The sequence below is a fragment of the Mastigocladopsis repens PCC 10914 genome (genome assembly GCF_000315565.1).
Classification (GTDB): domain Bacteria; phylum Cyanobacteriota; class Cyanobacteriia; order Cyanobacteriales; family Nostocaceae; genus Mastigocladopsis; species Mastigocladopsis repens.
In genome coordinates this window covers 1-57,671 of record NZ_JH992901.1, presented here as the reverse complement: position 1 = coordinate 57,671, position 57,671 = coordinate 1, and the positions used below count along the sequence as shown (strand labels likewise).

Annotated in this window: 46 protein-coding genes (1 of these 46 running past the window's edge); 29 read left to right on the top strand and 17 right to left on the bottom strand. The window is 44.4% G+C overall.

Features of this window, described 5'->3' with window-relative positions; translation table 11 throughout:
* Together MAS10914_RS0102290 and patD are read right to left on the bottom strand one after the other, a co-directional pair.
* On the bottom strand, positions 1-776 hold the 5' end (the start) of the coding sequence (locus MAS10914_RS0102290; protein ID WP_017314279.1) for an ABC transporter ATP-binding protein. The gene continues 895 nt to the left of window position 1, outside the view; 776 of the gene's 1,671 nt are visible here — the first part of the coding sequence; it begins with the start codon at positions 774-776; the stop codon falls past the left edge of the window.
* 464 nt (positions 777-1,240) lie between these two features.
* Positions 1,241-1,591, bottom strand: a complete 351-nt coding sequence (gene patD, locus MAS10914_RS0102285; protein WP_017314278.1) for a heterocyst frequency control protein PatD — start codon at positions 1,589-1,591, stop codon at positions 1,241-1,243.
* A 314-nt stretch (positions 1,592-1,905) separates the two neighbouring features.
* On the opposite strand from patD, the gene MAS10914_RS0102280 reads away from it, so the two are divergent.
* The 5 genes from MAS10914_RS0102280 to MAS10914_RS0102260 all read left to right on the top strand — a co-directional run bounded on the left by MAS10914_RS0102280 (position 1,906) and on the right by MAS10914_RS0102260 (position 8,362).
* Entirely contained in the window at positions 1,906-4,182 is a 2,277-nt protein-coding gene (locus tag MAS10914_RS0102280; protein WP_017314277.1) for a RelA/SpoT family protein, read from the top strand.
* Between the two features lie 368 nt (positions 4,183-4,550).
* The gene (locus tag MAS10914_RS0102275) at positions 4,551-5,507 is read left to right on the top strand and encodes an N-acetylmuramoyl-L-alanine amidase (protein WP_017314276.1); all 957 of its coding nucleotides are present in this window, start codon (positions 4,551-4,553) and stop codon (positions 5,505-5,507) included.
* Between the two features lie 431 nt (positions 5,508-5,938).
* Positions 5,939-6,664, top strand: coding sequence for a class I SAM-dependent methyltransferase (locus MAS10914_RS0102270; RefSeq protein ID WP_017314275.1), 726 nt, complete (start codon positions 5,939-5,941; stop codon positions 6,662-6,664).
* A gap of 169 nt (positions 6,665-6,833) precedes the next feature.
* Positions 6,834-7,913, top strand: coding sequence for a M4 family metallopeptidase (locus MAS10914_RS0102265; protein ID WP_026082286.1), 1,080 nt, complete (start codon positions 6,834-6,836; stop codon positions 7,911-7,913).
* A gap of 152 nt (positions 7,914-8,065) precedes the next feature.
* Complete coding sequence (locus tag MAS10914_RS0102260) at positions 8,066-8,362, top strand: protealysin inhibitor emfourin (protein ID WP_017314273.1); 297 nt, start codon at positions 8,066-8,068, stop codon at positions 8,360-8,362.
* A gap of 73 nt (positions 8,363-8,435) precedes the next feature.
* On the opposite strand, the gene MAS10914_RS0102255 is transcribed toward MAS10914_RS0102260, so the two are convergent.
* The gene (locus tag MAS10914_RS0102255) at positions 8,436-9,365 is read right to left on the bottom strand and encodes a cobalamin-binding protein (RefSeq protein WP_017314272.1); all 930 of its coding nucleotides are present in this window, start codon (positions 9,363-9,365) and stop codon (positions 8,436-8,438) included.
* A gap of 285 nt (positions 9,366-9,650) precedes the next feature.
* Here MAS10914_RS0102255 and MAS10914_RS0102250 point away from each other — a divergent pair, with 285 nt between their 5' ends.
* Positions 9,651-11,282 carry a hybrid sensor histidine kinase/response regulator gene (locus tag MAS10914_RS0102250; protein WP_026082285.1) on the top strand — a complete coding sequence of 544 codons (1,632 nt, stop codon included), beginning with the start codon at positions 9,651-9,653 and terminating at the stop codon, positions 11,280-11,282.
* 128 nt (positions 11,283-11,410) lie between these two features.
* Here MAS10914_RS0102250 and MAS10914_RS0102245 read toward each other — a convergent pair whose 3' ends face one another.
* From MAS10914_RS0102245 to pruA, 3 genes are all read right to left on the bottom strand, one after another.
* Complete coding sequence (locus MAS10914_RS0102245) at positions 11,411-14,119, bottom strand: glycosyltransferase family 39 protein (protein ID WP_017314270.1); 2,709 nt, start codon at positions 14,117-14,119, stop codon at positions 11,411-11,413.
* A 202-nt stretch (positions 14,120-14,321) separates the two neighbouring features.
* A complete protein-coding gene (locus tag MAS10914_RS0102240; protein ID WP_017314269.1) occupies positions 14,322-14,759 on the bottom strand; it encodes a GNAT family N-acetyltransferase in 438 nt (145 codons plus the stop codon).
* 169 nt (positions 14,760-14,928) lie between these two features.
* Positions 14,929-17,925 (bottom strand): L-glutamate gamma-semialdehyde dehydrogenase, encoded by a 2,997-nt coding sequence (gene pruA, locus MAS10914_RS0102235; RefSeq protein WP_017314268.1) that lies wholly within the window; start codon positions 17,923-17,925, stop codon positions 14,929-14,931.
* A gap of 466 nt (positions 17,926-18,391) precedes the next feature.
* On the opposite strand from pruA, the gene MAS10914_RS0102230 reads away from it, so the two are divergent.
* Both MAS10914_RS0102230 and MAS10914_RS0102225 read left to right on the top strand, forming a co-directional pair.
* Positions 18,392-19,099: a response regulator gene (locus MAS10914_RS0102230; RefSeq protein ID WP_017314267.1), complete on the top strand. Its 708-nt coding sequence runs from the start codon at positions 18,392-18,394 to the stop codon at positions 19,097-19,099.
* A 61-nt stretch (positions 19,100-19,160) separates the two neighbouring features.
* Entirely contained in the window at positions 19,161-20,201 is a 1,041-nt protein-coding gene (locus MAS10914_RS0102225) for a sensor histidine kinase (protein WP_026082284.1), read from the top strand.
* Between the two features lie 90 nt (positions 20,202-20,291).
* Here the strand turns inward: MAS10914_RS0102225 and MAS10914_RS0102220 are convergent, their stop codons facing one another.
* The gene (locus MAS10914_RS0102220; protein ID WP_017314265.1) at positions 20,292-21,242 is read right to left on the bottom strand and encodes a glycosyltransferase family 2 protein; all 951 of its coding nucleotides are present in this window, start codon (positions 21,240-21,242) and stop codon (positions 20,292-20,294) included.
* Positions 21,243-21,726: 484 nt separating this feature from the next.
* On the opposite strand from MAS10914_RS0102220, the gene MAS10914_RS0102215 reads away from it, so the two are divergent.
* From MAS10914_RS0102215 to MAS10914_RS0102200, 3 genes are all read left to right on the top strand, one after another.
* Positions 21,727-22,701 carry a helix-turn-helix domain-containing protein gene (locus MAS10914_RS0102215; RefSeq protein ID WP_017314264.1) on the top strand — a complete coding sequence of 325 codons (975 nt, stop codon included), beginning with the start codon at positions 21,727-21,729 and terminating at the stop codon, positions 22,699-22,701.
* Between the two features lie 169 nt (positions 22,702-22,870).
* Positions 22,871-23,815, top strand: coding sequence for an alpha/beta fold hydrolase (locus tag MAS10914_RS0102210; protein WP_017314263.1), 945 nt, complete (start codon positions 22,871-22,873; stop codon positions 23,813-23,815).
* Positions 23,816-24,425: 610 nt separating this feature from the next.
* Entirely contained in the window at positions 24,426-26,258 is a 1,833-nt protein-coding gene (locus MAS10914_RS0102200) for a serine/threonine-protein kinase (protein ID WP_017314261.1), read from the top strand.
* A gap of 60 nt (positions 26,259-26,318) precedes the next feature.
* Here MAS10914_RS0102200 and MAS10914_RS0102195 read toward each other — a convergent pair whose 3' ends face one another.
* Both MAS10914_RS0102195 and MAS10914_RS0102190 read right to left on the bottom strand, forming a co-directional pair.
* Positions 26,319-26,669, bottom strand: coding sequence for a type II toxin-antitoxin system PemK/MazF family toxin (locus MAS10914_RS0102195; protein WP_017314260.1), 351 nt, complete (start codon positions 26,667-26,669; stop codon positions 26,319-26,321).
* A gap of 4 nt (positions 26,670-26,673) precedes the next feature.
* The gene (locus MAS10914_RS0102190; protein ID WP_017314259.1) at positions 26,674-26,928 is read right to left on the bottom strand and encodes a ribbon-helix-helix domain-containing protein; all 255 of its coding nucleotides are present in this window, start codon (positions 26,926-26,928) and stop codon (positions 26,674-26,676) included.
* Between the two features lie 316 nt (positions 26,929-27,244).
* On the opposite strand from MAS10914_RS0102190, the gene smc reads away from it, so the two are divergent.
* Entirely contained in the window at positions 27,245-30,916 is a 3,672-nt protein-coding gene (gene smc, locus MAS10914_RS0102185; RefSeq protein ID WP_017314258.1) for a chromosome segregation protein SMC, read from the top strand.
* A 58-nt stretch (positions 30,917-30,974) separates the two neighbouring features.
* Complete coding sequence (locus MAS10914_RS0102180) at positions 30,975-31,970, top strand: PRC-barrel domain-containing protein (protein ID WP_017314257.1); 996 nt, start codon at positions 30,975-30,977, stop codon at positions 31,968-31,970.
* 92 nt (positions 31,971-32,062) lie between these two features.
* Here the strand turns inward: MAS10914_RS0102180 and MAS10914_RS0102175 are convergent, their stop codons facing one another.
* Positions 32,063-33,718, bottom strand: a complete 1,656-nt coding sequence (locus MAS10914_RS0102175) for a tetratricopeptide repeat protein (RefSeq protein WP_017314256.1) — start codon at positions 33,716-33,718, stop codon at positions 32,063-32,065.
* Between the two features lie 238 nt (positions 33,719-33,956).
* Between MAS10914_RS0102175 and MAS10914_RS0102170 the strand changes: the two genes are divergently transcribed.
* The 9 genes from MAS10914_RS0102170 (at position 33,957) to MAS10914_RS0102130 (ending at position 43,529) form a co-directional block, all read left to right on the top strand.
* Positions 33,957-34,553, top strand: coding sequence for a TetR/AcrR family transcriptional regulator (locus MAS10914_RS0102170; protein ID WP_017314255.1), 597 nt, complete (start codon positions 33,957-33,959; stop codon positions 34,551-34,553).
* 80 nt (positions 34,554-34,633) lie between these two features.
* Complete coding sequence (locus MAS10914_RS31950) at positions 34,634-35,137, top strand: Spy/CpxP family protein refolding chaperone (RefSeq protein ID WP_017314254.1); 504 nt, start codon at positions 34,634-34,636, stop codon at positions 35,135-35,137.
* Between the two features lie 260 nt (positions 35,138-35,397).
* On the top strand, positions 35,398-35,811 hold the full coding sequence (locus MAS10914_RS29400) for a Spy/CpxP family protein refolding chaperone (RefSeq protein WP_232224090.1): 414 nt from the start codon (positions 35,398-35,400) through the stop codon (positions 35,809-35,811).
* An 88-nt stretch (positions 35,812-35,899) separates the two neighbouring features.
* Positions 35,900-36,355: a hypothetical protein gene (locus MAS10914_RS31945; RefSeq protein WP_017314252.1), complete on the top strand. Its 456-nt coding sequence runs from the start codon at positions 35,900-35,902 to the stop codon at positions 36,353-36,355.
* A gap of 135 nt (positions 36,356-36,490) precedes the next feature.
* The gene (locus tag MAS10914_RS0102150) at positions 36,491-38,110 is read left to right on the top strand and encodes an efflux RND transporter periplasmic adaptor subunit (protein ID WP_033365505.1); all 1,620 of its coding nucleotides are present in this window, start codon (positions 36,491-36,493) and stop codon (positions 38,108-38,110) included.
* A 16-nt stretch (positions 38,111-38,126) separates the two neighbouring features.
* A complete protein-coding gene (locus MAS10914_RS0102145) occupies positions 38,127-39,398 on the top strand; it encodes an ABC transporter permease (protein ID WP_026082281.1) in 1,272 nt (423 codons plus the stop codon).
* Between the two features lie 511 nt (positions 39,399-39,909).
* Entirely contained in the window at positions 39,910-41,382 is a 1,473-nt protein-coding gene (locus MAS10914_RS0102140; protein WP_017314249.1) for an efflux RND transporter periplasmic adaptor subunit, read from the top strand.
* Positions 41,379-42,599 carry an ABC transporter permease gene (locus MAS10914_RS0102135; protein WP_017314248.1) on the top strand — a complete coding sequence of 407 codons (1,221 nt, stop codon included), beginning with the start codon at positions 41,379-41,381 and terminating at the stop codon, positions 42,597-42,599. The genes MAS10914_RS0102140 and MAS10914_RS0102135 overlap by 4 nt, the downstream gene beginning before the upstream one ends.
* A 165-nt stretch (positions 42,600-42,764) precedes the next feature.
* The gene (locus MAS10914_RS0102130; RefSeq protein WP_017314247.1) at positions 42,765-43,529 is read left to right on the top strand and encodes an ABC transporter ATP-binding protein; all 765 of its coding nucleotides are present in this window, start codon (positions 42,765-42,767) and stop codon (positions 43,527-43,529) included.
* 114 nt (positions 43,530-43,643) lie between these two features.
* On the opposite strand, the gene MAS10914_RS0102125 is transcribed toward MAS10914_RS0102130, so the two are convergent.
* Positions 43,644-44,345 (bottom strand): class I SAM-dependent methyltransferase, encoded by a 702-nt coding sequence (locus tag MAS10914_RS0102125; protein WP_017314246.1) that lies wholly within the window; start codon positions 44,343-44,345, stop codon positions 43,644-43,646.
* A gap of 134 nt (positions 44,346-44,479) precedes the next feature.
* Complete coding sequence (locus tag MAS10914_RS29390) at positions 44,480-45,133, bottom strand: sulfurtransferase (protein ID WP_084786435.1); 654 nt, start codon at positions 45,131-45,133, stop codon at positions 44,480-44,482.
* Between MAS10914_RS29390 and MAS10914_RS32485 the strand changes: the two genes are divergently transcribed.
* A complete protein-coding gene (locus tag MAS10914_RS32485) occupies positions 45,051-45,227 on the top strand; it encodes a helix-turn-helix domain-containing protein (protein ID WP_232224088.1) in 177 nt (58 codons plus the stop codon). The genes MAS10914_RS29390 and MAS10914_RS32485 overlap by 83 nt on opposite strands.
* Positions 45,228-45,403: 176 nt before the next feature.
* On the opposite strand, the gene MAS10914_RS0102115 is transcribed toward MAS10914_RS32485, so the two are convergent.
* Positions 45,404-45,934, bottom strand: coding sequence for an orange carotenoid protein N-terminal domain-containing protein (locus MAS10914_RS0102115; RefSeq protein WP_017314244.1), 531 nt, complete (start codon positions 45,932-45,934; stop codon positions 45,404-45,406).
* Between the two features lie 215 nt (positions 45,935-46,149).
* Between MAS10914_RS0102115 and MAS10914_RS0102110 the strand changes: the two genes are divergently transcribed.
* A complete protein-coding gene (locus MAS10914_RS0102110; protein ID WP_017314243.1) occupies positions 46,150-46,524 on the top strand; it encodes a hypothetical protein in 375 nt (124 codons plus the stop codon).
* Between the two features lie 101 nt (positions 46,525-46,625).
* On the opposite strand, the gene MAS10914_RS0102105 is transcribed toward MAS10914_RS0102110, so the two are convergent.
* From MAS10914_RS0102105 to psbD, 3 genes are all read right to left on the bottom strand, one after another.
* A complete protein-coding gene (locus MAS10914_RS0102105; RefSeq protein ID WP_017314242.1) occupies positions 46,626-46,943 on the bottom strand; it encodes a hypothetical protein in 318 nt (105 codons plus the stop codon).
* A gap of 272 nt (positions 46,944-47,215) precedes the next feature.
* Complete coding sequence (gene psbC / locus MAS10914_RS0102100; protein WP_017314241.1) at positions 47,216-48,601, bottom strand: photosystem II reaction center protein CP43; 1,386 nt, start codon at positions 48,599-48,601, stop codon at positions 47,216-47,218.
* Positions 48,585-49,643 carry a photosystem II D2 protein (photosystem q(a) protein) gene (psbD, locus tag MAS10914_RS0102095; protein ID WP_017314240.1) on the bottom strand — a complete coding sequence of 353 codons (1,059 nt, stop codon included), beginning with the start codon at positions 49,641-49,643 and terminating at the stop codon, positions 48,585-48,587. The genes psbC and psbD overlap by 17 nt, the downstream gene beginning before the upstream one ends.
* A 506-nt stretch (positions 49,644-50,149) precedes the next feature.
* On the opposite strand from psbD, the gene MAS10914_RS0102090 reads away from it, so the two are divergent.
* The 5 genes from MAS10914_RS0102090 (at position 50,150) to MAS10914_RS0102070 (ending at position 56,216) form a co-directional block, all read left to right on the top strand.
* The gene (locus MAS10914_RS0102090) at positions 50,150-50,743 is read left to right on the top strand and encodes a photosystem I assembly protein Ycf4 (RefSeq protein WP_017314239.1); all 594 of its coding nucleotides are present in this window, start codon (positions 50,150-50,152) and stop codon (positions 50,741-50,743) included.
* Between the two features lie 108 nt (positions 50,744-50,851).
* A complete protein-coding gene (locus MAS10914_RS0102085) occupies positions 50,852-51,670 on the top strand; it encodes a peptidylprolyl isomerase (protein WP_017314238.1) in 819 nt (272 codons plus the stop codon).
* Positions 51,671-51,762: 92 nt separating this feature from the next.
* On the top strand, positions 51,763-52,947 hold the full coding sequence (locus MAS10914_RS0102080; protein ID WP_017314237.1) for a beta-ketoacyl-ACP synthase: 1,185 nt from the start codon (positions 51,763-51,765) through the stop codon (positions 52,945-52,947).
* A gap of 89 nt (positions 52,948-53,036) precedes the next feature.
* The gene (locus tag MAS10914_RS0102075) at positions 53,037-54,473 is read left to right on the top strand and encodes a folate/biopterin family MFS transporter (protein ID WP_017314236.1); all 1,437 of its coding nucleotides are present in this window, start codon (positions 53,037-53,039) and stop codon (positions 54,471-54,473) included.
* Positions 54,474-54,713: 240 nt separating this feature from the next.
* On the top strand, positions 54,714-56,216 hold the full coding sequence (locus MAS10914_RS0102070; RefSeq protein ID WP_017314235.1) for a carotenoid oxygenase family protein: 1,503 nt from the start codon (positions 54,714-54,716) through the stop codon (positions 56,214-56,216).
* Positions 56,217-56,762: 546 nt separating this feature from the next.
* Here the strand turns inward: MAS10914_RS0102070 and MAS10914_RS36570 are convergent.
* The coding region (locus MAS10914_RS36570; protein WP_033364888.1) for a WD40 repeat domain-containing protein at positions 56,763-57,671 on the bottom strand (909 nt) is incomplete at its 5' end.

Here is a 57,671-nt window from a genome sequence, read left to right as displayed (position 1 = left end):
GCTGCTTGTAGCAGAGACTGTGTATATTCGTGCTGGGGTTGTTGGAACACAGCTTTTGAAGAACCCATTTCGACCATTTTGCCGTTGTACATGACGCCAATGCGATCGCAATACTCGGCAACAAGCGCTAAATCATGGGAAATTAACAGCAGTGCCATGTTTTCTTCACCGCACAGCCGTGTGAGTTCTTGCAAAATTTGGGCGGAGACGGTGACATCTAAACTCGTGGTGGGTTCATCGGCAACAATTAACTTAGGTTTGAGGAGCAAGGCTAGGGCGATCGCTACCCTTTGCCGCATTCCTCCGCTAAACTCATGAGGATACTGATTCCAACGACTAGCTGGAATCTTGACCTTTTCCAAAGTGGCGATCGCTCTTTCCTTGGCTTCTTTACTCGATAATTGAGGTGAGTGAGCCTTCAAAGTTTCCAGACAGTGGTTACCAATACTCATCAACGGGTCGAGGCGCGTCATCGGGTCTTGAAACACAAGCGCTACTGCTTCTCCCCGGAATTTTCGCAACTGTTCAGGCGTCATCTCAAACACTGAACGCCCTTGAAACATGACCCGTCCCTCAATCTGGCTAGATAGCGGTAGCAACCGCATTGCAGCCCGTCCTAAAGTTGACTTACCACAGCCTGACTCTCCCACCAATCCCATTCTTTCACCTGGTTGCAGGGTGAAAGATACTTCATCTACCGCCCAGCGAGTTTCTTCATCGCTACGATGAGGATAGGCTACTCGTAAATTTTCAATACAAAATAAGGCTTCACTCATAATTTAGCTATCAGCTACCAGCGACGAGCTACCAGCTTCTAAGTTTTAAAATTAGGATAGTGTATCACATGGCATCCGTCAGGGTTGTTGCCCAAGTCTTTTTTTGAGAAGAACACATAACCTGAGAATAACCCTACAGATCCCGCGCTTATTCAAGCTTAGAAGAGTTTCTATTTCTCCACGGATCAATCTGCTTGCTGTATGACCTTACTCTTCACCCAGTCGTAAAGAATTCATACTGATTTCTGATTTTTGAGTTTTAAGTTTTTTATTGGTCAAAAGTTCAAATCTTAACCATCCTTGACTTTTGACTGCATTAGTCACAAATTGTGCCAATTAAATATGTAAAAATGACTACAAAAACTGGAGAAATCTCAATCAAAAATGCAAAAATAATAATTTTTTATTTTTTATTTTTAATTTGTCTTTTTTTCATGTGCTACCGCTTGCCCTGTTGGTACTTTTTATTGCAATATGGCATTACAGTATTCAATAAGAGTTGTCAGGCGATCGCCTATGGCGTCAAGTCTAGTTTTGGCAGTGGAAGCTTGCCGCGCTCCTTGGAAAAACATCACATCTATTTCCAACAGTCGCAGCTGCTTACTCATCTCCGTCTGATTAGACTGTAACCAACCCTGATTGTTGCTGTCTGTGTCTTGATTCATCAAAGGCACAATCTGTTGCTGAAAAAATTGCTGCAAGGATGTGACATGTTGCCGCAGTTTGGGTGTATCTACTTCTGTGGTAGTAACATCCGAATGCAATTGCTTCAGTGATATCATCAATGCGTGGTATTTCTCGCGAATTAAAGACATTAAAGTGTTTCTTGAGATACTATTAAAGTCAAGGTAATGTCAAGAAAATTTTCCGATAAGTTCAACTTTCTTAAAGTTTATTTGCGAATCACGCGCCTCATATGAAATTTTGGGATGGATTTGGCATATATCGATTTTCCCAACTATGATGCTAGACACTCGCACAGCAAGATTTGTACCCTTTGTTTGGGGGAATCTACTTTCGTATCCAAGAGTGAGAGTGCATATGTCACTAACAGTCTCTTCCGACGGCGATGCCGTCAACGTTGTCCACTTTCGTACTTTACTACCAATCACTTAGCCGCGCCTGTTCTATGAGTAGCACTGTATTAACTTCCAGTATTGATATTACCCTTCCGGAATGGCTACATAATATTTGTCTAAATGGGTCACCTAAAGAAAACGCCGAAGCAGAAGATGACCGAAGACAAAGCGATGCAGCTTTAATTCGTTGGGCATTTGAATTTGCTTATCAGTTGCATCAGGGTCAGTACCGCAAGTCAGGAGAACCATACATTTGTCATCCTGTGGCTGTTGCTGGAATGCTACGTGACTTAGGGGGTAGTGCTGATATGATAGCAGCTGGATTTCTCCATGACGTAGTGGAAGATACAGATGTCACTATTGAAGAGATAGAGCAGCATTTTGGTAAAGAAGTGCGGCTGTTAGTGGAAGGTGTTACGAAACTTTCTAAAATTAATTTTAAAAGCAAGACTGAAAGCCAAGCAGAGAACTTTCGTCGAATGTTCCTAGCAATGGCGCAAGATATTCGGGTGATTGTGGTGAAGTTAGCAGATCGTCTGCACAATATGCGGACTCTCGAACACCTGAGTGACGAAAAACGCCGACGCATTGCTTTGGAAACACGAGAAATTTTTGCCCCCTTAGCTAATCGCTTGGGGATCTGGCGCATGAAATGGGAACTGGAAGATTTAGCTTTTAAGTACCTAGAACCAGAAGCTTACCGTCAAATTCAGGAGTATGTAGCTGAAAAACGGGCGTCGCGGGAAGAAAGATTAATCAAAATTGCCGAAACTTTGCAGACTCGGCTTGCGGAAGCGGGAATACAGTGTCTTGATCTCAGTGGGCGTCCAAAGCACCTCTACAGCATTTACCAAAAAATGCAGAGGCAAAACAAAGAGTTTCACGAAATTTACGATTTGGCAGCGTTGCGGGTTATTGTCAACAGCAATGAGGAATGTTACCGTGCTTTAGCAATTGTTCACGATGCTTGTCGCCCAATCCCTGGTAGATTTAAGGATTACATAGGATTGCCCAAACCAAACCGTTACCAATCGTTGCATACTGGGGTCATTGGTCCGTGGGGTCGTCCTTTGGAGGTGCAAATCCGGACAATGGAAATGCATCACGTTGCCGAGTATGGAATTGCAGCTCACTGGAAGTATAAAGAAACAGGAGGCTCGAACACAATCCATTGGACAGCATCAGATGACAAGTTTACCTGGTTACGGCAGCTGCTGGAATGGCAGAATGACCTCAAAGATGCTCAGGAATACCTGGAAAGCATCAAGGATAACTTGTTTGAAGATGATGTTTATATTTTCACTCCTAAAGGAGATTTGGTTGCTTTAAATCCCGGTTCTACAGCTATAGATTTCGCCTATCGCATTCATACAGAGGTGGGAAACCATTGTGCAGGGGTGCGGGTGAATGGGAGGATGGTACCGCTTTCAACGCGACTGCAAAATGGCGATATCGTAGAGATTGTAACGCAGAAAAACAGCCATCCCAGTTTGGATTGGTTAAACTTTGTTAGGACTTCAGCGGCGAAGAATCGGATTAAGCAGTGGTACAAGCGATCGCGCCGGGAAGAAAATGTTGCTCGTGGTCGAGAACTGTTAGAAAAAGAATTGGGTAAACCTGGTGTTGAAAACCTGATTAAGTCACAACCAATGCAGATTGTCTCAGAGCGATGTAATTATCACTCTGTGGAAGATTTACTCGCGGCTTTGGGTTACGGTGAAGTGACGCTGAATTTAGTGCTAAACCGTTGGCGAGAAGTTGTGAAAGCGCAACAACCTATCGCAACTGCAATCCCAATTCTTACGAAAGAGCCGACCTCAACAACCAAAGCTTTACCAGATGTCACTTCAACGAGCTCACGCACCACTGACTCGCCAATCATTGGGGTAGAAGGGTTAGTGTATCATCTGGCTAAGTGTTGTACTCCCATTCCTGGGGAACTGATTATTGGTGTCGTGACACGAGGCAGGGGTATTTCGATTCATCGCCAAGGATGCCATAATCTGGAGACCGTGGAGTGCGATCGCCTAGTACCAGTCCATTGGAACCCATCTGGCGAACCTCAAGGTCGTCCTCAGAGTTACCCCGTGAATATCCAGATTGAAGCGATGGATCGCGTGGGGGTGCTCAAGGATATTCTATCACGGTTAAGTGATCAGGGGATCAACGTGCGGTATGCTCAGGTAAAAACTGCTAATGGTCAACCAGCCTTAATTGACTTGGGGATCGACATACGCGATCGACCACAACTAGAACAACTGTTCACCCAAGTCAAAAAACTCAGCGATATCCTCAACATTCGTCGCGTTGGTCAAATCGAGGAGTAGTCAATCTAATTCGTCATTGATCAGCAAATTCCTAGTCTCTACCTTCGCTCTTCAAGTAACTACATTTTTGGGAGATGAAGCGTTAGAAACCCCAGCTTCAAGCCAAAGCCTAAGCTGGGGTAGTTTATATGGCAATACGGTTCAGACAAGATTGTTTCTAAACGCGATTACTTATGTAGAGACGTTGCACTGCAACGTCTCTACACGTATGGGAATGATCACAAATAACCCTTAACAGAACGGTATTGGTTGAGATAGACCCGTAGACAGATAAATCTTTTGTGTGCCATTTTATATTTATGGAATATATTAAGACTTATTTCTTTTTCATTTGAAATATGAAAATACTTTATTAAATTTTTAGAAAAATGAGATTTAGAGTAAAGACAACTGGATGGCTTGTAGTTTTTCTGGTGTTTGTTGGTCTTATTTTGGGGCTGCTTCTTGGAAAAGCAGAGTTTTTGCAAGACAGAACAACATTAAATCCAGAAACAGCTATTTCTAGTCAATATCCAGACTTCCAACCTGATATCAAAACAGTAACATCAAATCCACAGACGGCTCTCTCGAGTCAAAATTCAAAGCCACAGCCTGAGGTTAAGACAGCAACTCCAAATCCACAGACAGCTCTATCGAGTCCAAATTCAAAGCCGCAACCTCAACAGAAGAAAAACCCAAAGAGCAAAGCCCAAAAGACTCCCAATAACCCAGTCAAGACCACTGCGGCTTTTAGGGCTTACAGACCAAGATACGAGATTTCTTGGGCGAATCCAACTAACTTTGGAGAGCGTTTTACCACAGACGTTTATGGTACACCTATCAACAATCAACCAATCATTGTGCTTCATGAAACCGCTGCACCTGCGTCCAGTGTCCTTAATTTTTTTCAAACTCCTCACGACGATGAGAATGTTCAAGCAAGTTACCACACCATGATTACACTCGATGGGACAGTTGTTTACATAATCCCGCCAGAAAAGCGAGCCTTTGGTGCAGCTAATTCAGTATTTGATGGACCCCTTGGTTCAGAAACTGTGAAGACTCATCCTCAGCTTCCCCCGTCTGTGAATAACTTTGCTTATCACGTCGGTTTAGAAACCCCGCCTTCCGGTTTAGAGAATCACGAACAAACTCATAGCGGCTATACAGAAGCTCAATACCGATCTCTTGCTTGGCTCATTGCTCAAAGTAATGTTCCAGATGAAAGGATTACAACCCATAGAACAGTAGACCGTTCTGGTCAAAGAATTGACCCTAGAAGTTTTGATTTCAATAAGTTTTTGAACGTACTTCATTCCTTCCGTGGGGCGAGTCAAATTAATTAAGAGACTTTTTCTCAAGAAAACCTTAAATAGATTTACTGCAACGAGTTTGCACTATGAGTGTGGCTTAAAGATATGGAAAGATAATTACAAATCTTTGAGAAAAACAATAGTATTTTCACGTAAATATTTCATAATACAAATCAAGCCTTGCCTACTTTCAGCTTTGAATTGATTTTATTAAAAAAACAAAATGGTCATGAGGGGTCTAACCTCCTGACCATTGAGCAACCAAGTTTTACAACACACAACCACACACAATTTAGTGGGGTCTTCTACCATGTTAAACAATCCTACGATTTTGGTCTATATTTTTACTACTGCTATCTGCTATCTACATTTTTCTTATTGAGAGGATTTGCATAATAGAAAATTGAGAAGACTATGCCTGAAATGAGGCATTATTATTAGGTGAGCCATCGATACAAATTCTCATGCAACAGCTATTTCCTGGAGAAGTGTTTGCCGACACTGCTGATTTTGACACTGGTATTCGCCAGCTGTTGCCACGATACGATGAGATGCTTTTAGTCATCACGCGTTGTCTCGTTTCTACAAGTCGTCGCATCTTAGAACTAGGTTGCGGTACAGGAGAACTCAGTCTGAAGATACTCAACCGTTGCCCAGATACTCAAATCGTTGCCATAGACTACTCACCCCGAATGCTGCAATTTGCTCAAAGTAAAATCACCGCAGCTGGATATCAGCAAAGGTGGACTGGTATAGAAGCGGATTTTGGCGACTGGGCAAATAATCCAGAGAAAATAGGCATTACCGGGGAATTTGACGCTTGTGTGTCATCCTTGGCAATTCACCATCTCAAGGATGAGATGAAATTAAAGTTATTTCAGCGAATTCGTGAAAGCCTTAGTGAGGGCGGTTGTTTTTGGAATGCAGACCCTATTCTACCCGAGTCACCTGCCTTAGCAGAAGTTTACAAGGCAGTACGAGAGGAATGGGCGACACAACAGGGAACAACTCTCACAGAGATTCGTGCTAAAACTGGGACTACAAGTACTTACGGACACTCTAATCAAGACCAGCTTGCTACCTTAGATGCTCATTTGCAAATGCTAACAAAAGCTGGTTTTGAGACGGTGGCAGTTCCTTGGAAGAATTACGGTTTAGCAGTTTTTGGTGGTTGGACTCGCTGTCATTAACCATTGAGTGGTTCTTTTTACTCGTAATGAATCGCGGCTTTATTTCTTATTTTTTAAATTTATCAAGATAGATTATCAAATTTGTAGTAACAAAACAGTAATAAATGACACAATCGCTCTTGACAGGAACTATGATGTAAAGCCGTTGGAAAGGAGAACATCTTTGAAGATGGCTCGAAAAAAGAAAAAATCTGTTGGGTTTGAATGTGAGCATCAACTTTACTCCAGATGTCCTATCTGTTGTATAATCCCCCCTCATATGCTGGAACGCGTTGCAGTGAATGGTAACTCCCAGCAGCGTGAGTGGGCATTTCGGACATTAAATGTTTCAGCACAGTTTCGCGGACGACGCAACGTAGTAGGTGCTGTCAATTTTGCGGTTTCCCCAGGTCAGAAGCGCCGTACCATCTTCGATGCCAAAAATAGTGAAGAACTCCCTGGTGTGCTCCTGCGTGGAGAGGGCGACCCTCCCAGCACAGATGAAGCGGTGAACGAAGCCTACGATGGAGCTGGCGCAACCTATGACTTGTTCAAAGAGATTTTTGAGCGCAATTCTATTGATGACAAGGGACTGCGTTTAGACTCTACCGTACATTACGGTGTAAAGTATGACAACGCCTTTTGGAATGGCGACCAGATGGTTTATGGTGATGGCGACGGAGAACTGTTTCAACGCTTTACCAAGTCCATAGATATCATTGCACATGAGCTAACACATGGCATCACTCAGTATGAAGCCGCTCTCATATATTCTGGAGAAGCTGGGGCACTTAATGAGTCATTTTCTGACGTTTTCGGCTCTCTAGTCAAACAACGAGTCAAAAATCAGACTGCGGAGCAAGCAGATTGGATCATTGGGGAAGGTCTATTAGCATCTGAGGTTAAAGGCATGGGTGTTCGCTCAATGAAAGCACCAGGGACAGCATACGATGACCCTATATTGGGTAAAGACCCCCAACCAGCGCATAGGAAAGACATCTACACTGGTACGGACGATAATGGCGGAGTTCATATCAACTCAGGTATTCCTAACCACGCCTTTTACCTAGCCGCAATGGAGATTGGCGGTTATGCTTGGGAAAAAGCCGGGAAAATCTGGTATATAACTTTACGCGATCGCCTGCGTTCCAAAGCCAATTTTAAACGGGCTGCTGATACAACCCTCAAAGTGGCTGGAGAACTCTACGGTCAAGGGAGTAAAGAACACAAAGCCGTGCAGAACGCTTGGCAAAAGGTAGGAGTTCTTTAAAATTATGAATTATGAATTATAGATTATGGAACTTTTAATGACTCATAATTCATAATTCACTATTATCTTTTCTTGCTAAACTGGGACTTATTATATTATCCTCCCAGTTTTTACTATTTCTTGAAAAAGATAGCAAGACGGAAACTCAGAAAATGCGGATATCATTTGAACGCACAGGTGGTTTTGCTGGGATAAGCAGGACAAAAACTGTAGATACGGCAAATATTTCAGCAAACGAAGCCGACCTACTCCCCCAATTGGTAGAAGCCGCAAATTTCTTCAATTTACCCGAAAATATAACAGCCTCTACAAGTCAGCCTGACCGCTTTCAGTATAGGCTAACGGTAGAAGACGAAGGGAGAAAACACACCGTTACTGTGAGTGAGACCGCACTGCCAGGAACATTAAGACCTCTCATTGAATGGCTTCAAAAAAGAGAGAAGAAATAAAGAATGAAAAAAGCCTTTTTTGTTTCATTTAGAAAAAGGCAAAATCTTTTTTATCTTCATTTCTTCTCTTTTTTTACAACAGTTCCCAAGCCTTTTGTTTATATCCGTATTGAAAGATTTCTGGATGCAGGATTTCTGCCAAAATTTCTAGGGAATCTACGAGTCGTGGACCTGGACGATTGAAATAGGCATTGCCATCAGTAATGTAAACTCTGCCGCTTTTCACAGCATGCAATTCTTGCCATTCTGGACGTTGACTTAACAACTGAGCTTCTTGACGAGTACGATTTAAATCAAAGCCGCAGGGCATAAAAACTATGATATCTGGATCGCTAGAAAAGAGAGTTTCCCACTTCAAAGGAGTAGAAGGCTGACCTTTTACGCTAAGGAGTGACTGTCCTCCTGCTAAGGTTACTAGTTCAGGAATCCAATTAGCAGCAACCATCAAAGGGTCAGTCCACTCGATACAAGCAACGGTCGGAAGATGTTCTGTTTGGGAAAGACCTTGTGTTTTTTGGTCTACTATTTTCACCCGAGCTTCTAAGTTTTCTATCACCTGTCGTGAGTCCACCCCAAAGACATTAGCCACTCGCTGAATATCCTCCCAAACATCTTGAAGAATATTTGGCTGTAAGGAAATAATCTGAGATGATTTATTGGTGAGGGTGGCAACTGCTTCTTCAACTTCTTTTAAGCTAACAGCACAAACATCACATTGGTCTTGGGTAACGATGTGAGTAGGCTGTAATTTTTCTAAAACATCTGTTTTGATTTGATAAATACTGAGGGCAGATTGCAACAGATTGTTAACTTTATCGTGAATTTCGCCACTTGGGGAATTGCTGTTTATGCGTGCTTGAGTACAAACAGGACGGTCTTGAATTTCTGGGGGATAATCACATTCATGCGATCGCCCGACAATTGCATTGGTCAACCCTAATGCTGCTACAATTTCCGTTCCACCTGGAATTAGGGAGACAATTCTTAAACTGCCATTTGTCATTCTCCACCTCCATAACAGCCGCAAATAGTTTAATTTTCGCAAAATTCGCCAACTTAGGAATCTTTCTCTAGGTCAGTGAATGGAGTGGAGGGAGATGGAGAGATCGGGTTGTGGGGCAAGAAGACTAATGACTAATGCAGTTCACAAGCAGCAGCGTCAACGTTGGGAAAAGGAACGAATTCACCAGTAAGCAGTGTATTATATAGCAATTTTTTATTGGGTGTAATACATTTAAGAGTTAAGGAACCGCAGATGTAGGCGTAAGCCGTGCCGTAGGCTACGCAGATGAATACAGATAAACGTGTACTTCATTCGGGTGAGAACTGCTATAAAAGCCAAGAAATGGGTTCTATCGAACAGGACGGAAGTTCTCAAAAGCTAGATTTGCCGCTCGATTTTCCTTCATCATCGTTCTTGCTAGATGGAGAAGATCGATGGTGTTATCTGTCTGAAGCATCTTTTGAAGGAATCATGGTACACGATGGCGGAATTATTTTAGATGCTAATCATAACTTAACAAAAATGACTGGTTATGAAGTTGCAGAATTGATTGGTAAAAACGGGTTTATACTTGTTACCCCGGAATCACAAGAGTTGATGAGAAAAAATATTCTTTCTGGTTATGAAAAGCCATATGAAGGAGTTTTACTCAGAAAAGATGGTTCGACTTTTCCGGTTGAACTGCAAGGAAAAGTCATTCTTTTCCAAGGACAAGAAATTCAGGTCGTAGCGCTCAGGGATATTACAGAACGCAAGCAAATAGAGTCAAAACTACATGAAAGTAAAGAAGCGGCTGAAGCTGGGAGTAGAGCAAAAAGTGAATTTTTGGCAACCATGAGCCACGAATTGCGAACCCCTCTAAACGCAATTATGGGTTTGTCACAGTTGCTGCAACAAGAAATGGTCGGCTTTCTTAATGACAAGCAGAGGGAGTATGTAAATTGTATTTATGGTAGTGGGGAACATCTGCTGGCGCTCATCAACGATATTCTTGACCTATCTAAAGTAGAAGCAGGCAAAGAAGAACTCTTTCTCTCGTCTTTGCAAGTGCAAGAGTTGTGTGATTACGTCATATCGACAGTTCGCGATCGCGCTACTGAAAAAGGTTTGAAACTCACAACAGTCATTGATGAAAAAGCAGATGTTTGTCTTGCTGATGAGCGACGAATTAAGCAAATGTTACTCAATTTGCTGACCAATGCTATTAAATTTACCATAGCTGGTCAGGTGTTGCTAGAAGTCAAAAAAGTACCGAAGGGCATCACGTTTACAGTGATAGATACGGGTATTGGTATTGACTCAAGTCAGTTTCAATTTTTATTTGAACCTTTTAAACAACTCGACAGCAAGCTCAATCGTCAGTACGAAGGCACTGGTTTGGGATTAGCGTTAACACGCAAGTTAGCGCGGTTGCATGGTGGAGATGTTACAGTGGAATCAGCTTTAGGACAAGGAAGTCAGTTTACTTTATTTCTGCCAAATGACCCTCAAAAGCAAGCAGGGGAGAATGAGCAATCTTTCTGTTGTGCTCCTGTGCCAATCACTCCCAAAACCAAACGCATTTTGCTTGCACAACATGAGGAACAAAGTGCCGTAATGTTGCAAGATTATCTTCAGACAATTGGCTATCAAGTTGAGCGGATAGGTAACGGGAATGATTTTTGGGAGAGGGTGCAGGAGCAGCAGCCAGATTTAATTTTGTTGGATATAGACTTAGTAGAAAACAGCCCCGAATGGGATGTGTTGAATAGGGTTCGACAACATCCAGATTTACAAGATTTGCCAATAGTGATGATGATGCCAAAGGCAAGGGCTGGTGAGTGTGAACGCTTCAAGCAAGCGGGCGCTAACGACTGTCTTAGTAAACCAATTGGTATTGTCCAAATAGAATCAATACTGATGCGCTATGTCTATTAGACTTCTTGCAAAAGTCAATTATCTTTAAAAATAAACACAGATGCACACCGACAAATTATCTGTGTGCAGCTGTGTTTATCTGTGGTTCTATATAAAAAAATATACTGTTCTGAGGTCTTTCTTATTCATTATGTTTTATGAATCAAGACTGATAAATCCTGCCATGCTTTAACTAAATTTCCTTGCATAAGGGCAGCAACTCCTGAAAGAGCTTTAAATTCTGGTAAATTGGGATTTTTGGCTAAACTAGGTTCGAGAGATTTTTGGGCTGCTGCTGGCTGCCAGTTGTAGAGTTGAACAAACGCTAGGTAGGCGTGAGCGTAGGGATTTTGCGAGTCTAATTGAGTGACTTGTTTTAGAGATGCGATCGCACCATCCACCCGTTGCTGCAAAACGTTTGCTAAAGCTAAAGCATAAGCCCAATCCCGATATGGGCTAATACGCTGTAATCGATATTCCAAAGTGAGTTGCGCTTGTACCAAATAATCCTGAATTGGATCGTATTGATTTATACGCCCTATCTCCTCAAATATTTGACTCAATGCTTCTGTCCCTTTGCTTAAATGAGCACCTAAAGTCTCTAATTGAGTCACCAAATCCAATTCTGGTGCTGGTGTGGCATTTGCTTGGGAGTCGATTTGCACTGTTACTTTTGGCACTGGGATGGGGTAAGTTTCTCCTGACAGTCTGTTGAGATACATTGCTTCTAAGGTGTAGGTTCCTGATGCCACAGCAGGAGGCAACATCGCCATCCTTTCAATCACCTGAAATGTACCTTCAGGTTGTTTTGCACCAGGGTGCAAATCGCCCATTGCAATGCCGTGGTCATGTACCCAACTATCAGTAGGGGAGAACGGTTGTTCGCCCCTACTTTGCTGAGAGTTTCTGTGCCAAGTCAGCAGTACTAACCCGTGTTGTAGTTCATCCCAGGAACCAGACCACTCGTAGGTGACAGGGACTGGAACTCCTGGCAGAGCTTTTTCTGGTACTGTAACTTTGGAAAGGGCAATACGGGGTGAGATACCTATCTTACCAACTGATTTTACCTCTACCGTTGGGGTTCGTCGATGATAAAGCTTGAGCAAATTGCCGTCGGGCAAGTTCCAGGACTTATTTAACTGGAAATCGCCACTTTGCTCTACAATCTGTATCATAGCAGCTTGGGCTTCTGGCACTGACCCTTGCTTGCCAGTTTTGGTGAGGAACCACGACAGTGATCGCGCATCCTGATTGAGATACTTTTTGCTAGTTCCTACCTGACGCCCATAAACTTGAAAATTTTGGAGTGCCCCGTAATAATTCAAATTGTGTTGGTTCATTGTTACTGTCGATGGCAAGACTCCCAAAGTTGAACGTAAATATGGTTCTGTTTGGATAATTTGGGAAATCACCTGCTGATGGGGTAACTCTGCTTTCATATAAGGATAACGTTGAGCCTGAGGACTCAAAGTTTGTGTCACCCAACCGCCGATAACACCTCCTACTGGGAATAAGTTAAACAACATTAGTATTGCTGCCAAACCAATAGTACACGAGCGGATACGTCGTCCCCACAGACTAGAAAAACGCGTCAATCCGTAAGCCAAAAATACTGATACAACAGGTAAATATGGCAACACATAGCGCTCATCTTTATTTATGTTCAAAGATGACAGCAAATAAGCACCCACCAAAAATATCGTCAACCATTTGAGTGAGGATGCTTCTGAGACAAATGGGGGTAAGGCGAATTCTCCTTGTCCCCTTGTCCCCCCGTCCTTATTTTTGAGTCCTGATCGACCCCAATAGAGTAGTAATGCAAATATAGGTACTAGTAACAAAGGAAGAGAGACTTGATGGGGTAGTTGATGCCAGTAATAAGTCCATGCTTGCAGTGTGTTCAGTGGTGCTTCACCTTCAGCAATTGCAGAGTCAACTGTCGCCCGCTTACCAGAAGTGAGAATGATCAGCCAATTTGTACGATACCAGGGACCAAAAACCAACACCGATAAGCACAAACCGCCAAGAAGTTGTACTAACTGTCCCCAACATCGATGACGTAGCGCCCCCACCCCAACCCACACTATCGGTGTCAACAGAAACAACAACGCTGTCTGCTTCACCATCAAAGCCAATCCCAAGGATAAGCCAAACGCCACCGCCCAGACAAGAGAAGATGGGGGGCTTTGGGGTTCCCACGGAGGAGCCAGCCGCGTGGGCGGGTCTCCCGACTTGAGCGGACTGGCGTTGGGGTTGGGGGGAAGTGGGGGAGTGTCCGAGTGGAGGAGTAACTGACTATTTCCTCTTTCCCCCCCTCTCCCTTTCCCCCCCTCTCCCCCTCCTCTTCTCCCCCGCCAAACAGTCAGACAAAAGAAACTCAAAGTCACAACTGCTGCAAGGGGATAATCGAGCAAAAAATCTAGACGAAGCAGATAAAAAGCGGGTAAAAGTTGGCATAGTGCAGCAGCCCATAAACCCACAGATTCGCTAAACAGAACTTTGCCCAACCCATAGACTGAACCTAGTAAAATGGCACTGAACAACAGCATGACCAGCGTTGCTTGATCTGGTCCAGTGCCAAAGATAGACTGAACAATCGCTGTCACTATGTAAGTTAAGGGCGGTATTTTGGAAGATATTAGCCAAAAGCCATGCCACCACTCTTGGTTCCACCACTGGGGATTGTGCAATGCTTGCCAATAGTTTAAAGTACCAGTTAAATAATCTGCTTGATCCCAAGCGGGAATGGAGTGATCCAGGGCAAACCAGATGCGATCGCACAACGCCCCTAACAGCCAAATTATGCTAAGTATCAGTAGGTTTTTATATTTATTTCGCTTATATTTGTGATTGCTCATGATCAGGGAAGAGTGCTAATCGCGAATAGGTTTATATTTGCGCTTAAGCGCTACTACAAACCAATACATTAGACGTGTTAAAAGTATGATTTCAGGATATTTAGAACCACAGATGCACACAGATTAACACAGATAAATTATCTGTGTGCATCTGTGGTTTTATTTTCATCAATTTGAATAGTGCAAGAGGTTTATTCTAAACCTACCTCAATTTCTTCGTCATTTTCACATGGCGAATGCCAGCTTCTTCAAAAACCTCTCCCTCTTGCTGAAAACCCAACTGTTGATACAAACCCTTCACATACTCTTGGGCATTAATCACAACTTCTGAAATATTCTTGCTATCTATAACTTCCAAAGCCTTTTCCATCATTTTCTTGCCAACACCATACCCTCTAGCTACAGGCAAAACAGCAAGCCTTTCTATTTTTGCAGTTGTCTCATCCAAATATTTAATCCTCGCTGTTCCCACATACTCCTTATTTAAAGAAGCAATCAAATGTTCAGATGTTTCATCTTGACCATCAAAATCTAAAGCTGAGTCTACCCCTTGTTCCTCCTGAAAAACAGATTTTCTGATTGCTTTAATAGCAGGACATTCTTCATGCCAATTAGCAATTCTCACAATTAAATCACTCATTTAAGTCTCTTAGTACGCCAGTCGCCTCAATGGGGAGAGACCCCCACACGGCGCTGGCTTGTCTTGGCGGTTCGATTGCTGATATCTTAAATATTTAGAATCACAGATAAACACAGATATCTGTGTAGCCTACGCACGGCTTACGCCTACATCTGTGTTCATCTGTGGTTTAATCTGCTCCCTCAATTGGCGCAAAACCTTGACGCTGAATATTCTCCGTTACTGTACGCGGTTCTAGGAATTGTAGCAAGTAATCCGGTCCTCCTGCCTTGGAACCAACTCCAGAAAGCTTGAAACCACCAAACGGTTGTCGTGCAACTATAGCACCCGTAATGGTGCGGTTAATGTATAAGTTCCCGACTTCAAACTCTTCCTGCGCCATCTCAATGTGCGAAGGTGTTCTGGAATAAAGCCCCCCAGTCAAAGCGTAGTTAGTACCGTTAGCAACTTCTAGCGCTTCCTTAAAGTCTTTCACCCTAATCACCGCCACAACTGGACCAAAAATTTCTTGTTGGGCAATGACAGCATTTGGCGATACATCTTTAAAGATAACAGGACCGATAAAATAACCTTTATCTGGTGATGGCATTTCCAAAGCCACTTTTGCTTCTGCTTTACCTTTCTCAATATACTCGCGGATGCGATCGCTTGCATTAGCATCAATGACCGGTCCAACTTGCGTGCTAGGTAACTCCGCCTCCCCAACGTTCAGCGATTTCGTCGCTTCCACGAATCGCTGCACAAAGGTATCATAAATCGGTTGTAGTACAATCACCCGCGAACATGCAGAACATTTTTGTCCACTGTAACCAAACGCCGACTGCACAGCCCCAACAACAGCTTGGTCTAAATCAGCACTTTCATCTACAATGATGGCATTTTTCCCACCCATCTCAGCAATCACGCGTTTCATGTGCTTTTGATCGGGTTTAAGAATTGCCGCTTCTGCGTAAATTCGACAACCAACCTCCTGTGAACCTGTAAAAGCAATCACATGAGTATCGGGGTGATTCACCAGATAAGCACCGACTTGCGAACCCTTACCAGGCACGTATTGAAAGACACCTTTTGGTATCCCGGCTTCTACTAAGATTTCCGTTAGTTTCGCCGTAATGACAGAAGATGTTTCCGCAGGTTTGAGGAGAGTACAATTGCCTGCAACCAAGGCTGCAACTGTCATCCCCGTAGCAATGGCAAGGGGGAAATTCCAAGGAGAAATGACCACAGCAATTCCCCGAGGCTGGTAGATATAACGATTTGTTTCGCCAGCAATGTCATAATTATAACCTTGGTCTAGCCGTTCCATTTCGTCGGCGTAGTAGCGACAGAAATCTATCGCCTCGGAAACCTCTCCATCTGCTTCCCGTACTGGTTTCCCAACTTCTAAAACTATCCAAGCTGATAGTTCAGCGCGACGTTGTTCCATCAAGTCAGCAGCTTTCCGCAATATTCCAGCGCGTTGTCTTGCGGGTGTTTTGCGCCAACCAGGAAAAGCAGTTTTCGCGGCTTGCATCGCCTGTTCGGCTTGTTCGACACTCAGGAGTCCGACTTTACCAACCACCTCGCTAAAATTCGAGGGGTTGAGGGAATCTATAATTTGTTGGGTGTTGACATACTCGCCGTTGACGAGAGGGAGATAGGTTTTTCCTAATTGCTGACGGACAGTTTGGAAAGCTTGAGCAGCAACATTTCTTTCCTTCTCTTCAGCATAATCTGTATCAGCAGCACCGGAGAAAGAGGAGGGGGGAAGGGGAGGAGGGGAGGAGTCGGGGCTATTTTCTCTTTCCGTGTCTTTTATGACTGGTGGTGCTATTAATTCCTCGACGGGGCGATTTTCCAGATTTTGCCGTAAGAAGGAGCTATTTGCTGTATTTTCCAGCAAGCGGCGAATCAGATACGCCATCCCTGGGAGAAGTTCGCCATAGGGACAGTAAACTCTGACGCGATAACCTCTATTAACTAACGATGAAGCTAGTTTATCGCCCATGCCGTAGAGAACCTGCATTTCAAAGCAACGGCGAGGGACATTTAAGCTTTCAGCTATTGCTATTGCCAAGCTCTGCGATCGCACATTATGGCTACCAATTGCAGCATACACATATTGATGATTCTCTAGCAATAACTGAGTTATCGTCTCAAAATTCGCATCTGTCGCGGCTTTGTCGTTGTACACTGGCTGTTGCCAATGTTTCTGCTCTGCTTTGATGGTTTCCTGATCCCAGTATGCGCCTTTCACCAAACGGATTGTTATCGGATAACCACGCAGTTTTGCCCAAGAAATCAATTCTCGTGCATCTTGCTCGCTGTCGCGCAGATATGCTTGGATTGTCATACCAATATCTGTGCGAGTGCGGAACTCTTCTTCCATCAACAACTTTTTCAGGATGCTGAAAGTTAGGTCTTTGTAAGCGTACTGTTCCATGTCAAAATGAACAGCAGCACCCAATTCCTTGGCGCGACGTAAAAGAATGCGGATGCGATCGCTCACCCGTTGTTCACTACCTTTAGCATCTAACGGGTCAAACTGCGAGTAAAACGCCGTTAACTTTACAGAAACCTGAACTTTTGGCAATGGTTGTCCATCGGCTTCATCAATTAAAGGTACTGGAGTCCAACTCTTAGATGCTTGCACCAATTGTTGCATCAAATCTAGATAGCGTTCCAAATAAGACTGCGCTTCTGCTTCCGTTATCACCGCCTCACCAAGTAAATCAATGGTAAAAGCCATTTTTTCTTTACGCAGTCGTTCTACCGTCTTGATGACTTGTTTAATATTTTCTCCAGAAATATATTTATGCGCCAGAGTCTCAACAGCCGTCCCAACAGTTGTCGCAGCAACTTGCCCTGGCATAGAATCGGGGTTAGCAAAGCCCAGCATTCCCTTAAGGGCTGACGGTAATTCTACCGACTCATCGCCCAGATATTCCTGTAAATGAGCTGCAATTTCTGGTTTACTATGTAAAGCAGGAAGAGTATCAATAAAGCGAAATAGCTGCACCCGCAACCCTGGATTACTCATCGCCCAAGCCAGTAACTTATCATCCCAGCGCATCTGATCCCGTAACGCACCAAAGAACGAACGATTCTCCTGCGTTGCTGCTAGAAGCTGTCTGGCGATTTCTTGGGTTTTAGCTTCGTAGGTGCTTTTTTGTACTTGTACTACCACTGATAACAGACTCCTTATTTAAGGCAAGGCTTCATTGTATATAGCCCGTGTCTTCTATTGTGGCTTTTGAATTGTGCTACTACCAGTTCCTAAGCATAGGGACATAAAAAGTTATTAAAATGCCAAATATTAAAGATGTCATCTATCAGTAAGTTGACGATGCAACCTGACCTCAAGGCTCTGTTAAGCTTCGGTAGCGCTGGCTTTCAACTTTGTTAAGGATGTGTAAATTCTGTGACGAAGTTGTGGCATATTGACGCTCAGGCTAGTACCGCAAGGCGGAAGTCAAAAGTCAAAAGTCAAAAGTCAAAAGTATTATGGAATAGGCTTTTTAGGGATTTTAAATGGTTGCCCTATTTACGCCGTGACGTACTAGTTAACTGGCTTCCAACTTCGTGCTTCATTGATATAGCCTGATAAAGTGGTTTATGGTTGCTGATTCGCAAAAAAGATCTTTATCAGGCTAATGGAGATTTTGATTGTTGAGGATGAAGTTGAGATTGCTCAGTTAATTCAACTGTATTTAGAAAAGGAAGGATTTTCCTGTCGCCAGTGTCGAGATGGATTAAGTGCGATTCAGGTGTTTCAAGAGCTTCCGCCTGACTTAATTATCTTAGATCTGATGATTCCCGGTTTGGACGGACTGGAGGTTTGTGCCCGCATTCGACAGCAACCAAGCTGTAGCGACCCTTACATCTTGATGTTGACGGCTAAGGGTGAGGAAATTGATCGGATCATCGGTTTATCCACTGGAGCAGATGACTACGTGGTCAAACCTTTCAGCCCAAAGGAACTGGTAGCCCGTGTGCGAGCACTCCTACGACGGACGCTACGTCATGGTAAGCACAGTCAAATTTATCGCACTCCACACTTTGTCATTAATCTCGAGCAACACTCAGCCAGGCGGATTGTGAGTACCAATCAATCGGCTCCCTTAGACTTAACGACTTTGGAGTTTGAACTGCTGGCAACATTTATGAGTGAGCCAGGTCGGGTTTGGAATCGGACTCAACTGATTGACAAACTTTGGGGCAGTGACTTTTATGGTGATGAGCGGGTTGTTGATACTCACATCGCACGGCTACGGAAGAAGATTGAACCCGACCCAGCTAATCCAACCTTTGTCAAAACTGTGATTGGAGCGGGTTATAAGTTTGAGGACCCAATTATCTAGGACGAATTGTGTGAGGAAGTTGAGCCTGCGATCAAGATTACTGCTGTGCCACATTGTTGTGATATTAGTTGGGTTGAGTACCCTACTCACAGTGAGCTGGTTCTTCTCGGGTCACCTGTTTGGGTTGCACTTAACGCTATTAGAAGGACGAGGATTTGACCTGGGTGCAATTTGCAACGCGCTGATTGAGGAGTTTGAGACAGCCTGCAACCGAGGAGCTTGGTGGTCACTACTGATAGGTGCAATCGTGGGAGGTGGTTTGAGTTACTTGTTTGCCAAGCCCATCGTACAACCTCTCATTCAGATGGATAAAATGACTCAGCAGTTTGCCCAGGGGAACTTGACAGCACGTATACCTGAGAGTGAAATTCCAGAGTTGAACCGCCTTGCCATGAACTTTAACCGAATGGCGTCCAACCTTGAAGGGGTAGAACAGCGTCGTCGAGAACTCATAGGAGACCTAACCCATGAGCTACGTACACCGTTGACAATCATGGAGGGTTATCTGGAGGGTTTAGCAGATGGTACGATTGAACCATCAGCAGAAGTGTTTCAGCGATTAGCCAGAGAGACAGCCCGATTAGGTCGGTTGGTGAATGATACACAAGAACTTTCTAAGGCGGAGGCGGGATATTTACTCATCAATATTCAACCCATCGATTTACATCCACTCCTGCTCTGTCTAATTAAACGGTTCTGCGATCAACTATTAGAAGAAGGTCCCGTGTTGCGTTTGGAGTGCCCACCCAATCCTCCCCTGGTATCTGCTGATCCTGAGCGAGTCGAGCAGATTCTGGTCAACCTACTTGGCAATGCGGTACGCTACACTGCGAATGGTTCTATCATAGTGCGAGTTTGGAGCGAACCTCCGAAGTTATGGATTGCGGTTATTGATACAGGTCATGGCATTAAGTTAGAGGAGCTACCCTTTGTCTTTAATCAATTTTGGCGATCAGAGCGCTCTCGTGTCCGCAACCCTAGTGGTTCTGGAATGGGTCTAGCTATTTCCCATCGTCTAGTTAAGTTGCAGGGGGGCGAAATCCTGGTAGAAAGTGAGCTAGATAAAGGAAGTACGTTTCGATTTTCGCTGCCGTTGGCATAAGAAGATAGGAGTTAACAATACTCACGACTTAGTACTGTTGAAATGTTATTCAAAGCACTAAGAATCTCCTAACTTATAGTCGAGAGAATCTCAAAGCTTAGTTTCTACTTGCTTGGATAAGAAAAGGCTTGCCCCAACTAACATACCCACTAAACCCAAATAAGGAACAATAGTTTTAATTCCAAGGATAGGCCATCTTTTGATACCGCCTAAGATGGCTCTCCAATTATTGCTTCCAGTAAAATGTGTGAGAATTAATTCTCTGCAAAACTTTTTACTATATCCGACTTCCATGAGTTTTGCATAAACTTTGGGCAAATCGGAATAATACACCCTGAACCATAACTTAGGGTTTGCTAAGGCATTTGTACCGCAAGCATATGCTAGATAAATATCCTTGGTAAATTTTACGCTTCCTTTAAGGGCGCAAAAGGCACTCCAATAGATTTGTCCTTCTAGGTTATTTACACTCAATGGCCACTTTTGTATAGCTAACTTTACTGCTTCTGTTTGGTATACTTGAGCAGTCATAAAACCTAAACCGAAAATATCTTCTGATAAATTACCTTCAATAAATGCTCTTCCATCAGCCCTTATCTCTTCGTTTTCAATAGAAAAATGGCGTTCCTTGATAACTTTAGCAGTTGGTATGTCAACCCGAGAATAATTCAGACTCAACAATGTTAAGTCTGGGTGGGATTGCAAGTTTTTCACTACATAATAGAGGGCTGTTTTCTGAATTTCATCGTCATCACCAATTACCCAAAGATATTTGCTATTAGTATTGTTGATACAATAAGCAAGATTTCTCATTAATCCGATATTTTCGTTATTTTTGTTGAATTTAAAGGATATATTGCTCAGAATTTCTTGCCACTTTTTTATGACCTCCTGAGTATTGTCTGTAGAACAATTATCAGAAATTAAGATTTCACAATCAGATTCATAACCTTGGATAGCTTGAGATAGCCATGATAACTGTTTATCCAGTAGCGTGGCACGATTAAATGTAGGAATGGCAATGGTAAGCAATTTCTGCATAAAAAACAACTAGTCAACAGTATTATTTACTCTAATCACCATAGAATCTGTAGAAATATCAGAAAAACCTCAATAATTTGTAAAAAACAGAATTATTAAGAATTTCAAAAAAGCGATAGATTTATTTTTTACTGCACCCTAGAAGCTTTATTAGCTATAACATATGAGTTTGACAAAGATATGACGAAACTGTGACAAAAATGTGACAATTTCTCAACTTCTTATAGAAGGGTAAAAAATTCCGTTGGCATAAAAATGTACGAATCGCGGAAAAGCTCAAAATACTGAAATCTCCATCCATCAAATATTTAAATAAGCGTCAATTTGAATAGCTATTGGGGGGCGAACCCTGGCACAAAGTTCTACCAAAACACCCCATCATGAGTGGGGTGTTTTGGTGTGGAATTGCATTTGGCATACTACAAGGCTGGGGAAGTTAAAAATGTGAATCTAAGTATAAATAAGCCAAAAGGTAAAAAATATCATGACACCCTTCCCTGAAAATTTAAGTATTCTGTATATACTCTTAAGAGTTAAGATTAATGGTGAGGACGATGTCATGGAAAATGGGAAACCCTTAGCTCTTGACTTCAGCAAGCAAGATACCTCTTTACAACTGTTTGAACGATCGCCCCTCCTCACCAGCCATGCCGCCGGATGGAACGGAATTCATCTGGAATTTCACCATCAACCGCCTGCCGAAAAGTCTGAATATCGATCACTTCAGCATCTGATTATCATTCACACTCTACCGCCTCCATCGACCGAAAGACGCTTGATTGATGGGTGCTTGTGGCATGAGGAAATTGCACAAGGGGATGTGGGTATTCTTCCGGCAAATATTCCCTGTCAAACCCAGTGGGATATGCCCCGTCAGTTCATTATGCTCTGTTTGGAACCAACTCAGTTCAGCCGTGCGATCCATGAATCGATTGATCCCGACCGAGTTGAGTTGCTGCCACACTTTCCTAAGCCCGATCCATTGATTTATCAAATGGGGTTAGCACTCAAAACAGAGCTAGAGAGAGATAGAGCAGGGAGTCGGCTCTATGCTGAGGCGATGGCAAATGCCATGATCGTTCATTTACTCAAGCATTATGCGGTACACACTCCCGTAGTTCAGGACTATTCCGGTGGTTTGTCTCGATCAAAATTGAAGCAAGTCATTGATTACATTCATAATCACCTGGATCGGGATTTGAGCTTGAATGCGTTAGCGGCAATGGTACAAATGAGTCCAACGTACTTTGCCAGGTTATTTAAGCAATCAACCGGATTCGCACCGCATCAATATATCCTTCATCACCGAATTGAGCTAGCCAAGCGGTTACTCTTTCAGCCTGAATTGTCAATCGCCGAAATTGCCTATCGAGTCGGATTTGCCAACCAAGGACATTTCAATCGCCACTTCAAAAAACTAACTGGAACAACACCTGGCTCAATCAGACAGCAATCATAAGAACAGATCAAAAGAGTATAAGAACATGTAAGACGACAAGCGCTCGCAACCGTTACGCTCAACATTAGTTGAGGTTGATCTGCCGTCGCCGACTGTTGTCATTAGGTAGCCAGCGGTCAGTAAACGACTCAGCCTTTCATAGGGTCGGCAAATCGCACGGGAGGTGCAAATGAAAAGACGTGGCTTTCTTCTTGGCAGCGCCCTGGCGCTTTCAACATCCGTTGCTTTTGGTCAATATCGAGTCGGGCTAACCTCACCCAATAATCCAGCAAGGAACTCGAAGGTCATCTTGCTGATCCACGGTGCATGGCATTCAGCACAACATTGGAAAAAAGTGTCCGAGTTGCTCACGCAAATGGGTCACCGTGTCGTTGCGATGGATCTGCCTGGGCACGGTCTAGAGGCGAAGTTTCCCACATCATATCTTCGACAAGACCTTGCTATGCTCGCGACTGAAGAATCGCCACTCAAGGCGCTCACCATTAAAGACTATGTCGATGCCGCAGTCGAGGAGGTGCGTGCCTTATCCACTGATCAAAAAGTTATTGTTGTTGGTCACAGTATGGGCGGGATTGTGGTCACTCAACTCGGTGAAAAGGTGCCTGATCGAATAGAACGGCTTGTTTACCTCACCGCATATTGCCACACAAAACTACCAGATCTACTTGCATACAACAATTTGCCTCAAGCTGCCGTCGCCCAATCGCGTCAGAGGGACGCCATCATTGGTAACCCCACCAAGATTGGCGCGGTTCGGCTCAATATGCGATCAATCGACCCAAACTATCTAGAAAAGCTTCGCCAGATCTTCTACAACGACATAACGATGGAGAATTTTCTTCCTTACGCTCATAGTTTGACTCCGGATCTACCACTGGGTCCGGTGACTGCCGACACCAGGGGAACGTCTGCACGTTGGGGTCGCGTGCCACGCACATTTATTCGCTGCACAAACGACAGGGCTATTCCTTTGGCCTTGCAAGACCTGATGATTGAGCAGGCTGACGAGTTGACTCCCAGCAACAAATTCCATCTGCAAACTCTGAATTCCAGCCATTCACCGTTTGCCTCACAACCTAAACTCCTGTCCGATATTCTCGACAGGCTACCCTAGCCTGGGTTTACTAATGGCTGGTATGCACAGCGCGTTTATTATGAGTATGATCCGAATCATCGCTGTGTAGATAAAAGTCTCGGAAGTTTCGGGTAGTCTTTCATATCCCACGTTAAATCATTAGGATATGCTTTAGTCATTCGCTCACAAGGTGCTGTTTTCTACAAATCTCAGCATAAGCCTTGTGAGCTTTCTTACGAAAGTCCCCCACTTTTAAAATATCCTCTGAGTATACCAGGGGGGCTTATGGCAATAAATATAAAAAATTCGCAATAAGCTAGACAAGAAAATCTAGTACTTATGTATTGCCAACCAGATGAAGATGGGCAAGATTCGATATTTGAAAAGACCTATCAAAAGTTAGAGCTTGAAAAGTTTTGCCTTGCAGCTGTAGAGTGAATTTAATTGGAGTGAAAATCAATAAGCTTAAAAGTGACACGAAAAGGCTGAAAAGCTAATTTAAAAAACTGATTTAAGAAAAAAAGCAAGTTCTGTAACCAGTTACGGCATTACCCGAACTCTGTCCGGAAACAGAAATCAAGGCTGAAAAGCCTTAATTTGTTTGTGTACCAGCATTTTTGAGAGAAAAGACCAGCGCTTTTAAGGGAGCATGACAACGCTGCTGAACAATCGCTATCAAGTTATCCAGGTACTAGGCTTCGGTGGCTTTAGCGAAACCTTTTTGGCAGAAGACACCTATATACCTTCTCGCCGTCGCTGTGTGATCAAGCAACTCAAACCGATAACAAATGATCCTCAAATCTACGAAAAAATTCAACAGCGGTTTGAACGGGAAGCAGCAACCTTGGAGTACCTGGGCGAAGGTAGTGACCAAATTCCCAAACTCTTTGCCTACTTTTCTGAGAACGGGCAGTTTTACCTGATCCAGGAATGGATTCAAGGACAAACTCTGTCAAACGTTCGCAAAGCTAAAGGGTCACTCAGCGAAACTGTAGTTAGAGAAATTTTATTGAGTCTGCTGTCAGTTTTAGATTACATCCACAGCAAAGGCATTATCCACCGGGATATCAAGCCTGATAACATCATTCTCCGCTCCTCCAATAGCAAGCCGGTGTTGATTGATTTCGGTGCAGTCAAGGCAACGATACATTCAGTGGTTTCCCCACGAAACCCTACTCAATCGCTCGTGCTGGGCACACCAGGGTATATGCCTAGCGAGCAAGCTGTTGGACGCCCAGTTTACGCCACTGACATTTACAGCTTAGGCTTGACAGCAATTCATCTGCTCACAGGCAGACATCCCAACGAGCTACAAACCAACCCTCAAACAGGGGAAATACTTTGGCAGAATTATGCCCCAGGGGTATCTCCGAATTTGGCGATGGTCCTTAATCGGGCAATTAAGCCCCAAGCAGGCGATCGCTACGATAGTGCTAGCAAAATGTTACGTGCCTTGCAGTCTGCAACTCCAAGGCGACAGTGGCTACCACGAGCATTCTCCCCGCACGGCGCTGCCCTCCCTGCCTCCCCTTCACCAACAGCTGCAATTCAACCCACAGTAGTAGCCCAATCTCCCACTGAAGCGTTACCCCAGCAAACCCAGCTATTGCCTTCCCATCAAAACACTCCAGTCACCCTTGTGTATTCCACTTATAAAAACTGGCAAAAGCTGGCTTGGCTCGTTAGCAGTTTGGTTGTGATTGGTTTGATTGGTGTATCAGTTATTCTTATGACTCGCAAGCCAGTTTCTGAAGTGCCTCTTGCTACATCACCCACATCCACACCGTTGCCAGAATCAAACACCACAAATCCAACAGAGTCACCCTCTCCTACCTCCACAGAAGCCAATAAGCCTGTGGTTTCGCAACCTACCTCACCACAGCCAAAAAACGAGCCACTCACTTCAGATGCTCCCGCAGTTCCTGTAGCATCAGCACCACCAGAACAAAACGCTCAAAGACCAACGCTTTTCACACCAAAGTCACGTCCAGCACCATATAAAAACAACTCGGCTCGCAATAACTCAGCTGGCAATACTAACATAGGTCGTGTTCCAGCATTTCCTCCGGGTACACAAAGAAGCACTGTAGAAACAGTTGTCGGCAAGCCAGATCATGATTCAAGAGGTATTTGGCGCAACACTCGTGCTATCAGTTATATATTAGTGCCAAATCAAATTCATCTTGGCTACATATTTGATCGTGATTCTGGAATACTTCGCCAAAGCGAAGTAGCTTTTGCTCAATCTGTAGACTTTCAGGTCATGCTGGCAACCTTAGAAAGAATGTTAGGCACTCAAGCAACAGAAGAAATTAAGCAGGGACTGCGACAGATGCAACAGCGTCAGTTGAATAGTTTCCGTTTTACCAGAGGTTCGTTGAAGGGTCAGATTGTGCGTCAGGAATGTGATTTTATTTATATCAGTGTATGGGATGCAAGCTTACATGATTTTGTGAGTCCTGCCAGCGCTAGAAAGTGTTGAAGTTTAGGTTATTGTACTGATCTACCCAGCTGATAAAGCTAGATAAATCTTCTCAACCTGCTAAAAAATACCAATTGCTATCTGAATTCCCCGTTGAATTCGCTCTAGAGATTCAGCACTGATTTGACCATAAGGACCGCGCTCTAAATACGGTTTTTGGACAGATGAAATATTGTCACAGATAGCAAGCGAATCTACTTCCAGTCCGCCTTCGCCAGCGAGAATCAAGATGCGAGTCGGTGTCTCACCTGTACTCAAATTACTAGTAAACGGAACAACCAGTACTGTGCGGCTCAATTCGTTGCGGACATTGATGGAAACAACGACAACCGGACGCTTTTTAGTATCTGCTATCGAGCGTAATGCTCTGGCAAGATAAATTTCTCCTTGGCGTGGATAGCCTTCTGTCATTGATTCAAAGACCTTCCGCCCTTAAGCTATCTTCCATTTGTTCTTGGGCAAATGTTGCCCATTCCTCTTCAAAACCAACATCAGCCTGTGTACGAGATTGGTAAGATTTCCGCAGTTGCTCTTCAATTTGTTTAACGTACCAAAGGCGTATTCCTTCTTCAAAGGCAGCAGAACGGTTATTTGTCAGCTTATCAACTTCCTCAAGCAGATGTGAGTCAACTGTAATTGAAACTCGTTGCTTTTGTTGAGAGTGGGTCATTGTCTAGAACAGATAAAATACTATTTGAAGTAGGATTTTTAATCCTACCTTTTATCATATCACAATTATTTTGATAAACTGGCTTTAAATCAGTTATCAGGCGTATGGTGGGGGATTTAGACCCGCCACCAACACCTTCCATCAATTGGCTTAGACCCAAGGATTTAACTGATAACTGATAACTGATAACTGTTCACTGTTAAACTCCTCTTCCCTCCTCCTCTATGCTCTGTGCGGTTTAATAATCCAGACCCCCTAACTTGATTGAGAACTTTGTTGGTACACTTGAACTTCATAAGCCCAGTAAAACAGCGCGATGGTTCATGTAAAGCGCGTAGAACTCACTAACTTCAAATCCTTCGGCGGTACGACCTCTGTCCCCCTACTGCCAGGGTTTACTGTCATTTCTGGACCTAATGGTTCGGGTAAATCCAATATCCTCGACTCGCTGTTGTTTTGCCTTGGACTAGCAAGTTCCAAGGGAATGCGTGCCGATCGCCTACCCGATTTAGTCAACACCACCCAAGTTACTAAATCACGTTCCGCTGTCGAAGCTAGCGTCACTGTCACACTTGATTTGTCAGATCATCAACTAGATGATGAACTAGAAACTTTACCTGTTATTTCCGTTGTTGAGGATGAGGAAGTTGGGGAAGTCGAGGAAGCACAAAAGGAAGAAAGCGCACAGGACAAAAATCGTAAAGAGAAAATCCGCGCCAAATCAGGTAGCGAGTGGAGTGTCACCAGAAGGTTACGAGTGACTCCGCAAGGAACTTATACATCGAATTACTACATTAACGGTATCTCCTGCACTCTCGCCGAGTTGCACGAAGAACTCGATAATCTACGTATTTACCCTGAAGGCTATAATGTCGTGCTGCAAGGGGATGTCACTAGCATTATCTCGATGAATGCCCGTGAAAGACGCGAAATCATTGATGAATTGGCAGGGGTAGCGGCGTTTGACCGCAAAATTAACCAAGCAAAAGAAACGTTAGATCAAGTTAAGGAAAAAGAAGATAGCTGTCGCATTGTCGAGACAGAATTAATCGCACAGCGCGATCGCCTCTCCCAAGATCGCGCCAAAGCGGAAAAATACCAAAGACTCCGCACTGAGTATCAAGAGAAACAACAATGGGAAGGAGTTCTATCGTGGCGTTCGCTGCAAGCACAACAAGAAAAGTTGGTGACGCAAATTCAAGAAGGCGATCGCACCTCCGCTGAACTGACAAATCAACTCACCACCCTAAACACAGAAATCGCCCAAAAAACCGCTGAACTTGAGGAACTCAACGCCCATGTGAAAGCATTGGGAGAAGAAGAACTTTTGGCGGTACAATCTACCCTTGCCACCCAAGAAGCGGAACGCAAGCAGCTTCAGCGTCAGCAAAAAGAACTAGAAACAGCGATACAAGAAACCGCCAAGCGCCTGCAACAAACTCAAGAGGAAATTCAACAGCATCAGCAGTCTCTGGAACAACTGGCAGAACAACAGATTGTAGAGACGCGCCATGGCGCGTCTCTACAACAGCAACGAGATGAGGCGCGACAAGCATTAGAAAATTCGCGGGAAGCCGCAGCAGAAATTGCTTCAGCTTCCGAAGCGTGGGTACAGCAACAAACTGCTCTTAACCGCCAAATTGAAACTTTGCTGCAAACTGTTGAACCCCAACGTACAGAGCAAGCACAACTCACAGAGCGTAACAACCAGCTTCAGCAGCAAATTCAAGAGCAAACGCAGCTAACTCAAACATTAGAACCGGAAATTGCTGAAAAACAATCCCAAATTGCCCATGTAGAGACGTTGCATGCAACGTCTCTACAACAGGTTGAACAGCTAGCCGAAACTGTATCAGCCACAGAACAAGAACTGCAAATCCAGCAGGAAACCCAAAAACGCCTCTTGCAAGAGCAACGGGAAAAGCAACGCCAATTGGACAAACTAGAGGCGCAACAAGCAGCACAACAAGAAGTCCAAGGAACCCAAGCCAGCAAAGTCATTCTACAATCAGGAATGCCTGGTGTCTGTGGCTTGGTTGTACAGTTGGGACGTGTGGAACCCCGCTATCAATTAGCTTTGGAAATTGCTGCTGGGGCACGTTTGGGGCATATTGTTGTGGAAGATGACAGCATAGGAGCCGCAGGAATTGAACTGCTCAAACAAAAACGTGCTGGTCGAGCGACTTTTTTACCGTTGAATAAAATTCACGCTCCCAAATTTACCCAAGATTTTACGCTGCGTTATGCCAACGGCTTTGTCAACTATGCCGTTAACTTGATTGAGTGCGATCGCCGTTATAAGGATGTATTTAACTACGTTTTTGGAAACACAGTGGTTTTTGCAAGTCTGAATCAAGCGCGTCAGCATATGGGAATGTATCGTATTGTCACCTTAGATGGGGAATTGCTAGAAACCAGTGGCGCGATGACTGGTGGTAGCACGAACCAGCGTTCGTCGTTGCGGTTTGGTACGGTGGAAGCTGCGGAGTCTGAGGAAGTCTCTTCTTTGAAAAGTCGGTTGGCTGACATTGAGCGGATTTTAGATCGTTGTAACGAGGCAATCAATACTCTATCTCCCAGGACAAAACAATTAACGCAAGAACTGACGGAAGCACGACAGACGCGGCGAGAACAACAGCTGCAATTGGAACAGTTGCAAAAAGAAATTAAGAGTTTGACGGCGCAGTTGGAAACAACGCGATCGCAGCTTTCCCAAAACAGAGAAAGACTAGCTACCGTTCAATCCCGCTTAGAGGTATTGGATCGGGAATTACCAGAGCAAGAGCAGCATTTGCAACAATTGCGACAAGCTTTAGCTGAGTTGGAACAATCACAAACTCCGAAAGAATGGCAACAAATCCAAGCAACAATCAAAATTCAAGAGCAACAATTGCAACAACGGGATGCAGCATTAAGAGAAGCAGAACAAAGATTGAAGAACTTGGAGAATCAGCAGCAGCGGTTGCAAGAAAAAATTCAAGAAGGGGAACAGCGTATTGAAGAATACCATCAAGAACAAATAAATCAGGAAAATCAACGTATAGCACTCAGCACTCAACACTCAACACTCAGTAGTGCTATCGCTGAGACTCGCGCTGCTTTGAGTCAAATGGAACAAAATTTAGGAGAAGAGAAACAAAGACGCGATGCAACAGAACAAGAATTGCGATCGCACACAATGCGTCAACAACATTTGGAATGGGAACTGCAAAAACTGCAAGAAACCCAGCAGACACGGCGCGAGGAACTGGCTGCATTGCAAACCCAATTGCAAACTATGGTGGCGGAATTACCAAATCCTTTACCCGAAGTGCCAGATAAAGTCAATTTAGAAGAATTACAAAAAGAATTGCGCTCTCTTGCCAAACGCCTGCAAGCAATGGAACCTGTGAATATGCTTGCTTTAGAACAATATGAACGCACGCAAAAACGCCTTGAAGAACTCAGTCAAAAATTGCAGACTTTAGAAGCAGAACGCACCGAATTACTGTTAAGGATTGAGAATTTTACGACTTTGCGGCAACGCGCATTTAAAGAAGCCTTCGATGCTGTCAATGAAAACTTTCAATCAATTTTCGCCACCCTTTCTGAAGGCGACGGCTATCTACAACTCGACGATCCAGAAGATCCATTCAACAGTGGATTAAATTTGGTTGCACATCCCAAAGGCAAACCGGTGCAGCGACTCGCTTCTATGTCTGGGGGAGAAAAATCTATGACTGCTTTGAGCTTTATTTTCGCTTTGCAACGCTATCGTCCGTCGCCATTTTATGCATTTGACGAAGTAGATATGTTTTTAGACGGGGCAAACGTAGAACGATTAGCTAAAATGATTAAACAACAGGCGCAACAAGCACAATTTATCGTTGTCAGCTTGCGTCGCCCGATGATAGAATCAGCCGAACGCACAATTGGTGTGACTCAAGCAAGGGGAGCTTATACCCAAGTTTTGGGTATTAAGTTACAATCTGACCATACGTCTGCTTGAGTTTTTGTTAATAATAGTGTATAGATAAACCGGATTCGAGATCAGGACTCGGTATAGAATGACCTCTGAACAAAGTATTAGACGTTCCGATATTTTAAACACCCAGGTAATCACCCGCGATAATGGCAAGCGCTTAGGAATCGTGAGTCAAGTCTGGGTTGATGTAGATCAACGAGAGGTTGTGGCTCTTGGCTTACGAGACAGCCTGATCTCTATTTCTGGAGTGCCACGCTATATGTACCTCAACAGCATCAACCAAATAGGTGATGTCATCCTTGTGGATAACGAGGATGTCATTGACGATGTTGAGGTTGAGACCTACAGCAACCTGATGAACTGGGAGGTGATTACAGAAACTGGTGAAGTCTTAGGCAAAGTACGGGGCTTCAAGTTTCATGGGGAAACAGGTAAGATGTACTCCATTGTCATCGCCTCTTTCGGACTGCCGCAAATTCCCGACCAATTCTTGAGTACTTACGAGCTTTCAGTAGACGAAATTGTGAGCACAGGTCCCAATAGATTAATTGTTTTTGAGGGAGCCGAAGAGCGAGTCACTCAATTAACTGTTGGTTTACTAGAGCGTTTGGGTATTGGCAGAGCACCGTGGGAGCGAGACATTGAAGAAGAATACTCCACCTACACTCCTCGTACAGTGACACCAGACAAGCAACTGCCAAGTGGAGTGCCATTAGAGCAACCTAAGCCGAGAATTGTTCGTACACCTGAACCTGTAGCGCAAGAATGGGATGAAGACTACTACGAAGAAGAACGTCCCCAGCGTCAGGTGATGAAAGCGCGGCAGTATGAGGCTGTTCAATATGAAGAGGACGAGGAAGAAGACAACTGGAGCGAGGCAACAGGTCAAGATAGGTATCAAAAACAACCAAAGTCTGACTCAAGTTCTTACAACAGTAAGTCATACGCTGACCAATACGACGATTACGACGACGATTTAGACCGTGATGCTTGGGATGATGAGCCACCAAAGCCAATTAATATTCCCAAGAAAGTCAAAGAGAGACAGCCAGAGTACGAAGAAGAAAGCGGTTATTGATTTGACCTTATTCTCCTCCACGTAAGTGGGGAGGAGAGCAGAATAAAAAGGTTTTGAGGAACTCGGTTTTTTAATAAACCGGGTTTCTATTTTTAGAAATTTAAAATATCTAATGATTCTTCTATTTCTAAATCTAAAATTCTTTCCCGCACATTTTTATGTTCCTCTAGCTTACCTTCTTTTCGATAAAGGTCTGCTGCTTTGTGAAAATCATCAATGACTCCCTGCTTATCTCCTAGGTGATAACGAGCATTCCCACGGTTGTAATAAGCATCAGCATCATTGGGATTCATCTTAATTGCCTGAGTATAATCCTCAATTGCTCCCTGATAATCTCCTTGGTCATAAAGAACATTACCACGGTTGTAATAAGCATCGACATCATTGGGATTCATCTTAATTGCTTGAGTATAATCCTCAATTGCTCCCTGATAATCTCCTTGGTCATAACGAGCATTGCCACGATTTTTATAACCAATAGCATCATTGGGACTCATCTTAATTGCTTGAGGGAAAGAGTCAATTGGTTGCTTGAAAACTCCTAAATTAAGACGAGAATTGTTACTTTTATCATAAAAATTGTCATCATTAGGATTAATCTTATTTGCCTGAGTGTAATCTTCAATTGCACCCTGGTAATCTCCTATGTGATAACGAACCTCAGCACGGTTTCTGTATGCAATGGCGTCATGAGGATTCATTCTGATTGCTTGAGTGTAATCTGCAATTGCACCCTCGTAATCTCCTAATTGATAACGAGCCAAACCAATTTTGTTGTAAACCTTGCCATAATAAGGATTTATTCTAATTGCTTGAGTGTAATCTGCAATTGCACCCTCGTAATCTCCTAATTGATAATGAGCTAAACCACGTTTGTAATAAATATCAGCATCTTTAAAGTTAAGTTTTAAAGCCTGATTGTAGTGATTAATTGCAGTGTTGTACTGTCCTTTCTCAAAGCATTCATCACCCAGTTTTACATAAAGCAGATTCATATCTCCATGATGGAAACGCAAATAGTCATTTTGCTCAGGATACAAGTTTCTTTTGACAAACTGTTGCTTCTGTTGCTGATAGCTGGTTTCCTTCTTAGGGTTATATTTCTCAAGAGGAGGCTTTTGGTTATAAGAATTGAAATCTGTAAAAGATTCTAACTGTTCTAGATAACACCGTAAGCCACCGCCATAGAGTAATTGTCCTATCCCGAATGAGATTTTTCCAGTTTTCAGCTTTATCATCTGGGTTGGAAGAAAGCCAGCCAAGAAAAGGTGATATTCTGGTTGTGCTTCATTGACTTCCTCTTGAATCAAAATACAGACCACAACTGCATTTTTTTGAACTTCTTCCGAATTAATTGACCATCTGACTTTATTAATATTGCCGTGACGGGATTTAACTGCGATGCCAACCGATGAATCGAAAGTCAGCGTAAAATCAACTTTGCCATCGCCAACGCCGAATCGTTTTTCATAATCAACTTCAGTCACAAAATCAGCTAACCGTTCTTTGACAACTTCTTCACCTAATTTTCCTTTCAAATTACTGATAAAAACATCACGAACTGCTGAAGTCCGCTTATATTTCTCAGCCATCTGCCAACAAAATTCCCGTAGCGTTTTTAACCTCTCTCCAGAGATGACCGTTAATTCGCTATATTGACCTTCTGTTTCACAATGCAGCAGACAACCAGATGTTAACCTTTTGATGAAATCAGATTGTAGCGATCGCAGTAGGGTAATCCAGTCCATTTATAGTTCTGCGAATCTTTTTGTTTATCTTATTAAAATAGCAAATCAGCGAGAACCTGTCTAAATTGTGTTTAATTTAACATACTCACCCATAGAACCCCACCCCCAACCCCTCTGGTGCAAGCCGAGAGCCGGGTGGTTTCATAACAAGAAGAGAAAATTCGTTACTTGTCCATATTCATCCCTTGACATCGTTTATAACATGGGAATAAATTAATAAGTAACTACTTACTAATTTATGGCTCGTATACCCAAAATTACCAATCAGCAAATATTAGAGGCAGCCCGTGAAGTTTTTCTAGAAAAAGGTTTTAGCGGTTCAACTTTAGAGATTGCGGCGCGAGCAGGTATTTCTGAGGCGTCAATTTTTAAGCGCTTCTCAACCAAAGAAGAATTATTCTTCGCAGCGATGGGAATTCCAGAAACGCCTGTATGGGTTACAGAGCTTGAACCTCTTGTTGGCAAGGGCAACCTCAAAGAGAACTTAATTCAAATCTGCATACAGATTCTGGAATTTCACCAGGAGGTCATGCCCCGATTTATGATGCTGCGATCACGAGGGAAAGCTCTCCCGAAACCGGAAAGTCTACTAGAGTCAAAGCCGATCCGAGATGTCAAGGCACTGACTAGTTTTCTAGAGCATGAGATGAAACAAGGTCGGCTTTGCCCTTGCGATTCCAAAACTCTTGCTCTGCTCTTAATAGGATCTCTCATGAATTATGTTTTTTTTTCAGAGCGTATGGGGGCGCAGGCAAGTGTAGCTAATACCGATCAAGAGTTTGTGCAGCGTCTTGTAGAAATTCTTTGGCAGGGAATTGCACCAGTCCTAGATTAATGGGATGACACAGCTAAATCTTTTTTGAGCCAATTAATTAAGTAAGAACTTACATCTTAATAGAAAGGGAGTTGAGTTATATGATGTTGCGTCGTACTGCTGTGTTCACAGCTTTGTTCTTCTGTCTCGGTAGTACTGTTGCTTGGGGTGTACCATCTCGCCTTTTTAAGGAATTAATTGCACAAGTATCAAATGAACAATTGGGTTTTGAACCAGGTCAAGGCACACTCATTCAGGCACTCAATCTTACACCAGAACAAAAAAAGCAACTTGACTACACTTTCAATCAGAACAAAGAGCGAATCCAGCAAAGTCAACAAGAACTGCAGCAAACTGCTTTTGAGTTGCACTCACTTATGGAAGGTACAGGAACATCAGAGCAAATTCGTCAAAAACATAGCCAACTTCAACACTTGCAGGAACAGCTTGAAAATAGCCATTTTGAAAATATGTTGGCAATGCGAGCGGTTCTTACTCCAGAGCAGCGCCGTAAATTAACTGAAGTCGTACAGAAGCAGAGGATAAATTTACACAATCAGCCTGCTGAAAATCTAGAAGATTTTAATCTTTTACAACTTTTTTAAATGTTGCTAGTTTGTGCTGGGTTTAACTATCAACTAGTTAACATAAAAATCAAAAGCACTACAGATATTAACAGATATTAACTTCTTGATTCGCTCCACTGAAACTATGACTTTTGTCACGTATCAATTTAGGACTTTTGATCCATGTAATTACCTGAAATAATATTTATCATGAAGTTGTTGAATAGCAAGGAATTTGTCATTTTGAATTCCGAGGAAGTTTCATGAGGCTCAAATTCATCTCCTTGTTTGTTGTGACCATGACCGCAATCTCTTTGAGTACTACCGCATGTCAAGACCAAAAGGTTGGGACGCAAAGCCCCGAACCGCCTGGTCAAGTTCAAAATTTAGGGATGAAAGAACCTCCTGTTTCGTCTGATTTAGATTTGAGCGAAGAACAAAAAACCCAATTCAAGGAGATTCAAAAAAATACTCATTCCCAAGTTCAAAGCATTCTCACACAAGAGCAAAAGGAACAATTAAAAACGGCGACAGAACAAGGTAAAGAACCGTGGGTTGCAATGCAAGGTTTGAATCTCTCATCAGATCAGACGGAGAAAATGCGGAAACTCATGCAGTCACAGCGTGAGGAACTTTCAAATATTCTCACGGCAGAACAAAAGCAAAAACTGCAACAAATGCGTCAAGGAAAGCCCACTTCTGACGCTCCTTGATTGTACCCGCAACTTAAGTATTTAGTTCAATCAGAGAAATTTTTAATGACCTTCCAACTTTTTCTTCAACAATAAAAGAGGTAGTTTTATGTTTCGACCACACCACGCATTTATTGTCATAGCGACTGCCATAACACTTGCTCCAACTTTCTTCGCTAATCCAGCAAGTGCTCAGGGCAGAGTTTATGGTGTAGATAGACATTCAGAAGTTGCACAACTTCCACCACCTCCTCCTGAAGATGATCGCAATTGGGATCGTGACCGCAATTGGGATCGTGACGACGTACCAAGACCTCCTAGAAGAGACGATCGCAATTGGGATCGTGACCGCGATTGGGACCGCGACGACGTACCAAGACCTCCTAGAAGAGGCGATCGCAATTGGGATCGTGACGACGACAGACCAAGGGGGAGAATAGTTAGACTTCGTAATGGTGACGTTAGGCTTCCTAATGGGGATATTGTTCCTGCTAGGAAGATACGTAGACTTCGTAATGGTGACATTAGGCTTCCTAATGGAGACATTGTGGAGATAGACAATTAGAATTCCACGAATCAAAGAGATTGTAAATTTAAGGCTACCAAATGTGATCTCACATTAATCTCACTTTATGAGAGTAGAACTTTTTGGTAGCCATTCTTTCTAGACAGGAAAGAAAAAATGACAGTTAAAGAAAAAATGACAGTTGATAAATCACATCCTGTAGATGCGAGGCATCTATTTGTAAATTTAAAGAAAAAGGGTTGGACTCGTTGGTTGCCTTTTCTCATTATCTTTGCGGTTTTGGGTGGAGTTGGCTATATCGTTTATCGTCAATTAGTCGTTGTTCCCATTCAGGAAGCAAAACGTTCTGTTCTGACACATCCTGTAGAGAGGCAGAGTTTATCGATAACGCTGTCGGCAAATGGAACTGTTAAGCCAGAAAGGTCGATTAACGTTAGCCCCAAGAACTCAGGTAAACTTAAAAGATTGCTGGTGAAGGAAGGAGAGACTGTCAAACAGGGTCAGATTCTGGCTTACATGGATGACTCAAATCTTCAAGGGGAACTGATTCAAGCACAAGGACAAGTGGCAGAAGCTGAGGCTAATTTGCAAAAGTCGATAGCAGGGAATCGTCCTCAGGAGATTTCTGAATCGCAGGCGCAATTGGATGAAGCTCAAGCGAGTCTGCAAAAAGCGATTGTAGGAAATCGTCCTCAAGATATTGCCCAGGCTCAAGCACGCTTAACAAGCGCTCAAGCTTCCTTGAGCAAAGCGGAAGATGATTTTCGCCGCAATCAGGAACTTTATAAAGATGGGGCTGTTTCCCTTCAGACCTTGAACCAAAAACGCGCCGACCGTGACAGCGCTCAAGCTGAGGTGACAGAAGCACAGCAAGCTCTAGCATTGCAAAAAGCTGGGTCACGCCAAGAAGACATTGAGCAAGCACGGGCTGTGGCTAGACAAAGACAGCAGGCTCTAGCACTACTCAAAGCGGGGTCACGCCAAGAAGATATTAATGCACAGCGTGCCAAAGTGACTTCTGCTCGCGGTTCGCTCAAAAGCATCCAAACTCAAATCAATGACGCTATCATTCGGGCACCTTTTGATGGTGTAGTGACTAAGAAGTTCGCTGACCCTGGCTCTTTTGTGACTCCCACAACTTCCGCCAGTTCAGTTTCCTCTGCCGTTTCTTCTTCAATCTTGTCCTTAGCTTCTACAAATCAAGTTGTGGCAAATGTTGCGGAAGCGAATATTGCCAAAATAAACCTTGGTCAAAAAGTTGTAATTAAGGCAGATGCTTACCCAGGAAAAACCTTTGAGGGTCGGGTGAATCAAATTGCTGCCGAGGCGACAGTAGAGCAAAATGTTACTAGTTTTGAAGTCAAAGTCTCAATTATTTCCGACTCGCAAAACCTGCTGCGGTCTGGGATGAACGTGGAAGCAGAATTTCAAGTCGGTCAATTGAAAAATGCAATTGTAGTGCCTAATGCAGCGGTTGTGCGTCAACAGAATGTGACAGGAGTGTTTGTAGCAGAAGCTGATAACAAACCACCTGTATTCACTCCTATTAAGATTGGTGTCACGGTCAATAACAAAACTGAAGTCCTGTCTGGGTTGAAGGGAAACGAAAAGGTATTGCTGAGCTTTCCACCAGGGTCTAGACCGCAATCAAGACCTCGGGGCGGAATACTTCCTGGTATGCCTGGTGGAAGAAGCAGTTCTCCGGGTAGTACTCCAGGTGGCACTCCAGGTGGCACTCCAGGTGGCGCTCCCTCGGGTGGTGGTGCTCCAGGCGGTGCTCCCCCCTTAAACTAGTTTTAAAGATAACAAGATGACTAAGAATTTTTCGCGGGTTAAAAGTTACCGCACAGTGTCAGTGTGGGAAATTTTATCAATGGCGATAGAGGCACTGTGGAGGAACAAATTACGCACCGGACTGACTATGTTAGGTGTGATTATCGGGATTTCCTCAGTCATTGCTATTACCTCTGTTGGTCAGGGTGTCCAAAAAGGCGTCGAGCAACAGATACAAGCGTTGGGTACGGATGTTCTGCAAGTCATGGCTGGAGCCGCAAGAAGCGGGAATATTAGTCAGGGATTGGGTTCTACTAGCACCTTAACTTGGGAGGATGCTCAGGCGATCGCACAGCAAGCGCCGTCTGCTCAGGTTGTTTCTGCTTACCTCCAACAGACGGCACAAGTCGTTTATGGCTCAGAGAACACATCAACAACAATTTACGGCACAGATTTAAACTACCCAGAAGCGAGAAATACCCACCCTCAAGAGGGGAGATTCTTTAATCAAGAAGAGTTGGATACTGCTAAACAAGTTGCTGTTTTGGGTCCCACAGTTCAAAGGACACTGTTTAAAGGGGAAGTTGATGCCATAGGTAAGAAAATTCGGATTCGGGGGGAGGCTTACGAAGTGATTGGGGTGATGGAGCCGAAAGGTTCCCAAGGACCAAGGGATCGAGATGACCAAGTTTTCATCCCTCTGACCAGTATGTCTGCCAGACTTGTGGGCAACAATGCCTTGACAGGAGTTTCCGTGAATGGAATTTTGATCAAAGGCAGCAATCAGCAGCAATTAGAAGCGGCTCAGTTTCAAGTGAGCAATATCTTGCGCCTGCGTCACAATATCTATTCACCAGAAGCTGATGATTTCAGAATCACCAACCAAGCTGATATTGTCAGCACTTTCACCAATGTCGTTGGTTTATTTACAATCATGGTGGTGGCAATTGCTGGGATTTCATTATTAGTTGGGGGAATTGGCATTGCCAATATTATGCTGGTTTCTGTTGTGGAGCGAACGCGAGAAATCGGGATTCGCAAAGCAGTAGGAGCAACTTATTCAGCTATTCTCAACCAATTTTTAGCGGAAGCGGTTGTGATATCCACCATGGGAGGCGGCATTGGTATGGGAACTGGGATTGTGATTGCCGCTGCTGCTGCTACTGTGTTCAAGTTTCCCTTTGTCGTTTCTTTTGTGTCAATCATCGTCGGTTTTGGACTCTCGTTTATGGTAGGGCTACTCGCTGGGGTGATTCCAGCAAGGAACGCAGCAAAATTAGATCCAATTGCTGCTTTACGCAGTGAGTGATATCATGTTCGGGAAATTACTCATAATAAAACTTGTTTGTCGTCAGGACTTTAGTCCTTGCTTTCAAAGAGCAAGAGGACTCTTGTCCTCACTACGAATTTTTAAGGTTATTTAACCGGACATAATATGAATTTTCTTCATCTTTAATTGAGTACTGGCAAAGTTGCCACCAAATCCAATGAACTCTCATTATGTTATTCGGGATGAAGGTACGATCATACCTTCATCCTTGCTGCTTTTGTACAAAAATTTGTAACTTACGCAAGAAGTCTAGTGTCTAGAGTAACTGGAAAAGTCACCCATTCAGGTGAGGACACAAATAAGCAATAACCAATAATATGAAGGGAAATTAAGCAACTAACATTTTACACATTTGTATAGTCGTTGGTTTATTAAAAACTCTATTTTATTCATGGCTAGCGACTCCAAAAGTTGTAAAAACTCCAACTTTTTGGTTTCGCTCTCCCACTAAAAGATACTCAAGTCAAGAAATTTTCATTACAAGCTATCCATGACTACATACTTAGAAATTCCCGTAATTGGTAAAAAAGTTAAGCATCCAGTACGCTGGCTCATGGGTTTGATGGCAGCTGGTGTCTTGGTTGTTGGTAGTGCCACAACCTACACAGTTGTCAATCGCGGGACAAGCAAACAAGACATAGCTGCACTTACTGTCCCCGTCGCAGCCAAAGATGTCACTTTGCGAATTTCTGCCAGTGGTAAGGTGCAACCTGTTCAGAATGTGAATATTAGCCCGAAAAACTCTGGCACTCTAGTAGAGTTGTATGTTGAGCAAGGCGACAAAGTAAAACAAGGGCAAATTCTTGCCAAGATGGACAGCGCAGACATTCAAGCACGTATCTCCCAAGAGCGTGCAAACATAGCACAGAGCCAAGCACAGTTAGACCAAGCTCTTGCTGGAAGTCGTCCTCAAGAAATTGCCGAACAAAAAGCGCGTTTAGCACAAGCCCAAGCGCAGCTAGCTCAGGCGAAAGCAGGTAATCGTCCTCAAGAAATTGCTCAGGCTCAAGCTCAAGTCAACTCAGCTCAAGCAAAGGCGAAGTACACCAGCGAACAGGTCAAGCGTTACCAATATTTATACCAGCAGGGAGCAGAGAAAAAACAATTACTTGACCAAGCCATTAGCGAAGACGATGCTGCCAAGGCTTCTTTGGAAGAAGCTCAAAAACAGCTAGCTCTACAACAAATTGGCTCTCGTTCTGAAGAAATCGCCCAAAAAGAAGCAGCGGTAGAAGAAGCACGAGCTGCTTTGCAGCTGTTGGAAGCAGGTACCCGTCGTGAGGAAATTGCCCAGCGCAGAGCAGCTGTTGCTGCTGCCCAAGCCAAGCTAAAGACGGAGCAAGTCAATTTAGACAATACGATCATCCGCGCTCCCTTTTCAGGTGTGGTGACACAAAAGTACGCCAACGTTGGCGCATACGTCACACCGACAACGTCAGCGTCTACTAGTGCGTCCGCTACTTCCAGTTCTGTTGTTGCCCTAGCACGCGGGTTAGAAGTTCTGGCTAGTGTCCCAGAAGCTGATATAGGCAGAATTAAGCAGGGGCAACAGGTAGAGATTGTTGCCGATGCCTATCCTGACCAAGTCTTTAAAGGTCATATCCGCTTGATTGCTCCTGAAGCAGTCAAGGAAGAAGGTGTGACATTGTTCCAAGTGCGTGTAGCAATTGATACTGGGCAAGACAAGCTGCGTTCTGGTTTGAATGTAGACATGACCTTTTTAGGTGACAAAGTACAAGATGCCTTACTCGTGCCAACTGTGGCAATTGTTACCGAGAAGGGCAACACAGGTGTTTTGATACCAAATGAAAAGAATAAACCCGTGTTTCGGCCCGTCACAATTGGAGCACAAGTCCAAGAGCAAACACAGATTTTAGAGGGACTGCAACAAGGCGATCGCATATTTCTTAACCCGCCCGCAGATTACAAGCTCCAGCAACGCCAAGAGCAGCAGAAGAAATGAACATCCTAGAAAGTATGAAAATGGCAGGGAAAACCCTGCTGTCGAACAAGTTACGTAGCGCCCTCACCATGCTGGGTATTGTCATCGGTAACGCCTCGGTGATTGCCATGATTGGCGTTGGTGAAGGAGGGCAAAAGTTTGTCAATAAGCAGTTGGAGTCCTTAGGACCAAACGTCCTGTTTGTCATTCCTGGAAATCAGGAAACTCAGCGGATCTCCAATGATCTGCCGAAAAATTTGGTTCTGGAAGATGCAGAGGCGATCGCCTCTCAAGTGCCAACGGTTGCAGGCGTGGCTCCTGAGTTAAACGGGAGATACGTGGTTACATACCGTAACAGAAATACCACTGATGTCAATATTATTGGCACGACTCCGAGCTTCTTGACAGTACGGGACTTTGAAACTGCTAAAGGGCGGTTTTTTACAGACATAGACACCAAGCGCAGCAATCAAGTGACTGTGTTGGGTGCTGAATTGGCAGAAAAACTATTTGGTTCGAGTAACCCCGTAGGTCAGCAGTTACGGATTAAAAATGCTAGCTTTCAAGTTATTGGCGTGCTAGAAGGCAAAGGTTCAAGCCTAGGGGCTGATTATGACGAGGCAGCATTGATACCCATCACAACCTCAGCCAACCGACTTGTGGGAAGGAATTCTCCCTATGGTATCGTGTTAGATTACATCGTTGCTTCTGCTCGCGATAGCAATAGTGTCGATGCGGCAGAGTTTCAAATGACCAATTTGCTGCGCCTACGGCACAAAATTATCAGCGAAGATGATTTTACTGTCCGCACTCAGAAGGATGCTTTGCAAACTGTTGGTCAAATCACGGGTGCTTTGACAATCATGCTAGCTGCCGTAGCAGGTATTTCCCTGTTTGTTGGCGGCATCGGCATCATGAATATTATGCTCGTTTCCGTCACCGAACGCACCCAAGAAATCGGATTGCGTAAAGCCATTGGTGCAACCCAGCAAGATATTCTGTCACAGTTCATAATTGAAGCCGTTATTCTCTCGGCGGCTGGTGGCTTAATTGGTACGGCGATTGGTGTAGGCGGTATTATCCTGGTATCAGCTTTGACTCCCTTAGAAGCGGGGATCTCTCCTGTGGCAATTGGCTTGGCAGTCAGTGTTTCTGGCGGTATTGGTTTATTCTTTGGTGTTGTTCCCGCACGTCGTGCTGCCCAACTCGACCCAATTGTGGCTTTAAGGAGTGCTTAAAAGGATTTTAACCGCAGATGGACGCAGATGGACGCGGATATTACAGACAATTATATACGTACATCCGCGTATGTCTGCGGTTTTGAATTGAATAAGTAAGTAGGGTGGGCATTGCCCACTGAGTACATTGATGGTGGGTTAAGTTAAATTAGGTTAAAAATTTCTATGGCAAACACTCTATCAATAACTGACTCCCGTGTTCCCAACCCAGTAAATCAACCAGTTATCATTCGCTTAGAAGATATTTCTAAAGTTTATGGCAGTGGTGAAACTGAAGTGCGAGCGCTCAACGGTGTTGACCTAACTGTGGAACAGGGTGAATACTGTTCAATTATGGGAGCATCTGGTTCTGGTAAATCCACAGCTATGAATATCATTGGTTGTTTGGATCGCCCCAGTTCAGGGCATTATTACCTGGATAACGTTGATGTCGCCCAAATGGACGATGCAGAGTTAGCAAAAATTCGCAACAAAAAACTAGGGTTTGTGTTCCAACAATTCCACCTCTTACCTCAGCTATCAGCGTTAGAAAATGTGATGCTGCCGATGGTATATGCTGGTGTGAATGCTGGCGAACGTCGCGATAGGGCAACCCAAGCACTGAAGCGAGTAGGCTTAGAAAATCGTCTGAATAATAAACCAACTCAACTTTCTGGAGGACAGCAGCAACGGGTAGCCATAGCTCGTGCTATTGTTAATCGTCCAGTTTTACTTCTAGCCGATGAACCGACAGGCGCACTGGACTCACGTACAACCCAAGAAGTATTGGATATCTTTGGCGAACTGAATGCTAGTGGTATCACTGTTGTAATGGTGACTCACGAGCCAGATGTTGCTCGTCAAACACAACGCATTGTGTGGTTTCGTGACGGTGAAGTGGTACATTCCCACCTCAATCCGTCTGATGTGGGTCATTTGGCAATGTCTTAGCTTGCTAATGAGGCATTCTGGTGTTTGCCTTTGGATCATGAGTGTCACTACTGACAAACACTATGACCACACCCCCTCCAGCGACTTGTTAGGCGGCTGTTGGTAACTTCTAGTTCAGGGAGTTCGCTTGGCATACCACGCATGAATGAGGAGAGTCTGGAAGAACAATACAGGCGTGTCGAAGCCACTTGATGCAATAATGGATTCAACTTCCTGCGGCGGTAGTATGGCGGCATCCCGCCCATACGAGGTGACAAATTTTTCAATTTCCTCGGCAGGCGTTTCAGCATATCTAAGCATCAGTAGCCAAACTGCTAAAAGGCTTTGGTAAGACGCGGTAGACATATCGGAAGCTAAATCAGAACTCACCAGGTATCCATCAGGGAGAAGACGTGCAGCGATTTGGCGAAAGAAGTTGCGCCGTTCCTCCTGCTGCATAAAGAAATGAGAAACCAAAAGGCAGGTTGCTGCATGGAAAGAGTCCGATGCGGGAAGCGAGTCGAGATAACCTTCGTGGAAAGTGCAGCGTGATATGATACCACAAACTTCGGCTTTCTGGCGACAGATGTCCAGCATCGATGCCGCAGGCTCTACTGCAGTGAATTGCCATTGCGGAAATGTTTGGGCGAGGTCAATCAATTCCAAGCCGGTTCCCACGCCGACGCAGAGAATCCGTGCATCGTCAGGAAGTTCAGAAAGCACAATGCGGATAAACAAATGAAGTGCATCGCGCATAGGAGCCAATTTAGCGAACCGCTTGTCATAGGAAGAAGCACGTTCTTGGTCAAAAACAATAGATGGCTTTTGATCTTTCATTGTGAATAAATTCGCGCTCCTATATTTTATACGGTCGAGGACTACACAAGCTGCAAAGCCGCGCGCAGCCGCCTAACTTGTTATTAGACAGACAAAGTCTGTCTATTCACCACACCCATCAACTTGCGTCGTTTTCACCATCTGGTTACTGCAGCAAATGCTTCGACTGGTGTGTCAGAAAGGCTACCCCACTCATTCCAAGAAGCGTCATAATTGCGTACATTCTCATAGCCCAGTAAATACTTTAAGACAAACCAAGTATGGGCGGAGCGTGCTCCAATTGCACAGTAGGTTATCACTTCTTTGTCAGGAATGATGCCCTTACTGCTGTATAAAGCGTACAGTTCTTGAGCTGATTTGAACGTCTCATCTTCGTTCAGAGCTAATTCATAAAAAATGTGGACTGCACCTGGAATGTGCCCTGCACGCTGGGTTCCTTCTGGTGGTTTCATGGTGAACAATTCACCGCAATACTCTTGAGGTGTGCGTACATCAACCAAAACGCGGTCTAAGTTGCCAATAGCTCCTTGCACCTGCTCCCGCAGTGCCCGTATGTTTGAATCGGGTTCCTGTGCTGTATAGGTGGTTGTCTTGATGGTCGGGATTTCGGTCACTAGTGGGCGTCCTTCGCTAATCCATTTCTTGCGACCACCATTCATCACTCGCACATCCCTATGACCAAGTGAAATTGAAATTGCCGAACTGGTGGCACAAGGGCTAACAAGTGCTGAAATTGGTGCAGCCCTTTGGATTACAGAAAATTCTGTTAAGCAAGCCTTAAAACGAATGTTCCGAAAGCTTGAAGTTTCATCTCGTGCTGAATTGGTAGGGCGGCTTTTCTCAAACACAAGGCTTTCCCCATCCAAGGAGCATACAGTTTAACGCCTACGTTCCGTAACTTGCACGCAGCTTTCTTAAAACATTTGTATGAGGCTGTAGCGTAATGGTAACCTACAAACGCGATCTCAAAAATGTGGACTGGGAGGAGATAATTTTCATTGAGTGGCTAATAACTAACTACTCATGGTTATTAGCTATTAGCCATTAGCCTCTACTAATTAAAGGCTTGGCGTTTTGCCAGTCTCTGCTTGTGTTTCAATTGGCTTGACATCGCTGTAGCCCATATCACCAACAATTGTCCGGAACACAGACATTTGCTCTTCAAAATCCATTCCTTCTATTTGGGAAAGCAGATTGTTAACCGCGTCAGTTGCTTTGTAGTTTTCTGGTATGTCAACGACTTTATCACCCATGTTTTGTGCCCAAGCATACCAGACGAATAGCTGGTTATTTTCTTTGATTGCGCCATAAGCACGAGAATATTCTGAATCCTCGCGGTTGACAATTTGCCGCATAATTGCCAATTGTTGCTCATGAGATAATTTATAATAGTCGCTCAAGAGTATTGGTGCGAGTTCCGGTTCTGCCGCAGAGGGAGCAGCGGGAGTTATTGACTCACCCATTTTCTCATACACAAAGTAGAACCAAGCGAGTTTGGCATCGGTATCTAAGCGGTTAAATGCTTCTACCACATTTTGAGTTTCACTGCTTAAAGCTTGAGGAACATTTTTATCGTAATTTGCTGTCATATTTTATCTCCAGATCTATTTAACAAGTCAAACTTAGGCGTACCAGAGTTTCGGAATCGGTATCGACCCCCAAGAGAAAGAGTTTTAAAAATTTGCCAAATAGCCTTTTATCCGCCTTTTAATAGAGGTAAAAATCTATCTACAGATGCCAAGTATGGAAGAGTTTACTTTGTTAAAATACGGCATTGATAGAGAAATTCTTGGAGAAAATAATAATGCCTGATGAAATACAACCAAATCCATCACAAGCTCCTACTCACGATGCACAACTAGCTGCTGAAAACATAGCTAGTGGTGAAGAAAAAGCGCCAAGCGTTGATATGGAAGCAGATTATCAAGCTGCACAACAGCTCAGCGTCAGTGAAATTGACCGTACTGGTGAAGGCGAAAAAGCAGCCGAAAAGGCAACTGCACCTAAGCAAGAAGTGCGCGAACCTCAACAGACGAACACAGAAGCTAAGCCAACTGGTAATCCCAATGATTACATTGACATGGCAAAGGAAGTTGGTGGTTCCAGAAATCAAGGTGGAACTAACGTCACTGACGATTTGTTAGAAAAAGCTAAGGAAAAGGGTCAACCGAAAAAGTAAATTTGTCTGTATTTAATAAAGAATCAATTTAAAAAAAGCTCAACCTATTTTATGTTGAGCTTTTAGTAATTTTATGGTCTGTGCTAGAGAATTATCAAAAACTACTTGATAGCATTGCCTGCTTTAAGGAGTAGATCTCCAAGTTTCTTCACCTTAGTAGCAACATCACCTGTTGCATCAGCAGCTGCACCCTTTGTGTCCTCGCCCAAATCAGCCAGAATCCTAGATATTGATGCTTTGTCACCACTGTTGAGTGCCTGTTTGAGTTCACCCAGGTCTTCTGCAATATCATTTCCTTCGAGCTGTTGTTGCCAACTATCGATAACAGCAATGACTTGCTCGGCAGGTATAGAAGTAATATCTCCTTGTAAGGCAGAGATGGTGGCATCGAGATTAGCAGTTTGCTTTGCGTCAGCCATAACTATCTTCCTATGCTACGTGTTTTTTCCTGAATAACTTGGAACGTTAGTATTGAAAAATACTCTCATACCAAGTTTCATTTTTCTTAATATGAACACTAAAATCCTCATCCTACAGAAGTAGATATACTTGTATAACTTTTGATTTATTGACTAATCATATGCGGTAATTTTCCTAGTTCTGCCATATCAAAAGCATAGAAAAAAACTCCTGCTTTGACACAGGAGCTTTTGAGCTATTTGATTGTCAGTGATGAAAGTAACTTAGAAGCCTAGTCGAGTTCTTTCATGAACAACACTGGCTCAGTCTCGCGGTTGATACCTTTCTCGAAACCACCAGCAGCAGCACGGGCGCGACCAGCGTGCCACAGGTGACCAATCAGGAAGAAGAAGCCTAATACAAAGTGAGAAGTTGCCAACCACGCACGCGGAGACACGTAGTTGAAGGAGTTAATCTCGGTAGCCACGCCACCTACGGAGTTGAGAGAACCCAGAGGAGCGTGAGTCATGTACTCAGCAGCGCGACGAGCTTGCCAGGGCTGAATATCGTTCTTGATTTTATCCAGGTCAAGACCGTTAGGACCGCGCAGAGGCTCTAACCAAGGACCACGGAAATCCCAGAAGCGCATGGTTTCACCACCGAAGATGATTTCACCAGTGGGAGAGCGCATCAGGTATTTACCTAGACCAGTTGGACCTTGAGCAGAACCGACGTTAGCACCCAAGCGTTGGTCACGGATCAAGAAGGTTAAAGCTTGAGCTTGAGATGCTTCTGGACCAGTAGGACCGTAAAATTCGCTGGGATAAACGGTGTTGTTGTACCAAACCATGCAGGAAGCGATGAATGCCATCAGGGACACAGCGCCTATGCTGTAGGAGAGGTAAGCCTCACCAGACCAGATGAAAGCGCGACGTGCCCAACCGAAAGGCTTGGTAAGGATGTGGAAAATCCCGCCTGCAATACAGATCAAGGCAACCCAAATGTGACCGCCAACGACATCTTCGAGGTTATCGACGCTGACAATCCAACCTTCGCCACCGAAGGGAGACTTCAGCAAGTAACCGAAGATGACAGCTGGGTTCAGTGTCGGGTTAGTAATGACGCGAACATCACCACCGCCTGGTGCCCAGGTGTCATACAGACCACCGAAGAACATTGCCTTCAGCACCAACAGCAGGGCACCGCATCCCAAGATGATCAGGTGGAACCCGATGATGGTGGTCATCTTGTTCTTGTCTTTCCAGTCGTAACCAAAGAAGGAGGAGTATTCTTCTAAGGTTTCTGGACCACGGATGGCGTGATAGATACCGCCAAAACCGAGTACAGCTGAAGAAATCAGGTGCAGTACACCAACTACAAAGTAGGGGAAGGTGTCAATAACTTCACCACCAGGACCAACGCCCCAACCAAGGCTTGCCAAGTGAGGGAGCAGGATTAACCCCTGCTCGTACATGGGCTTTTCAGGAATGAAGTGAGCGACTTCAAATAAAGTCATTGCTCCAGCCCAGAATACAATCAAGCCAGAGTGGGCAACGTGAGCGCCCAGTAGTTTACCGGAGAGGTTGATGAGACGAGCGTTACCAGACCACCAAGCAAAACCAGTGGACTCTTGGTCACGACCACCTGCAACGATAGATCTATTAGAGAGCGTTACCACGGGGCAGTACCTCTTCTGGGAATACAAATTTTTCGTGAGGCTGATCTTGAGGAGCCATCCAAGCGCGGATGCCTTCGTTGAGCAAAATGTTTTTGGTATAGAAAGTTTCAAACTCTGGATCTTCTGCCGCCCGCAATTCTTGCGACACGAAGTCGTAAGCACGCAAGTTCAGCGCCAAACCGACAATCCCAACCGCGCTCATCCACAAGCCTGTGACTGGTACAAACAACATGAAGAAGTGCAACCAGCGCTTGTTGGAGAAGGCAATACCGAATATCTGTGACCAGAAACGGTTTGCTGTCACCATTGAGTAGGTTTCTTCGGCTTGGGTGGGGTTGAAGGCGCGGAAGGTGTTAGCTGCATCGCCGTCTTCAAACAGGGTGTTTTCTACTGTTGCACCGTGGATGGCACACAGCAGCGCTCCCCCAAGTACACCTGCAACTCCCATCATGTGGAAGGGGTTGAGTGTCCAGTTGTGGAATCCTTGCAGGAACAGCAGGAATCTGAAGATCGCTGCCACACCGAAACTGGGTGCAAAGAACCATGACGACTGTCCCAAGGGGTACATCAAGAACACGCTGACGAATACTGCTATTGGTGCAGAAAATGCTATAGCGTTGTAGGGTCTAATTCCTACCAGTCGCGCGATTTCAAATTGCCGCAACATGAACCCTATCAAAGCAAAGGCTCCGTGCAGGGCAACGAATGCCCACAATCCTCCTAATTGACACCATCTGGTGAAGTCGCCTTGTGCTTCTGGTCCCCACAACAGTAATAGGGAGTGTCCCATTGCATCCGCTGGCGTCGATACCGCTACTGTTAGGAAGTTACAGCCTTCTAGATACGACGAGGCGATCCCGTGGGTGTACCATGAGGTCACAAAGGTGGTACCGGTTAGCCAACCGCCTAGTGCTAGAAAGGCGCAGGGGAATAGTAGTATCCCTGACCAACCTACGAACACGAACCGGTCTCGCTTTAACCAGTCGTCTAGAACGTCAAACCACCCTCTACTACTGGGGGCCCGTCCAACTGCGATGGTCATCGGACTAAAATCCTCGTTTTTACTAAAATTGCAACTTTTTTGAGGGATTAACTTCTTTTATGACACTTACAGCGGCCCTAATGCTGCTGATATATATATATTATGAGAGCTTGCTGTCTCGTTAAGTCAGCATTTCTCATATCAGTGTCATAAGAGTTTCCACTAGTTGGTAATCCAGCTTGCAGAAACTTAATGATTCTTAACTTATCACATTATTCTGGCTTTGTGCCTGATTTACATTAAGAAATCAGGTATAAAGCCCGAACCCATTACTTATTATCAATATCAGAATTTTTACAATTTGACACAAGTTTTCTCATAAAACTTAAAAAACTAAAGTTCTGGGCTATGAGTGTTGAGTCAACTGACCTGTTGTTCCACTTAATTTCTCAGGAATCGGGGCTAAGTACCATTCTCGCTCTTATTTCAATTCGCTAAACTTGCAATACATCTGCTGCAATGGCAGACTTTGTAAAGAGAATATCTCACGCACCAAGGTAGTTCTAATGACGGCATCAACAACCATTAACAGAGGTGAGTCGCCCAATGGCGATAAATCTTCAAGCGTCTTACATCAAAAGGTTCTCGGTTCTCGTCGGTTCAGTAACTACTGGTGGGCAACTGTCGTTTCTGTGGGAGCCACGGGCTTCTTGCTCGCTGGTATTTCTAGTTACCTTAAAATCAATTTACTTATAGTTTCTGACCCAACTCAACTGCTATTCTTCCCCCAAGGATTGGTTATGGGTTTGTACGGGAGCGCTGGCTTACTCCTAGCCTTATACCTGTGGCTAACAGTTTTATGGGATGTAGGAGGCGGATACAATGAGTTTGACCGCCAAAGTGGCACAATCAAAATCTTCCGGTGGGGATATCCTGGGAAAAACCGCCGCATTGAGATTGACAGCCGTACAGAAGATGTACAATGTGTGCGAGTTGACATCAGAGAAGGGGTTAATCCTCGTCGCGCACTTTACCTGCGCGTTAAAGGTCGCCGAGACATTCCCCTAACTCGGGTAGGTCAACCCCTCTCGCTACAAGAGTTAGAAGTTCAAGGTGCTGAGTTAGCACGCTTTTTGGGTGTGCCGCTTGAAGGCCTGTAAATGATTGTGACTTTTGTATTTTAGGTAGGGGTGCATCAAAAATCTAAAATCGAAAACCTAAAATCGCATAACGAAGCTAAGATACACTGATTGAGTTTGTAACTAGTAATGCGGTTAAAAATTCCCCAATTTTTAGTAGCTCTCATCCTTGTCGGTGCGTTGATATTGGGGGGATGTTCAACACAGCAAGTTGTTTCTAACTCTTCCCCAACATCCACTGCTACCGCAGCAAGCACTAACTCAACCGCCGAGACAACCACTAATACGGCAACCACAGAGACAACCTCTGTATCTGCAAGTACAAATGAGAGTATTCCTGGAATGAAAGATTTACCACGACTCGAAGGCAAGGCAACGGTGGTTATGACCGTCAAAGGTTCACCCATTACCATCGAAGTGGACGGTACTAATGCCCCTATTACTGCGGGCAACTTTGTCGATTTAGTCCAGAAGGGTGTATACGATGGCTTGAGTTTCCATAGAGTCGTGCGCCAACCCCAACCGTTTGTCGTTCAAGGAGGCGATCCCCAAAGTAAAGACCAGAAAGTTCCTGTAAGTAGTTTGGGAACAGGCAGTTTTAGCGATCCAAAAACTGGAAAAATTCGCTACGTACCCCTAGAGATTAAGCCACAAGGTTCAGATCAGCCAATTTACAGTAAAACATTGGAGATGGCTGGTGTAAATAAGCCGCCTGTATTGCAGCACAAGCTGGGTGCAGTCGCAATGGCGCGATCGCAAATGCCTGACTCTGCTTCCTCACAGTTTTACTTCGCTTTAGCGGATTTGGGTTTCCTAGATGGTAGCTATGCTGTTTTTGGCTATGTTACCGACGGGATGGCAGTTGTAGACAAGATTCAGCAAGGCGATCGCATTGAGTCGGCGAAAGTCACTCAAGGTGCAGAAAATTTGAAAACCACCGGACAGTAAAAAGTAGATATAAGGGAGATGAGGGAGATAAATGCCGCATCCTCCCTATATTCCTCAACTTTCCCAAATTACTAACTCCCTAGATTACGAAATTGGTCGCAGTTGTTGTCACTGGTATTGGTCTAGTTTCCGCTTTGGGGAAAAACCTAGAGGATAGCTGGCAACAGTTAATAGCAGGTCAATCTGGAATAAAATGGCATCAACCATTTCCAGAACTGGAACCACGTCCTTTAGGAATGATTGGGAAACAACCAGCACAGATGAGAGTGCTGACTCATCTGGTTGTTACATCTGCTTTGAAAGATGCAGGATTGCTTCCACCTTTGCCAGATTGTGGGGTTGTGATTGGTTCGAGTCGCAGCCATCAGGGATTGTGGGAGGAGATGGTGCGGAGGATGAACAGGGGAGTAGGGGAAATGCCTTCAATATTCCCCCTTTGTCCCTCTCTCCCTCTCCCCCCCTCTTTAGAGGGTTGGTTGGAAACTTTGCCTCATATGAATGCGATCGCAGTTGCACGGCAAATAGGGACTTGTGGCATAGTTTTGGCACCAATGGCGGCTTGTGCGACTGGAATTTGGGCGATCGCTCAAGCGGCTGATTTAATCCAAACTGGGCAATGTCAAAGGGTCATTGCTGGTGCAGTGGAAGCACCAATTACACCCCTTACCCTTACAGGTTTCCAGCAAATGGGAGCCTTGGCGAAAACAGGAGCTTATCCCTTTGATGTGCGTCGGGAAGGCTTGGTTTTAGGAGAAGGTGCAGCAGTCTTTGTTCTAGAATCAGAGGAGTTGGCACAGCAGCGTCAGGCAAGGGTTTATGGTCAAATTCTTGGTTTTGGATTGACAGCAGACGCATATCATGCAAATACGCCAGAACCAGAGGGAAGGGGTGCGATCGCCGCAGTGAAACAATGTCTTGACCGAAGTCATATCAGTCCAAATGAAATTGATTACATTCATGCTCACGGCACAGCCACTCTCCTGAATGACCGTAGTGAGAGCCAAGTGATACAACGGTTATTTTCCAAAAGCGTGGCAGTCAGTTCCACTAAAGGCGCTACAGGTCACACACTAGGAGCATCAGGAGCCTTGGGTATCGCTTTTTCACTGATGGCATTAAAGAATCAAATCTTACCGCCAAGTGTTGGGCTAACTCACCCAGAATTTGATTTGGATTTGGTGAGGAAGGCGCGTCAAAGTCAAATTCAGCGCGTGCTGTGTTTTAGTTTTGGATTTGGAGGGCAGAATGCAGTCATAGCCTTGGCTAACGAGGGTTGAGGCAATTATTGTTCACACTTCCTACACTCCGACTCTGAGAAAATAGATATGATATGTAAAAGTAGATAAATCTTAAAAATTATTTATCAATGCTGGTTTCCTCCTCTGGCTTGTCCAAGGTCAAAGACTCAGTAAAAGAAAAGATTTTTTTCGGTAACGAACCTACAAGCGAGTTACTCGCAATTCTTACCGTTTACTTTGTTCAAGGTATTTTAGGCTTGGCGCGTCTTGCCGTCAGCTTTTTCCTCAAAGATGAACTTTTGCTCACTCCAGCTCAAGTTTCAGCTTTATTCGGCATAGTTGCCCTACCTTGGATCATCAAGCCACTGTTTGGTTTTATCTCCGATGGCTTGCCCATATTCGGCTACCGACGGCGTCCTTACCTAGTTTTATCTGGGATACTGGGAGCAATTTCTTGGGTGAGTCTTGCAACAATAGTTCACACACCCATAGCCGCTACACTGGCGATCGCCCTTGGTTCCCTCTCTGTCGCCGTTAGTGATGTGATTGTTGACTCACTGGTTGTCGAAAGGGCAAGAGCCGAGTCACAAGCCCAAGCAGGTTCTCTTCAATCCCTCAGTTGGAGCACTTCAGCCTTAGGCGGGTTGATAACAGCCTACTTTAGCGGTATGCTCTTAGAGCATTTTACTACCCGCACTGTCTTTTGGATTACCGCCTCCTTTCCGCTTATAGTCTCCGCAGTCGCTTGGTTTATAGCTGAGTCGCCCGTAAACAAAAACGCCAGCGAGGGTGATGATTCAAATTTCCAGTCAATCACGCATCAACTACAACAACTCCGCAAAGCCATTACTCAAAAAGCAATTTGGTTACCGACAGCATTTCTCTTCCTCTGGCAAGCGACACCAACTGCTGAATCTGCTTTTTTCTTCTTCACAACCAATGAACTGCACTTTGAACCAGAATTTTTGGGACGGGTGCGCTTGGTGACGAGTATAGCTTCCCTCGTTGGCATTTGGATTTTTCAACGCTTTCTCAAAACTGTCCCCTTTCGCGTCATTTTTGCGTGGAGTACCGTCCTCTCAACAGTACTGGGAATGACGATGCTGCTGTTGGTCACTCATGCTAACCGTTCATTGGGTATAGATGACCGCTGGTTCAGTCTAGGCGATAGCCTCATTTTGACCGTGATGGGGCAAATTGCTTATATGCCAGTGTTGGTTTTAGCAGCGAGGCTTTGTCCACCAGGAGTGGAAGCAACATTATTCGCCCTGTTGATGTCGGTAACAAACTTAGCTGGACTAGTATCCTACGAATTGGGCGCAGGATTGATGCATTGGTTGGGCATTACCGAAACTAACTTTAATGCCTTATGGGTGTTGGTGATTATCACTAACCTCAGCACGCTGCTACCGTTGCCATTCATTAACTGGCTTCCTGCTGCTGATTCTCAAAACGAGACACCAACGTTATCACCAACTTCAACCAACAGTGGGGAACAACCATTTTTACCTGAATTCATCTCTAAGTTGATCGTGCGAGAACCAAAGTCTGAACCAGTCGATTAGTCAGGAATTAATACGGTTGAGTTAAGACTTATTTGTGATCATTTAATCCGTGTAGAGAGGTTGCACTGCAACCTCTCTAACTTGGCTATTACACCCCCAAACTGTCTTATCTGAACTGTATTGAGTCAGGGACTGGTTACTAGTTAGTAGTTAGTTGTCAAACATTCAACTAACTACTAGTAGATGCCAAGAATGAATCCAAAATTTAATATTTAGATTTAATATAAGTTCAGAATTGGTATGCAGAGTTTTCAACTTTACGAACGAGCCTCAACAGTTCCAGAAAAATCATACATTCGTGGAGATTGGCAGAAAGGATATGAATCTCTCACAGAAGAGTTTGATTATTGGATTGATGATGTAGAAGGACAAATTCCGCCAGAACTGCACGGGACTCTGTTTAGAAATGGACCTGGTTTGTTAGATATAAATGGGCATCATATTCATCACCCATTCGATGGAGATGGCATGATTAGCCGCATCACTTTCTCAAATGGTCGCGCTCATTTCCGCAACCGTTTTGTCCGCACAGAAGCTTATTTGGAAGAACAAAAAGCCGGGAAAATTCTTTATCGTGGTGTTTTTGGGACTCAAAAACCTGGCGGTTGGTTAGCAAATGCCTTCGACTTTAAACTCAAAAATATTGCCAATACCAACGTGATTTATTGGGGTGATAAGCTGCTTGCACTTTGGGAAGCCGCAGATCCCCATCGTCTCGATCCCCAAACTTTGGAAACTTTGGGTAAAGAACATTTCCAAGGTGTGTTGTCAGAAGGAGAAGCTTTTGCTGCACATCCCCGCTTTGACCCCAGTTGTGCTCAAGATGGGGGTGCGCCTTGCCTTGTCAACTTTTCGATTAAGCCAGGACTCTCCACCACAATTACAATTTTTGAGCTAAACACTGAGGGGGAAGTTGTACGCAAGCACGCTCATAAAGTGCCTGGATTTGCCTTTATCCACGATTTTGCTATTACCCCCAATTACTGCATTTTCTTTCAAAATCCTGTTACCTTCAATCCCATACCTTTTGTGTTAGGAATGCGTGGTGCAGGTGAATGTGTGAAGTTTCAGCCACATCAACCCACTCGCATTGTTATTATTTCTCGCAATCCCGAACAACGCGAAGTAAAAATTCTCGAAACTCACTCTGGTTTTGTCTTCCATCACGCCAATGCTTTGGAAGTTGGGGATGAGATTGTCATCGACTCAATTTGCTACGAATCTTTACCAGAAGTGGAACCAGAAAGTGATTTCCGAGAAGTGGATTTTGATGCTCTTCAACCCGGACAACTGTGGCGATTTGATATTAATTTGAAAGACAAAACAGTGTCGCGGGAGTTGATAGAAAGTCGGTGTTGTGAGTTTCCTACCATGCATTCGCAAAAGGTTGGACGCCCCTATCGTTATTTATACATGGGTGCTGCTCACGCAGAGACTGGTAACGCTCCATTGCAAGCATTTTTGAAACTTGATTTAGAATCAGGCAAACGACAACTTTGGAGTGCTGCACCGCCTGGTTTTGCAAGTGAACCGATTTTTGTCCCGCGTCCAAACTCTGAAAGAGAAGATGATGGCTGGGTGGTAGCTTTGGTTTATGACTCCGAGTCCCATCGCTCAGATGTGGTGATATTGGATGCGAGAGATTTGAATAAAGGACCTATTGCTAGGTTGCATCTGAAGCATCATATTCCTTATGGTTTGCATGGGAATTTTGCTTCTGAGGTTTTTGTCCCAATGGATTAAGGTAGCGATCGCCTACCAAATGTTAGCCTACTGATAAAACTCTGAGACTGGCGGTTAGAAACCGTGCCTAAACAAATACTGGCAAAACTCTGAAGCTGGCGGTTAGAAACCGCGCGCCAGGTGCTACAACGCGGGGAACCCGCGCAACGCACTGGCTTGCCTACACAAACTAAGTCTGCCTCCGCAGACTAAAAATCATGAATTTCTAACCCGCGCAGGCGGGTTTTGTTTGTGTAGCCGCGACTTCCAGTCGCCAGGGTTTTTATCTGCTAGAGTGCGTTACTCAACCACGAGGTTCTGAGACTCAACGCCGAGTATCCAACACTCAACGACGAGTATCTAACACTCGACGACGAGTATCCAACACTCAACGCCGAGTATCTAACACTCAACGACGAGTATCTAACACTCAACGACGAGTATCCACCACTCAACGCCGAGTATCTAACACTCAACGACGAGTATCCAACACTCAACGACGAGTATCTAACACTCAACGACGAGTATCTAACACTCGACACCGAGAATCTAACACTCAACGCCGAGTCATTTAACACCATCGCACAAACTTCTATCACTCTCACTCACATTCCGGTTCGTCTGCAAATAATCACGCGCCCAATTGCAGCCGCGCACCAGTAAATCGTCGAGATTCAAATTCCACAAAATCACCGTGTTGTCCCAACTTGCCGAAGCAAGTGTCTTGTCGTCGGGGCTGAAACTGACGCCCAAGACCCCATCGCTATGACCATTCAAGGTTGTGAGCAATTGCCCTTGCATATTCCACAGCTTGATGTCCCGGAACCTACCGGCGGAAGCAAGTGTCTTGCCGTCGGGACTGAAACTGACGCCCAAGACCGCCTCGCGATGACCACTCAAGGTTTTGAGCAATTGCCCTTGCAGGTTCCACAACCGTACCGTCTTGTCCCAACTTGCGGAAGCAATTGTCTTGCCGTCGGGACTGAAACTGACGCCCCTGAGCCCATCGCTATGACCACTCAAGGTTTTGAGCAATTGCCCTTGCTGATTCCACAACCGTACCGTCTTGTCCCAACTTGCGGAAGCAATTGTCTTGCCGTCGGGACTAAAACTGACGCCCAAGACCGCATCGCTATGACCACTCAAAGTTTTGAGCAATTGCCCTTGCAAGTTCCACAACCGTACCGTCTTGTCATGACTAGCGGAAGCAATTGTCTTGCCGTCGGGGCTGAAAGCTACGCCATAGACCCGATCGCTATGACCATTCAAGGTTTTGAGCAATTGCCCTTGCAGGTTCCACAACCGTACCGTGTTGTCCGCACTTGCCGAAGCAATTGTCTTGCCGCCGGGACTGAAACTGACGCCCAAGACCGCATCACTATGACCATTCAAGGTTTTGAGCAATTGCCCTTGCAGGTTCCACAACCGTACCGTGTTGTCCGCACTTGCCGAAGCAATTGTCTTGCCGCCGGGACT

Bases quoted from the DNA above. Each gene is read 5' to 3' on its own strand.
- patD (WP_017314278.1), bottom strand. From the start codon at position 1,591: ATGTCTTTAATTCGCGAGAAATACCACGCATTGATGATATCACTGAAG.
- MAS10914_RS0102280 (WP_017314277.1), top strand. From the start codon at position 1,906: ATGAGTAGCACTGTATTAACTTCCAGTATTGATATTACCCTTCCGGAA.
- MAS10914_RS0102275 (WP_017314276.1), top strand. From the start codon at position 4,551: ATGAGATTTAGAGTAAAGACAACTGGATGGCTTGTAGTTTTTCTGGTG.
- MAS10914_RS0102270 (WP_017314275.1), top strand. From the start codon at position 5,939: ATGCAACAGCTATTTCCTGGAGAAGTGTTTGCCGACACTGCTGATTTT.
- MAS10914_RS0102265 (WP_026082286.1), top strand. From the start codon at position 6,834: ATGGCTCGAAAAAAGAAAAAATCTGTTGGGTTTGAATGTGAGCATCAA.
- MAS10914_RS0102260 (WP_017314273.1), top strand. From the start codon at position 8,066: ATGCGGATATCATTTGAACGCACAGGTGGTTTTGCTGGGATAAGCAGG.
- MAS10914_RS0102255 (WP_017314272.1), bottom strand. From the start codon at position 9,365: ATGACAAATGGCAGTTTAAGAATTGTCTCCCTAATTCCAGGTGGAACG.
- MAS10914_RS0102250 (WP_026082285.1), top strand. From the start codon at position 9,651: ATGAATACAGATAAACGTGTACTTCATTCGGGTGAGAACTGCTATAAA.
- MAS10914_RS0102245 (WP_017314270.1), bottom strand. From the start codon at position 14,119: ATGAGCAATCACAAATATAAGCGAAATAAATATAAAAACCTACTGATA.
- MAS10914_RS0102240 (WP_017314269.1), bottom strand. From the start codon at position 14,759: ATGAGTGATTTAATTGTGAGAATTGCTAATTGGCATGAAGAATGTCCT.
- MAS10914_RS0102230 (WP_017314267.1), top strand. From the start codon at position 18,392: ATGGAGATTTTGATTGTTGAGGATGAAGTTGAGATTGCTCAGTTAATT.
- MAS10914_RS0102220 (WP_017314265.1), bottom strand. From the start codon at position 21,242: ATGCAGAAATTGCTTACCATTGCCATTCCTACATTTAATCGTGCCACG.
- MAS10914_RS0102215 (WP_017314264.1), top strand. From the start codon at position 21,727: ATGACACCCTTCCCTGAAAATTTAAGTATTCTGTATATACTCTTAAGA.
- MAS10914_RS0102210 (WP_017314263.1), top strand. From the start codon at position 22,871: ATGAAAAGACGTGGCTTTCTTCTTGGCAGCGCCCTGGCGCTTTCAACA.
- MAS10914_RS0102200 (WP_017314261.1), top strand. From the start codon at position 24,426: ATGACAACGCTGCTGAACAATCGCTATCAAGTTATCCAGGTACTAGGC.
- MAS10914_RS0102195 (WP_017314260.1), bottom strand. From the start codon at position 26,669: ATGACAGAAGGCTATCCACGCCAAGGAGAAATTTATCTTGCCAGAGCA.
- MAS10914_RS0102190 (WP_017314259.1), bottom strand. From the start codon at position 26,928: ATGACCCACTCTCAACAAAAGCAACGAGTTTCAATTACAGTTGACTCA.
- smc (WP_017314258.1), top strand. From the start codon at position 27,245: ATGGTTCATGTAAAGCGCGTAGAACTCACTAACTTCAAATCCTTCGGC.
- MAS10914_RS0102180 (WP_017314257.1), top strand. From the start codon at position 30,975: ATGACCTCTGAACAAAGTATTAGACGTTCCGATATTTTAAACACCCAG.
- MAS10914_RS0102175 (WP_017314256.1), bottom strand. From the start codon at position 33,718: ATGGACTGGATTACCCTACTGCGATCGCTACAATCTGATTTCATCAAA.
- MAS10914_RS0102170 (WP_017314255.1), top strand. From the start codon at position 33,957: ATGGCTCGTATACCCAAAATTACCAATCAGCAAATATTAGAGGCAGCC.
- MAS10914_RS31950 (WP_017314254.1), top strand. From the start codon at position 34,634: ATGATGTTGCGTCGTACTGCTGTGTTCACAGCTTTGTTCTTCTGTCTC.
- MAS10914_RS29400 (WP_232224090.1), top strand. From the start codon at position 35,398: ATGACCGCAATCTCTTTGAGTACTACCGCATGTCAAGACCAAAAGGTT.
- MAS10914_RS31945 (WP_017314252.1), top strand. From the start codon at position 35,900: ATGTTTCGACCACACCACGCATTTATTGTCATAGCGACTGCCATAACA.
- MAS10914_RS0102150 (WP_033365505.1), top strand. From the start codon at position 36,491: ATGACAGTTGATAAATCACATCCTGTAGATGCGAGGCATCTATTTGTA.
- MAS10914_RS0102145 (WP_026082281.1), top strand. From the start codon at position 38,127: ATGACTAAGAATTTTTCGCGGGTTAAAAGTTACCGCACAGTGTCAGTG.
- MAS10914_RS0102140 (WP_017314249.1), top strand. From the start codon at position 39,910: ATGACTACATACTTAGAAATTCCCGTAATTGGTAAAAAAGTTAAGCAT.
- MAS10914_RS0102135 (WP_017314248.1), top strand. From the start codon at position 41,379: ATGAACATCCTAGAAAGTATGAAAATGGCAGGGAAAACCCTGCTGTCG.
- MAS10914_RS0102130 (WP_017314247.1), top strand. From the start codon at position 42,765: ATGGCAAACACTCTATCAATAACTGACTCCCGTGTTCCCAACCCAGTA.
- MAS10914_RS0102125 (WP_017314246.1), bottom strand. From the start codon at position 44,345: ATGAAAGATCAAAAGCCATCTATTGTTTTTGACCAAGAACGTGCTTCT.
- MAS10914_RS0102115 (WP_017314244.1), bottom strand. From the start codon at position 45,934: ATGACAGCAAATTACGATAAAAATGTTCCTCAAGCTTTAAGCAGTGAA.
- MAS10914_RS0102110 (WP_017314243.1), top strand. From the start codon at position 46,150: ATGCCTGATGAAATACAACCAAATCCATCACAAGCTCCTACTCACGAT.
- MAS10914_RS0102105 (WP_017314242.1), bottom strand. From the start codon at position 46,943: ATGGCTGACGCAAAGCAAACTGCTAATCTCGATGCCACCATCTCTGCC.
- psbD (WP_017314240.1), bottom strand. From the start codon at position 49,643: ATGACCATCGCAGTTGGACGGGCCCCCAGTAGTAGAGGGTGGTTTGAC.
- MAS10914_RS0102090 (WP_017314239.1), top strand. From the start codon at position 50,150: ATGACGGCATCAACAACCATTAACAGAGGTGAGTCGCCCAATGGCGAT.
- MAS10914_RS0102085 (WP_017314238.1), top strand. From the start codon at position 50,852: ATGCGGTTAAAAATTCCCCAATTTTTAGTAGCTCTCATCCTTGTCGGT.
- MAS10914_RS0102075 (WP_017314236.1), top strand. From the start codon at position 53,037: ATGCTGGTTTCCTCCTCTGGCTTGTCCAAGGTCAAAGACTCAGTAAAA.
- MAS10914_RS0102070 (WP_017314235.1), top strand. From the start codon at position 54,714: ATGCAGAGTTTTCAACTTTACGAACGAGCCTCAACAGTTCCAGAAAAA.